A 56,824-nucleotide genomic window follows, 5' to 3' on the forward strand; every position below is an offset into this window, starting at 1 on the left:
CACTCACAGGACTTTTCGAAACGTGTCGAAGAACTGGTATCAACTGTTTGCCATTAGTGAACAATTTATGATCTATACCAGCCATTGACAAAGACACCTCGAACGGCAGAAGTTGGCCGAAACTGTAAATTCACCTATCTCGATAGCTGACATTCAACGGCTTATTGTCGCGGAATTGCGGTGGGAGTGGGAGATCAAGGTGTCGGAATTGAACACTTCGATTTTTCTGGTTCCTGGTGAGTTCACCAAGAATCAGACGACATGTTTGCTGGTGCTAAACAGTGTGGCAAAAAATGTGGTCGATAGTCGGCGCGGTAAATCGAATACCCATGTGTTCGGTTTCCGTGGAAAGCCAGTGAGTAGGATGCATAATACCGCCTGGAAAAATGCGTGGAGAAGAGCTGGATTACCGATTGGCGATAGCGTGTTATCTGGCCCACACAATCTTCGGTATACCTTTGCAAGGCGTTTGCGTTTGGCTGACGTACCGCTGGAGACCCGAAAGGCGCTCATGCATCACATTGATGGCGACATCACGGTGCATTATTCACCTGCGGAGGTTGGAGAGCTTCTTGCTGCGGTTGAGAAATTGACCAAAGTAGAAGGGGTGACCATGTTGCGTTTGGCATCATGATTTACCCACTGGGTAATTTGGAAGATTGCAGGCACAAAAAAACCAGCTCTGATACTCTCAGTAACTGGTTGATTTGTATATCAATTCAGTGGTGGGTCGTGTGCGATTCGAACGCACGACCATCGCATTAAAAGTGCATCACCAACGAATTGAAACAACGTGAAACTGTAGTGTATTCCTTATATAGCGGTAGTTTCAAGTTGTTTCAATCTGAGTCGATTTTGTATCAGTTTGTTTGACCAGTGCGCCTAAATTTACGCCTTGCAGTGCTAGTGCGCTCGATAAAATCATATAGCCAAATTATTATCATGATTGTGCCTAACTTCTGAAAGCCACTCTGCAAAAATGGTAAACACAAAATTAAGACCTACGATCAAAACTGACGTGACGAAAAAAATTAAAGCAACCAGATCCGCGACATATTTCATAGGAGTTCCCCATTAATTTAATTTCCTTGAGTTCGATTATCCAGTTATCAGAGAATCATGCCGTGCAAGGCTTCGCAGTTTTGACCGCACCGACGCCGGTTAATTGCGGATATGTAGCGCAATTCACACTTCCTAAATTGCTAACAATAAACACCGAAAACCTGCCGGGTTATTAACGGAATTGCATCGCTCCATCGTATAAATTTGGTCGGCAAAATACATTACTTGGAGAGGGAATATGCACGAACACCGGCCAAGCAAAACAAACATTAAACCCGCGATAGATCGCTGTGGTCACGATTCATTTTTGACAGAATTTAAGCATGGCGAGCCGACCGGCAATTATATTTGTGCGGGATGTGGGCGTCATCTTTCGGAGATTTTGCAAACGTCAGATGCACAAATGTCATATCCCCCCGTTCATTCGTTGAAATAAACCAGCGGTCGCGGAACACCTAAATACCGATCGGTAACAGTTACCGACTGCTCGTGATCGGTTGCACTTGAAAAGATAGACGAATCGCTAAGAACGAACTTCGGAAACCGCAACACTAATGCCATTTTCCCCTCGATATACTTACCTTGCGTTCAATGGCGATTGATCGCAGCCGGCCCGTTCTCCCAAATGATCAGGCCGGCATCTTGTCAGTTCATGAGATTGCAAGGATGCACCAGCCGGCAAGCCTTATACGGGGGCTTTGCCGGCTTTTTTATGGCTGATACCCACCACCGCTACCCCTTTTGTCCCTTGGCCTTGGCCAACTGCGCCAGGAAGTAGGTATCGTAATTCCAGCCTGGTCGAGGCGGCGGCGGTGTGCGTGGCTTTGGCATGGTCATCATTGTGATATTTCGAGTTTTAAAGCTGATAGTTTATGCCTCGGATTGGGTGTTGCTGTGGCAATGTTCCTGCCGTGATCAAACCACCGGTTTCAGGTTCAAATCCTCAAGGTAAATCTGCACACAACCCAATCTACGGGCAAAAGTAAATATCTAAAGCCTGGCCTCCCGTCCCACTGAAACCCTTTATCGAATCGCCCAAGCCAAAGTGAATGAGTTCTGGTTAAAGATGGTCCCGAACTTCAAATGCGTGCGGCGTTTTTTATCTGCCTAAGTTATAAATGATGTCGCTAATAACACCAGTCGCAAGATTTAGCATCAAAATGTCAGACGCGGATTGCACATAGCCATAACCAGCAGGAGGCTGTCCAAGTCGGTACAAAAGTTCAGGTGGCAGGTAGTTATAGGATGCACTCTGAGGGAATCGTTGGCCAATACTCCATTTTTTTGCTTGGCCAGGCGGCATACAGCCATTACGTTTTTTAGCCAAGCCTGGTGGACAATGGCCTGAGCGTTCTTGCTCATAATAGTAGTTACGAATTTGAACTCGGTGTTGATCGTTAAATAAAAACTGTCGGACCGTTTCGTATGAGTTGGGAGCAGGATTGTCATAACGACTTTCACCTTCGATGCGGTAGTTATGGCCGCCATCATCGTGATCACGTTGTTCGTAATCATGGCGTTTTTCTTTGTGCGATTTGTGCTGTTTGTCCTCATGGCTTTTCCAGTCGGGCTTTTCAGCCCAGACGTTGCCTGCAAAAATGCTGGTAACGGCGATGATGAGTAGGCTTTTTTTCTTGGTAAACATGACGTGCTCCCTTGGGTTAGGTACGTGCAAGTACAGTCTAGCACTGGCAAGAAACACGGCAAACGGGAATTGGTTTCGGAGTACGTCAGAGTAAAAGTTAACTATCACTTCTTGCTCTCGTCTGATGGAGTCGGCAATACCAAGCCTAAATCAGATGAACGCAAATTTGCTGGCGTCTACATGATGTCGGCATTACCGACGCCATCAAAACGACGTGGGTGGGGATGGTCATAATGACCATGCGCAGTTTTCAACAGAAACCTAGCAAATTAGCGGGCGGGCGAGGTGCGGGAGAATTTCCCTTTACCTATCAAGGCCTTGTTTTGACTCAATACCTGGAATTCCGGTTATTGGCCTGGTAATTGTATCAATGCGGGATGATACAAAACAGCTCAAGGCCAGTAAATTCGCGGAACGAGCGGCGTTTCCTATTTTAATTCCTGGAATTCCAGGTAATAGAATCCGAAGCTGGTCCTGATTTTGGACCAGTCTTTAAAGGAGGTTATGGCAAGCCAATCATGCTGATAAACGCCACCGCTCAGGCTTTACATGGTAACTGTTTGTTTTGTGCGGACAAGTCAAAGCAGGAATTCCAGCTTTGCAGTAAATTAGCGGGCTGGCGCACCGTTCAGGGCAATCCTGAGCGGTCGGAATTTAAACCGGGAATTCCCGGTATTAGCCCTGTAACTGTTTGGCTGGACCTGCCGTCAAGTCGATATTGCTGCGAACGTATGCCAGCGCCTCTTGAAGCTGTTTGAACTGATCGGAAAAGCCTTTCCACCTTGTCTGGGTGCGTCCGCTGCATGAGCGTCTTTAGGCTCTTAATTACCTGCTCTTTCTGGTCGTCGTTCATGGGCTTCTCAACCAGTCCACCAAAGAACAGAACGCCATGCGCACGATGAGCAACCAACAAGCTGCATTAACTTCGTTTATCAGCTTGTTTCGTTCTGCCTCGCCGGCAAGCTGCCAACCAATAAAACAAATACGGGGGACAAAACGGAGGACTTTAGAAACAAAAAACTATAGCATTTTGGTCGGTGACAGCTACGCGGCAACCGCCACACTATCCAAGGGCAAATACTCATTACCTGCAAACAGCTCAAAACCAGCAGGTAGTGTGAATGCGGCACGGCAAAGCAATCTGAATTGAATAGGCGCATCGAGATTCAACCGCTCAACAGTTAATTGCACATCAACCTGATCAAGCACTCGTCGCAAATCTTGATTCAAATAGCGCGGACAATACCCTACTTTTAGCGGTTCATCAGTTTCCAGGCGTAGGGCAAAACGATCTTTTGTATTATCGTCTTCTGGCTTCAAAGAAAGCCTATCCCCAATTTGAAGTCTATTAACTTGCAGCAAATTCGCTTGATCAAGATAGCGCAAGCCGTGACTTAAAAAGAATAGCTCGATTTGACCATTAGCATTTGGTTCAGGATGAGGATAAACGCACAACTCATCGGTGCCGCGTCTGCCGCCGGAACGAGCAAGTAACTGCATCGGGTCATTTTGCTGAGTTGGATCAAGCGCCAGCCAGCGCACATAATCCGGGTATTCGGGTCGTGAACGACTTAACACCCGATTTGAAAACAAAGGGAACAATTCGCGGGACACATAACGCTGATACAAGCTATGCATTCTGCCAAGATATTTAAAGCGTGGCGAAGTCAATGCTCCCTGAGTGTAGACAAAACAATAGGTGTCGTTTTGTTTATATAGTTTCCCCACGGTATGCCATAGCCGTGTTTCGGGGTCTTGCCAAGCGATATAGAGCGATTTCATGACGTTTATTCCTTTAAAATCCGTTGCTTGTTTAATTCTAAAAGGGCTACGGCAAATTCAATTGCAGCTTCGCTTATTTCCGAAGAAGGTATTTTTTCAAATATAGCCAAACATTGCTGCTTCGATATATCACCTAACATTTCTCGCCAGCAACTAGCGGCATTAGGGCTCCTCTCAGCAGCCATTTCAAACACTCGGACTGTCGATAATGGTTTCTGTTCAGTCTTGTTCAAATAAATTGCTGAACGGGCCTTTTCAACATAAGCGCTAATATGGCGCCTTGGATCACGAGATTTTAATCGATCTTTGCGCACCTGATCAGTCTCGTTTTGCCCCATAGATGCGGCATGATCATAAGTTGGGGCTAAAAATATCGCATCATTATAAGCAATTTCCCCCCAATTTTCATGGTGTCGATCTTGATTGGCTATCCAGGCATCCAATAACAAATAACCCACAAAAACATCAAAAGCATTCTTGATGCCATCTCCCGGCGATACCCAATATAAAGGCAACAAAATCTCAGAACTGTTCAACAAGGCATGGATTCTCCCAAAGGTATGGTCACTTACCTGGTAACGCTGGTGAGTAGGATAATTGATGTGAATCTCGGAAAGCAGCTCATTGCCCATTATTAAGCGGCCGTCCTTCGGCACAATAGTTTCACTCACAATACACTTATGGTGTTTCCATAATGCAAATTCATAATGCGCATGAGGCAAACCCAGCAAAGAACACAGCTCGCAAGCCACTTTTTCTGCCCAGTTTTCACCGGTATTGGCGCGGCCAATCTTCAGCAAATATCGCTTTGCATCAATATGCAGCCAGTATTTTGTTTTGGTTCCTAGCTGTTCAGGCAATTCCGGAGCATCATCAGCAATAGGAATGATTGGGTAAAAAGGCACGGTCATTTTCTGCGTGTCACGCTTATCAACGCTCCATCTCTATTGCGTGTTATAGGCAGCTTGAGTTATCCGTGAAATATTGATTATCAAAACGACCTTTCTTGATGCTTTAGATTTTACGCAAGAACTAAAGCACAAGCCACTATTCCAGTTCGCAGTAATCTCATCCCGTATCGCCGATGTATTCCTCCCCGATATTTCTGACTCAACCGAGACTAGCCAAATTTGCAGCTTGATATCAACAACTGCAAGGTCACAGGCGACATGTAGCATCTGTCTTATATCCGCCGGCTTCGATCTGCTGTGCCTTGGCTTGGATGTTGGGCCTCGGCATGGCCGTAACTGGCCGATCTGGATCAGCCCTGCCCCCGACAGTTCGACCAAGCAACAGGGCTTTTGTCGGTTTAGTCGGTAGTTGTAGAGGCCTGCAATCAGCCGTCAGTTGAAATTTCTCGGTTCTCTCCCAATAATAGCGAGTATCGAGGGATTGGCCCTCGCCGCTCAGAAAAGGAATAAAAATGGTCAAGGGTAAAGAAGAATTCGCCGTCGGTACTATCGTCAAGCTGAAGTCGGGTGGGCCAGACATGACGGTGCAAACATCGGCTAAAGATGGCTATCTGTACGCGCAGTGGTTCGCGGGCAAGAAATTGGAGCAGGGCCGCTTTCCGGTCAATTCGTTGGAAGAGGTTCCGTCCGCGCCGAAGGCCGAAGGATGACACCCGACACAGTGGCGGCGTGGATGCTCGCACAGGTCGAGCACGAAGGCTGCATTTACCAAGATGACGTGGTGGACTACATTGTAAAAGCCAAGCGTGAAGATTTGCTGACTGAGAATGCGGATGGCAACCAGGTTGTCGGCAAAGCGGTTCTAACTGCTTTCCTCAAGCGGACCGAAACCACGGTCGTTTGGGTGAAGCCTGAGCGGTATTGGCGTTGGCGTGTTGCAGAAGATGAACTAGGTCGAGAAGCGCGTGGCTAAGAGCTTGCCTGGGCGTGGGGAAAACTTCAGTTGCAGTTAATTCCGGTTCAAAATTGCGCTGATTGTGGGTTTTTGATTGCTGGTTGCTACAGGTAGTGGTGACGTATGGTTTTATCGTGCAACCGCTCGATACTTGCCTATCAAATGCTCAACAGATATTAAGCATCTGCTGAACCTTTAACAGACACAAAAAAAGCCGGGGGTTTCCCGGCTGCTGGTCTAGTGGATTGTTTGATCTGATTGGAGGCTATCAAGAAATGTTCTTGCGCTGGTACAGTAAAGCACCGCTGCGACATGCAGCAATATAGGGCTGTAGCGATCATGGTTTTCCTTCGAATCGAACTCGAACCTGTAATCATCACCATCGAATGCAATGTTTTTCAATCCGATTGTTTTTAAATCGTAGTCAACGACATCCAGTGCGAAGCGGTCATCTGCCTCATTCTTCAAGTCCTGCAAAAAGCTATTAAATATCGCGAAAAGAATGTCAAGATCGAGTTCCTTTAGGTTTATTAAACATTTATAGGTAATCAGAATATCTGATCTCATTTTGGCTTTTGCGCTTGGTGCGTAATGACTGTCGACAATATGGTCTAAAGTTTTACCAACAATGTCATCTTCAGCTTGCTGTATTTTCGTAATTTTCATGTTTATTTCACCTAAAAGAATAACTGATACCGGGCATTGTTGCCGCTCGACTGCATTTTACAAAATACTCTGTTGCCTTACGTTCCCACCATCCAAGTACTCCGCTTGCGCGCTCGGCAGATTGCATAATCACATCTATCACGGTCTCGCCGGCACAGATGGGTTTTACAAAATTCGCGGCGCTCATATTGCTAACCTCTTACGACCGCGTTTCTTTTCAGCTTTTGTGGTTTCATCAGTCAAGTTGTATTCTTCGAGAAGCCATTTTTCAATTACAGCAACAGGCCACACATGCTTAGGAACTTTGCTCGAAGGCGGTGGAACCTTGCCGTCTTTAATCATTTGGTCAAGAGTTCTCAAGCTGATCGAAATTGCATTTGCAAACTCTTGTCGATCCAGTGCTAATTTATTGTTCATGGCGCACCACCATCGCTTTTAGCGGGATTGGTAGTGTCGCCCAAGGCCTCTTTGATTTCTCTAAGTTCGCGTTCCACCGCCCACAGTGAATAAATAACAGTGTCAGTATACGCTGGGGAATAACAGGATTCGGCCAGCAATAAAATCACGGCGTGGGCGCGTTGCGCGGACTCAAAAAGAGTATCTAGCCTTGGTAGGGTTGCTGTGATTGCGTTCATGCTGCACCGCCTTCGACAGTTTCTTGCTGCTTGTCGGTGACCGAGTCGTCTTTGCCCCAGATGGATTCAGCAAGTAGGCGCTCAGCAGAATCGATCTCGCCCTGAACGCTAAATAATGCGTTTACGACGTTTTGATCCTCAATAAGGCATGCGCAGTTATCCAGAATAATCGTCAAGACTGCATTCGCACGTTGAATAGTGTTGTAGCAGTCGTGTTTATTGAAAAGCGCGGTTTCTTGGGCGGTTTCGCCCTGGTTGGGTTGGGTGGTCATAGCGGTACTCCTAGAAAATATGAATAACCGCCGCCGAGCTTCTCACGGCATAGGCGACGGGATTGAGTGGGGTGAGAATACCGTATCTAGGCACGGCCAGCCTTTCGGCTGCCCAAACAATCCCGCCATAAAAGAGGCACAGCAAAGCCGTGCAAAAATGACGCGCATAAAAAAGCCACTAATGGCAGTGGCGTATTTTACGCCTAGATAAACAGGTTCTCACGCCCGGCGCCGAATGTGTCGGCACGGTTAAAGCTTAGGCTTGGTGCTGTGGTGGTGTCAAGGAAATTTTTTTGACCCAATAAGGGAATGAGGGTATTGCCTAGAGGCTTTCGGTAGGTAATGATATAGCTGCTCTATTTACTTTTATTCCTATTTTTTCAATCACAAGAGATAAATCAAATGACGGATACAAAAGATTCAGAAACTCAGGATCTATTAACGAGCTTAACTCTTTCGAGATTACATGAGTTATCAAAGCAAATGACACTAGACACAACAAATCCGTTTGAATTTAAAGAGACTCTAAAAATTGTAACTAAAGCCTTGGTATTGGCTTTAGACCGTAACGAAATTACATTTAGTAATGACGAAACGGCCCATTACTTTTATTCTCTTCTGACTATCCTAATAGATCATTCAATCGATGGTAGGCTTAAAGATATGTTCCAAAACGCTACGATTAATTGATTTATTTCGATTAATAGATATTTCTTTGGTTGAGTTTATTTTCTGACGTAATGGTCTTTGATTGGTCAGTTATCCCCAACTCCTGTGGACAACCCTGTGACAAAGCCGTGACAACTCAACCTAAGTAGTCGCCAGGCAACAAGGAAGGTCAAATTGACTGAAATTTGGTCAGCACTCAGTAGCGAGATATTGCGAACACCACGCACGGTTGACGAGGCTGTTGACCGGCTTTTGCTCATCATGAACGACACCGAGCGCCGGGCACTTGCCAGCGCAGAGGAAGACGAACTGGTCGAGTTCCACTTTTGCCTTGGTGTAGCGATCCGGTATGCGTTTGGGCTACACAAACCCGAAAGCGAATTGGCGGCGGCCTGCGGTACCGGCATTCATCCGGACGATGCAAGTGGCGTCATTATCCGGGCGCTTTGGGAACGGCTTCAGGATGGCAAAGGTAAATAGCCAGACTGTTGCCCCTAAGTTGGCTCGCTTGCGGTCGGAGGCCGAGAGGATGCGGAAGCACCCCGGAATCTACCCAATGGAGCGTTGGCTAAGGCTGCCACTCGCATTGAGCAAGGCCGGGCAATTTGACGAAGCTATCAATGAATTTCACCGGCTTCTTGATGAAGTTGACTGGCGTTTAAATATCGAAGTCCCTAGGCAGAGGCCTGGCGGCGATCCTCCGCGCTCGGTGTTTCTGGAAAAATTCGGGCATCTCAGTCGGTTTCAGATTTACGAACAAATGAGCTTGGCCTGTAAAAGGCAAAATCTGCTTGAGCCAGCAGCGCGTTACATCTTGTTGGCCGATCAACACTATCAGGCGTTTTTGGATCGGTCGGTGGTGTCTTGCGCTCACAGGTCGACACACGAGCGCCATGCTTCCTCGGATATTTAGCTTTCAGGATAATGACGCAAAACAGAGGTTAAAGCCCGTAGCCCGCCAGATTCCTGAACACTCCCCACTGGGAGAAATTAAAAATCGACAAAGCCTGGGCAGGTTTACCACATTGAAGGATAGCCCCCATTTATTGAATCAAGCGACCAGTGCAAGCCTTGGGTGGTTGGCCCGGTACTGAGAAACGAAATCATCCATCAGCTTCTTCCTGTCAGCCTGCTTTGGGTACCGCGTCATTAACAGCATGTTGCGCTTCCGGATCGCCGCCAGTAGCCGCGTGTCGTAAACATCCAAATCAGCTTCACTGATTGCTGCCCACTTGCCGGTCAACGCCCTGTTACAGAACATGTGCTCTCCGATGCAATGCCCTTTGGTGGTTTTCTTGCCGGCGGATTCCCGAACGAATTGCAGCATGTCGGTCATTTCTGATCCGGTACTGCGTTTTGCAGCCAGTTCAGACTTTCGGCCTGGTTCTGAAAGAATTCGACGCATACGCTTAAACTCGCGAACCAACTCCAGTTTGAATTTCCGGACTACCTCGTTACTCCTCATGTGTGTTAAGAGCAGCATGGCAGCGTAGTCGTCGAGCACCGCGATTTCTTGATCCTGGACACCTCCATTAGTCTGAAAGGATCGGATTTCAAATCCGACCCTTCCGACGTCTTCCAGGTCGGATTTGAATTTTCTAGCAAGCTTGATTGTACTCTCGTGTTTTACTTTGCACTGTTCAGCAATAATCAAGGTGGTAGTTGTCAATTTCTGTCCATGAACTTCGACCAGCTTCAATTTTGCATCGGTGCTCATGCTGCCTCCACGTCGATAGCTAAGTCGAAACTTTCAAGCAGAGCCAGAATGTCCGATTTTCGCCAGGCAGTTGTCCGCTTACCAAGCTTGATCGGTTGCGGGTATTCGCCCGATGCTACGCGGGCCAGGAACGTTGATCGACCAATCGGCAGCAATGGATCAATGCCGCGCTTTTCGTCGCCTGTGATATGCCAGACGCGCAAATAGCCTAACGCTACTGCCGCCATTCTGTGTGGGCTTGGTTTGCTTGCCATCGTGACCTCCTAAATAGGTCTAGTGAACGATGGTGATATGTTGATGGATGATTTCGGGCCTATTTGCGCCGTTTTCCGAATTTGAAATAGGGCCACACGAACCACTGCGCATTGACCGTCGCAGCGCTATCGGCTACTTTTGGGCTGACTTTTACTGTTGGAGGAAATGGGTATGTGTAAGGGAATGATGTTTTTGGTTTTCGTTTTGGCGGCTTTTCCGGTTGTTGTATTAGCGGATGATGTTAATTTATCTGATCAGTACAAAAAATGCGTGGCTGATTCTGGTGGCGTCACCAACGAATTACTCGGTTGCATTTCAACGGAAACCGAAATTCAAGATGCACGACTGAATAAAGCCTACAAGTCAGCAATGACCGGAATCGAAAAGCAGAGAGTTAAAGCGCTACAAGAAGCCCAAAGAGCATGGTTGAAATATCGGGACGCAAATTGCGGATTTTATGCAGATCCAGACGGCGGCACATCGGCGGCTATCAATTCTAACGAATGTATTGTTTCTGAAACAGGGAATAGAGCAAAAGAGCTTGAAATTATTGCGGGAAGCAGACCATGATCAGAAAAATTATATTTTACCCGATTCTATTTTTATCAGCATGCGCAACTATTGATGATTCTGTTTATTCACCATTCTATTTTGGGCCAGACAATATTTCAATCGGAGACGCCAGATTAAAGGTAAGGCAATTCGTAAGAGAAAATCCAAATAATTTTTCAGTATCAAGAATGGCTTGCGATTCTTTGGGTATTTATGCTCAGAATTCTAAGCCTATCAATTATCCTTTGAGTACGTGTGAAAAAGAGGCTCAAGAATATTACGCCGAAATTAGGTCTGAAATTAAAGCAAAGTCCTATTCGGCAAACAAAGATAATTTAGCGCGTCAGCAAGAAAGAATTGATGAGGAAATACGCCAAATAGCGGCAAAAAAAACAGCGGAAGAAGAGGATAAAAAGCGAAAGAAAGATGAGTTAAAAATATTACTAAAAACAGGAAAAAAGCAACCAGAATCAGTCGAGGAAGCATCAATTTTTTATGATGCAAAGCAAGGAGAAGCATTAGCAAACTCGCCAAAAATAAAACCTGATAACCAATTTTATTCAATGGTTGGAATGATTAATCGTATGGATGGCGACAATATTTTTGTTGCGCAGCTACTAACTAGCAGAAGTTATTTTAAGGTTCGCATACCTGAAAAATTAAAAGATGAATTCGAGAAAACAGCAAAAGTAAATGGATGGTTTGGCATTGTTGGGAAATACACCGAAAACAGCGAAGTGCTATTGGTGCTACTTCAATCGGTGCCTGTTCCTATTTTTGATGCAGTTTATTTTCAATCTTTAAATTGAAATTGGAGAAAAAAGGGCAATACAAAACTAAGTCGTTCGCCTATCGTTTTCCGGTGGGTTAATAGGTCATTAACCGCTAATAACGTCCAATAAATAGCAAAAAGCCGCGACGGTGTGCGGCCTTCAAAAATGTCACCAGCAATGACTTAACGCCACTCGCCCGTTACCGGGTCTTGGATGAATAAATTAAGGACAAATGGCTCGTCTCGCTCAAAGCGACCGGATTCAACGTAATCGAAGGCCATATCAACGGTATAGTCGCCTTCCCAGCTTTCAATCCATTGGCATTCCAGGTCGGCTGAGCCTTCGGGTGGTAGTACCAAAAAACGATCTGTCGCATTCGCATGCCAAGCCAGCCAGTAACCGTTGCTGGTTTTAGCGTAAGTAGCGGTACCAAGCCACCTTGATAGCTCCTTGTCACCGTTTGCCATCTGCATCGCGATACGTGGGCGGTAGCCCTTGAATAACATTGCCATGACGTCAAACACCGCGTAATGATTGAGTTGATAAAAGGCCAGGATTGTTAGCGAGTGGTCAAGAGCCGCTCGAACCTGCTTAACCAGATTGAGAAACCAGCTAACCCGCTACCGTGGTCAAGAGCCACGGACGAATTAGCCGGTAAACTTCTTTTTTGGGATGCTGCGCTATCATATCTCGCTGATACTGGCATACAGCCTGCCTTGCAATCCGATCACCATAAAGCCAGTGATGAAAGAACGAGCGCCGATCAGAACTTCAATTTACCATAATCCAGAGACATATCAACACAAAGGGAGCCCTGGATTGGTCGATTGCTGGTTTCTTCTTTATGCATTCCGGCTGTAAAAAGCGGCTCAGTCAACAATCTCCTGGCTATCGCCCTGTTACAGCCTTAATGCGTCGTGGGTGCGACGGTGGTGTGAGCTGTATCTTGACTGTTGTATTCATTGGGGCCTATTCTTACGATGCCTTGATGCCAAGAATGGTTGTCTTGGGAACGTCAAGGCGTTAATAAGGCTCATCCTCGCCGAGCAGTCCACGCTCAACCAGGACTTTCCGCTGTCTCTCCCTCGCCATAGCCATTCGATCAACGAAATCGGTTTTTAGTCGCTCAATCAATTCTTTGTCCATTTTGCCGATCACCCTACCGACATCTCCATTCAAAAATCCTCACTCCACATCCGAAAACATATCCTCAGCCTCGGCTATCGCTTTAGCCACCGCTGAATTAACGCCGCTGCCGGCGTTATCCGACACCATATAAATCGCATCTTCCAGCCACGCGAACGACTTGGCATCAAATATGTCGGGCGACTTGATGCCGTTCTTACGCATGACCTCTTTCTTTTCCATCACGTACCGCAGTCCGCCCGCCTCGGCGAAGTGGTAAGGCAACCGCGCCCCCTGTAGCAGTATCTTTTCCTTCATCTTGCGGTCGATGTTCATTCGAAACGACACCCGGCCCGACTTGATGCCGTCACGCATCCGCACCATAGCGCATGCCCGCTGGTTGTAGAATCGGTCCTGGTATTCTTTCTTGAAACATGGCTTGCCCCAATTCACCTTGACGACCGGAACCCCCATGGCCTCGATCAGTTTGTTCACCGTCGCGCCAACGCCGCCGTTATCGACCATCAGCGTGGCGTTTGATAGCTTGCCAACCAGATTAGCCAGATCCCCGGCGAAAATGATTTCGTTTTTGCTATTGGTGCAGTACGGGATTTCGATGTACTCGACTCGCCGCGCATCCGGGCCAAAGTCACCATAGCCAATCACTTTGGCAATAATGGCGACCGATTCGTCGCGGTATTCGCCCAAGCCAACGTCCGACAGCACCAACAAACCATACGGTTCGTCATCGCGGATAATTTGCCCGCGCTCGAACGCTCTTTCCAGTTCGACCCGGGTAAGCAGGTTGCTGCCGGAATCCTCAGCGAACAGACCGAGAACCCGGATTCGGTACTCAATGGATTCGCGCCCACCCGTTTCGTCGTCACGATCCTTGAGCCACTGCATAGTGACAAATGGCGACCGCTCGGAACTAAAGCGCAACGAAATCCACGAACCGCCATTGTCGCGCGATAGGTTGTGGTGCGATTCATAAAATCTGCCGGCGTTGCGCACTCCTTGAGATGCCATCAATGTGCGGTTGCCCGGCTGGGTTTGGGTGCCGTCAATTACATCGAAATGCTCATCCGATACACCAGCTGCCTCATCGATGATGATCAGCTGCCAATATCGATGCTTACCCGCAACGCCGATTGACTGCCCTTGCTGCATAGCAACCTGGGTGATAAACCACTGGTCTTCAAAGCCTTTGACCGCTACTCGGGTTTTGGTAATCTCGTAGTAGTCGTTTATCCAGCCATACGGCCCGTTGGCGATGGCGAGATAAACGTCGTTCATCTCTTTCCAAACACCGTCGGCAACCTGATTTATCCTTGGGGCCCCAATGTAGGTGTTCGAACCGATTTCGACCTTGCCTTCATACACCGCGACCGGGTGGCACAGAAGATGCCATAAGGCTATCCGTCCGAATGCTGCCGTCTTGCCGGTTGACGTGCCGGACACCACCGACACCTTGGCATTGGGCGGGGAAATAGCGAAAAGCAGGTCTTCCTGGTCGAACGATGGCGACATGCCGCACACGCTGACCGCAAAACGTAGCGGGTCAGCGTGGAAGCGTTCAACGAATTCGAGGTACCTGGGATCTTGGAAAATCGAAGCCTTCGCCATAAGCCTGATTACTCTGCTTCGGGCCTTGCCTCACGTTCAGCCAACACCGCTTTTTGGCGTTCATGTGCGGCTGCCATTTTGGTGACGAATTGGGTTTCGATCATATCCAGTGTTTCTTTGTCCAGCTTCAGTGAACCGTTGACCTCAACCTTATCGCGCCACTTATCGGGCTGACGGTTTTTCAGCCAGAATATCGCCGCTGTTGTATCTGGCGGGTGATGCTTGGTTACATCGGTCAAGATGACCTGACCATCTGCAATGTTGACCTTGGTTTCCGGGTGGCTGTAGCCGGTCGCGCGATGAAACAACGAATTGGCGACTTGAGCGTCTGCCAGCGTTTTACCGCGCTTAAGGGAATCGGCAAACTCCGGGGCCTGCTTTTTCCAGGTGTTGATCGTCTTCTCGCTCACACCGAAGAATCCGGCCAACTGCGCATCGGTGGCGCCCAGCAGGCAGTAGTTGTAAGCCTGGTCAATGAACTCCGGTTTTAATGCGGTAGGTCGGCCAACTGTAGGTTTTTTGGTATTTGGCATAGGGGCTGGCCTTTATGGGATGAAGAAATTACGTTTTGTATTGGGTTGATGCATGATACCCCGCCAATTTCCGCCCAATTGCCGCGACTTCCGAACTCGCTTCATCGACCACTCTGAGCAGTTTGGCGCCTAGTTTCAGCTCATCGAATTCTGGATTGATTTCGCGGAAGCGGTTGACGATCTTCTTGATTTCCCCGAATCGATTGAAGGCAACCTCTGCCGCCTGTTCGACCACCGACAACTGATCAAACAGATTCCGGATAGCGTTGTTCTCGTCGGCGGTGACCTCTTCAAGTGCCCGTTTAATCTGCTGCTCTTGGGCGGTGACCGGATTTCGGTCCCAAAAGTCCGACAGACCGTAAAGGAAGTCAGTGGATACTTGGTACACGATTGAGGCTTTGTAGATTAAAAAAACTGGGATGGTTTCCGGGTCGCTGGCATGTTCTATCTTGCTGAGCTTGGACGAATTGGCGTATCCAAGCAACTCGGCTGCTTCCAGACCGCTCAGTCCGCACATTTCGCGCGCAATTGTCATGCGCTGACCGAATGTTTTAACGATTTTTTGCTTTTCTTCTGTGTCGATGATTACCGGCTGCATGTTTTCCCCGCGTCTTGGAAGTTGGGAAATTTAAGCACGTTGAAAAGTTGATTTTGATTGAGGTTTCCGAGTTGATATACGCTAGGTTTATTTGCAGCTGACGCAGACCAGCTCACGCCAGTCGGTGGTGTAGCGCTGAGACATTTTCTCTGCTTTAGGTTTCCAGGTTTGATCGATACGAGCCGTGGCGATAGCAATGCCCTTAGGGAAACGTTGGTTGATGTGATCTACCGTTTTCATCAAGGCGCGGTTTTCTGCCGGTAAACCAGAGTTGGTAAAGTCGAATAGCTCAGTTTGTCCCGGTGCGGTTTCCGACTGAATATGACTGAGTTGTACGCCGCATTTGTAATACCCGTAACCAGTTTGGTAAATGGCACGGAGTAAGCGATCCACAACAGCCAGAATCACCCGAGTATCTTGGCTGTGTTGATCCAGCCTAGCACTGGCGCTGCGCTGGTATTGCGGTTCGCGTTCGGCAAAACCATTGGTCCGAATGAAGATTGTCACGCTGCCGGCTACCGACTGTTGTTGCCTGAGTTTCTCGGTGGCTCGACTGGTGAACTCGGCCAGCGCAGCAGATAACTCGTGGTAGTGGGTTAAGCGTCGGCTGAAACTGCGGGAACAGACAATTTGCTGTTTATTCGGGGCAATTTCTTCCAGGTCCAAGCAGGCAATACCGTTCAATTCCATCACCGTCCGAGCTACAACGATACTGAATTGCTGCTGGATTTTCTCCGGCGGTTGGCAGGCCAACTCCCAGACGGTCTTAATTCCGAGTTGATCCAGTTTGCGCGAGATTTGCGGGCCAATACCCCAAACCTCGTTGACCGGGACGAGACGCATCAGCTTTTCCCGGCGTAGCGGGTCCGACAGATCTAATACGCCGTTGGTTTGTTTCCACTTCTTCGCGGCAAAGTTTGCCAGTTTAGCCAAGGTCTTGGTGGGCCCCATACCGACACAGACCGGAATACCCGTCGTGCGGAACACCGCTTGCTTGATGCGTTTGGCATAAGCTATTGGGTCGGTTTGACACCGGTAGACGCCGGTTAAATCTAAAAAAGCTTCATCAATCGAATACACCTCCATGGATGGGGTAAAGGACTCAAGGGTCGCCATTACCCTGGCAGACATGTCGGCGTAGTACGAATAATTCGATGAGAAAAGTTGGATGTTGTGCTGCTCAACCAGATGCCGGACTTGAAACAGCGGTACACCCATTTTAATAGTCCTCAACGCTTTCACTTCGGCACTTCTGGCCACCACACAGCCATCGTTATTACTCAAGACGACTACCGGCTTGCCGTTCAGATCGGGTCGGAATACCCGCTCACAACTAACGTAAAAATTGTTGGCGTCCACCAAGGCGATGCGAGCCTGTTCCTGCATAATTAAACAGCATGAATAACATTGGTCACGACGCCCCACACCACCAGATCCAAATCATCAGTGAGAACAATGTCAGGATAATCCGGGTTTTCTGCTTTTAGTGTCCACTGTTCGTTTTCACACGTAAGGCGCTTAACCGTCAGTTCGCCGTTGAGTGCACAAATCACTACCTTACCCGCGACCGGCTCCAGGGATCTGTCGACGACTAAGATGTCGTTGGGGTGAATGCCGGCCCCAAGCATCGATTCACCTTGTGCCCTAACAAAGTACGTCGCGGCAGGTTTTTGGATCAGCAATTCATTTAAGTCCAGGTTTTTTTCGATGTGGTCGGCTGCTGGCGAAGGGAAACCCGCAGAGACTTTGCCAGCGAACAACGGTAGGCGAAGTCGTTGTAGCCATTGAGACGGCTTGGACACGGCGAGTCGATCTGCCAAAATCACTACATCATCGACGACATTACGTTTAAAAGGCATTACAGGCATGGCATGACAATTAGTCTGATGAACGGGTGGCATAGCCTACCATCGAAAAGGCCATTGTTCTATATTTGTTCTTAGTGACGGTATTGTGCAACTCCTGGACATTCGGGTTTAATGCATCCCAGTAATCAGCGTGAGGCAAGGGTATGTGTGGCCGCTACAGTTTGACGACAACGCCGGACATCATCATTGAGCATTTTCAGTTGCTGCGCCAGGTGAAGTTTCAGCCCAGTTACAACATTCCGCCCGGCCAAAAAATTCTCGCAATCGTTGAATTGGAAGACCGGTCGCGTAAAGCGGTCAATCTCCACTGGGGATTGGTGCCCTCTTGGTCTAAAGATGCCAAAAACAGCGGGCACCTGATCAACGCAAGAGCAGAAACGGTGAAGGAAAAGCCGTCGTTCCGCTCGGCATTCAAACACAGGCGCTGTCTGATTCCGGCCACCGGTTTTTATGAGTGGGAGCGCCGTAACGGCAAACAGCCTTTTCACATTCACCGCCCGGACAACGGCCTGTTCGCCTTCGCCGGCCTATGGGAGCAGTGGCAGCATGAAACAGAAACGCTGTATTCCTGCACGATTATTACCACAGCTGCAGCTGAGCTAATGCAACCCATCCACGACCGAATGCCGGTCATCATAACGCCGGGCTACTACCGGCAATGGCTGAATAAAGCCGCTGGCGCCGACGAGGCCCTTGAATTACTGGATAACCACGCCTATGCCGAAATGACCGCCGCAGCGGTAGGCGACTGGGTGAACAATCCAAAGCACGATGATGAGCGTTGTGTTGCCCCTGTTTAAATAAATTGCAGTCGATTAAGGAACGTCGGAGGATAATCGTCTGCAACAGAGAAATCCAACAACAGGAGGATTTATGCGCGGACCAGTAACGATTTTGGTACTTAGCCTGTTTCTATCGGGTACGGCTTTCGGCGATCAGGATGATTGGGTCTACATGCCTCGTCAACAGCAACAGAAACAAAGGCAATACGAACAGCAGCAGCGTGCCCAACAACAGCAATTCCAGCGCCGGGATGATTACCGGGATGACTATAACCAGAGCGAGGGTTACCAAGGCTATCAAGGTTACCAGGGGTATCAGGGCTATCAGGGGTATCAAGGTTACCAGGGCGGCTATAGGGGATATAATCAGCAGCCTCCGACCGGTTATCAGGCCCCGGCCGATTATTACGGGTTGCCACCGGTTAGAGGCTTTGTTTATCCTCAACAGCAGCAACCACAGCAACTGCCAAGGTTCGAGCAACATCATCGTGGCCGCTGGTAATGCCGCTTCAACTTACCGAGCGTGAATTATCGCCTTTGGTTTGAATTTACTCCGGTATTGTGAGACAGGTATTTATCCCAGTCACTGCGATCAATCGCTGTCAGGGTTGATAACTGAATGGGTACCGACATTTCAACGAACCGGCCTTGTTTATCAATCGGGGCGTTGGTGTCCTTACTGATCGATTCGATAACCAGTGGCCAGTAGACGGAATCCTTGTACTTCACAGCCAGAAGAACCGGCGCCTGCGAAGGAAACGCCGTTTTATAGGAAAATCCATCTTCAAGCAGTCGCACGGCCAATGATCCTTCTTCGGATAGTTCGACGGGAAGCGCCCATTTCATCAGCTGATTGAATGGCTCGTGAACCTCTTTAACGGGATCGCGCCACGCCCTGAAAAGAGCGGTAATGTTGAACTTGGCCGCTTGTCCGCCTACATAAACTTGCGTCGAATTTAGCTTGGTTATTCCGGTTCTGCCTTCCAATCCGTGCGCCAATCGCTGCAAATCACTTCCGAAGATGCTACCGGCTTTACTCGATACGCCCTCGATAGCGCCGGATTGCACCATCATTTGCAGCGTGGGCATGAAATTTGAAGAACTCTGATTCTCGAAAGGGCTTGACCAGGTTAATGACATTTCCAAGTTTGATTCAGTCAGCGCTGCCTTGACGGTAATATCGTCAACCCGCTTTCCTTTGCGGTCGATGGTATAAAATTCTGCGATAAGGTGCGGTGATAGCCCGCCCCAGTCGGATGTTAATACAACGGGTTTATCTGGTGCTGTTGCCATTTCGTTTCCTGTTATGGGTTTTTATGATGCGACGGCTGCTAACGTGGTGTTGCTGCGCTTACGGGATGCGCGCGGCTTGCATTCGGTTATGGGGGTTAGGACTGGCTGCGGAAATGCCGGATTTGTCCAAACCCTAATCGCTGGCTTTGGCTGCGGTAAAGCGGCTAGGGAGTCAATCGCCAAGGCTTTGACGCGAACAAGGCTTAATGTTGCACTTCGCGCTAGAGCTTGAGCTTGATCAATCCGATTCAGAATAACAGCCGAGCGCGGCATATTCTCGAACTCAGGGTTTGCCATCCAAAAATGGGTAAAGCCATCATCTATCGCCTGGATAGCTGGACCAAGCAAGGCCAAAGCATCGGCCAGGGCAGTTATCTTATTGTCTTGCGACAGTTGTTTCGCTACTGTCTTGGCGTGGTTCTCAAGCTGAAGACGCTCCATACCAGCGAGAAAATCACGCTCACGTGTTTCTTCGCAAAACTCCCAGTCGTCGGTAATGGAAAGCAGCCACTCGGCGGACACGTCAAAAATTTCCGCAGCTTTTTTGATCACGCTGAGAGGCACAAGCAAAAGCCCTTCCTCCATGGCACGAAGTTGATCGGATGTGATTCCTAGCATATCTGCGGCTTGTTTTTGAGAGAGCTTACAGAACTCTTTACGCGCCTCAAGCATCCGCAGCCCGACCTCTTTTGATAGAGCAATTTCATCTTTATCGATTTCCGGTGTATTGAACATTTTGGCCTTTTTGTCGAAATTTACTTGCCGAATTGGGGGTTCAGCCTTATGCGGAACCCCTCGAAACAATGTCGAACTAGTAAAAAAATGGGAAGTAACCGCCGCTTGCAATATGGGCGATACCTCGATCACGCAAATCTCTCCCGACGTCGCCGCTATCTTCGACGCGAACGACTTGCACTTTGTTTTTATCCGTGCTCAGCGGCTCGATTACCGTTGGTGCGTCCGCTACTTTAGGCGTGGTTGGCATAGCCGGCGTCTTGAATGACGGTGCGTTAACCGACACCGCCCGGACAGCTGCGGCACCCTGTTTGTAATAACTTGACATCAAGGTATTGCCGTCCGATTTGTCTACGCCCCTGAGCACGTAATCGCTGGCACCGCTGGCACCGCCGAGGTGGGCGGCTTTCAAGTAGGCTGCGACTTGCTCGGGGCTTGCGGCCATGCTGATGGCGCCAGATTTCACGCCCTGAGTAAAATTACGGGCTTGCATGTCGGTGAAAGCTTTGTCCTGCAACGCCGAATCACTGAGATAGGCCTCTTTGCCGCCGGGGATATTCCAGTTTGCGGAATCAGCGAGGAACGATTTTTGATCGTATCGACCAGACTTTTTAGCGGCTTTGAGCTTTGCGAGATTGACCAAGCCAACATCAGCAAGAGTTTCACTCCCCATTTGAAAGCGGCCCAAGAACCCTTTCGGATTTTCGGCGAGCGGATCACCGCCGGATTCGGTCCGTATGACTTCGGCAGCGTATGCAGCGGCTTGTGCATCAGACAGGCCCGGTATTGCACCGAACGAACCGAAAGCTTTTTGGCCGGCCTTGCCAAACGTAGTGTTGTCGAGAAGCCAAGATGGTGTGCCCTTGATGGTATCCCAAGCACCGGAAAGGTTACTTTGGGTACGATCAAGCCACAGACCGCCCATTTCTTTCAGGTTAACGCCGGTATTCTTGTCGACGAATGTGTTGAAATCGTTGAGCTGCTCACCAACAACATTGCCGGCTTGGGCGAAATTGCTTTTTGTGCGCGCAAGCCACAGCTCGAAACCTTTTTGGAAGTCGAAGCCGCCGGTCCAAGTTTCGAACGCGCTTACCAGTTTGCCCGGCACATCGGCTTGTCTGAGCTCAGTTACCCACGTTCCGAATTTTTCGCCGATAATCTGCCCAGCCTGATCCCCAAGGAAGCCGCCAACCACGCCGCCTACGATAGTGCCGACCGGGCCAGCAGCCGAACCTGCCAATGCGCCGGCACCGATACCGGCTAGACTGCCAGTCCATCCACCGATTGACTTTCCCGCCGCCGCATCTTTCTGCGCGCGGGACAGATTAGGATCTGACTCACTGCCAAACACATCAACAGCAGCGCCACCAGCGGCAAACAGTGTGCCCAGAATAGGGATGCGTCTCAGGAGGCCTTTAGCACCCCGGCCAACCTTAGAAAGCAGTCCACCGAGCATTCCGCCGCCCAACATCCCACGCAGCAAGCCACTAATACCACCGCCACCGGCGTTGATCGTAGTGTTGCTACCGCCATTAATGCCGTTTGGCTTTTCCTCAATAGCCTTGAGACTTTTCTTTGCGGCCTTGTTGTAAACGCTTTCTTCGCGGTGGAAAACATCAAGTTTCCTGAAAATCTTGCGAAGTAATCCTTCCTGCTTGCTATCAGCGCGATTGAACAGGCTTAAACCTCGCCGCATGGGCTTAGTCACTTCCTGGAACGCCTTTGCAGCCGGATCTACATCGCCGGCAGCAGTAAGACCACCGCGCGAGACATTGGCAAGACGGGACGCTAAGGCGGCAACATCCGCCGACGATGATTTGGTTTTGGGTGGCTCGGCAGCTTTGCCATTAAATGACGACTGCAAGAACCGGCCATTCGAGCCGCGCAAGGGGCTTGCCTCCTGCCTGCGGTTTGCTACTGGGGCCAACTGCGGCTTAGCGGCTTGGCGTGTGCTATTTATCCCGCCGCCGATTGCTGCCTTTCTGATCGCAGCCACATCGTTCTTGATGTCTCGCAAATATCCCGGCATCCGACCAAGGTCAATCGGATCACCTACCAGGAATCCCTGGCTATCACTCTGCAATGCCATAACGCCGCATTATGGTGATACGGCAGTGCCGGTCAGAAAATCGATATCGTACATTCTCGGATAATCGGGGTATGGCCCTGATTTGAGAAAGCTGCGCAACTTATCGGCTTCTGTCTGAGCGGTGGCAATGGCAGCGGTTTCTATGTCGAAATTTGGCTCAGGGTACAGTGTGGAAAACTCCGCCTCAGTTAACGATCTGTCGGGCTTTGCGGCATTACGGAAATAGTTGTCAAGTTCCAGAAAATCGGCTGCAATTTCAGGGCTTTCGTTTGCTGGCGAAAGTTGGTCGGCACCGGTTTTTACTGCGTTATACAGCGTCAAATTTGTTCCTGAAACTGGCGGATTTGGAAATAATTCGACAAATTCTGCCGGCGTCATTCGATTTTTCATTGCCGCATTAAACCGATTTGCGAGCTGCATGCGCTCGTAACCTATTTTGTCATCTTGGTTGAACCGAACAATCTCTTGAAGCGCCTGGATTCTGGCTTTTACTTCGCCTAATTTTTCGCCGGTTACTATCTGCATATTCATGATTATTTATTTCCTATCTGTTTGCGTTTAATGTGAAACTGGCTCGGCCTGCTCGAACTCGGTGCCTGCCAAAATCCTGATGTCATATGCCGGATCGGCGAGAAATTCGCGAAGCTTGGTGTGCTGGCCCTGGAGTTCCTGAATTTCCTCGTATTTTTCGCCGAGCAGCTCTTCCAGGTCATCGGCTGGGTGTAGCTTCAACGCCTCTTCCTGGGAGTAGCCTTGGCGGCGAAGCTCCTGGATTTGGTCCTCGCGCGCTGCAACCGCCTGATCGCCAGATTTGAAAAGAAATTCGATGTCAGATTGCAGCGAGCAGACTCTCAGCGCGACAGCTAACAGCAAATCTTCATCGACAAGGGCATTACGTGCTTGTGGCTCTTCTCGCGGTTTGCCCTGTACATCATCAAGGATGGTCTGAAGCCAAAGCATGGTGTTAAGGCAATTTTCGAAAGCTTCCGAGTCATAATTCAGCGACTCTGGTGTAATGCCTTTAAGTCCGGTAATAGCTGCAGTTAAGCGCTCTGCGGCGTGCGCCTTGTTGATGTTGACCGGCATTTACGCGACCTCCGCTTGGTTCAAGCCGCCCCCATAAGAGGTGCCGACAAGATGGTGCATCTCATAAACCGGGGCGGATGAAAGAAAAGCATGTAGCTTTTCTTTCTCGGCTTTCAGCGCTTCGATGGCGGCGGCGTGGTCGTCTAATTGCTGCTGCGGGTGAGGCTCGATTTGGTCGATTTGGGATTGGGTAAAACCGTCATGTTTTAAGGAATTTACTTTGTGGTTGTGGCCCTGAATTAGGAGTTCGGCGCTCCTGCTGTGTAAATTAACTTCCCCGTCAATAGCGAGCAAACGACTGGCCACCCTGCCCACGAACGCTTGGCCGCCAACCGCCTGAAGATCAGCCTCGGCTTGCGCGAAAAGCTTATCGCAGTCCTTAATGTGCATTTCCAAAACACTAACGGCTTGACTGATTTTCTTTGCTGAATAGCTATTGCCGGCAAGCACACGGCTATCTATCTTTCTCAACGCGGAAATGGCCGGCAAGATAGCTTGCTTGGTATGGACAGCCGCTAAGAAGTCGGTTTTCGTGATGGTTTTGGCGTTCATTGATATTTTCCTGTTTAGATGCAATGGCGATTGGGTATAAGTAAGAGTAACGCCGCCCGGACAGGCGGAGCGGCATAACTTTCCGAATCTGAATTTCTACTCGGCGAACTCAGGTGCCTGGACGAAACATGCTAATTTGGTACCGTCCAGCAAACTGAAATCTTCGCCATCGCCGGCAATAAACGCCTCGATTTTTTCGAGCTCAGGCTTCAACACCCTTAACTCATCAAAATGTGGCGTGTAATGGATGCCCTCGTCCGGCAAAATCCCATTTATTTCGAATAAGGAGAATCCCTTGTGCATCAGCAGTTCAACGTTTGTGCAATGAATTTTCGCTAAATTTTCCACCGCCCAATCGTGTAAAAATATTTCGTTTTTCAGCTTTTCAACTCTAGCAACAGCGGCAGGAATCAAATCATGCGGCTGACCAATGCCCGGGCTAGGCACGCGATCCAAAGTGGATTGATGTCTTTCAACTTCAGACTCAAGCCATTTTTGGAACTCGTTAATTTTCAGCGTTGAGTCATCGTCGTCGAAGTCGAGCTCCAATTCTTCCGTAATGCCTTTCAAGGCAGAAATGACAGGACCAATGTGGCAAACAAAGCGTTGCGCCACATTGAGGTCATTACGATCTAACGTTTTTTCTTTCATGGTTTTTCCCCTTTTGGGTTTTAAAAAAATGGTTTTGAACTCGTTTATTCCGGAGCCGGGTTCCAACGCCTTAAGTTGGTGGCATGCTCCGCCGAGTTAGCCTTGACAAAAAAACCTTTGCCGAGCGGCGTCCAGACTTCAATTGGCTGAGGATATTCATCGACTAACTGTCGAGGCGACTTTCCGGCGATGAAGGCCAATATCTCCGGCTTGTGTTGCCGGATGTAGTCACGCTCATCGCCGGAAAGCTGGGACGCGGGATTGATCACAAGCGAATCTCCTTGGGCAGCGAAAGCGAATCCCGATGACTGAAGGCTGGTAACGAAGTGCAAGACGCTCACTAGAACACCTCCGCGTCAATGCCAGCTAAGTCGTTGTTGGGTTGTTCAGCGGTCGAGTAGTGAACGTACTTCCGCGGTGCAACACCGGGAGCACTGAGGAACTGGTGTGAGGCCTTGTGAAACCAAAGAGCAATTCGCGGCTCGTCCTCGCCGTTGCGTTGTTTCTCGCATAGGCAGAGTGCATCTGGCTCTTTCTGGATTTGGGCGACTTCAATATCGTCGAGGTTTGGCTGTTTTAACTTTTCCTCCTTCTTGCGGTTCCGCCACCAAATCAACACGGTATCGGCCAGGTTGGTAATCGCGCCACCGCCAAGTACATCGAATTTACCGCCAGGTTGTTCGTCGTTGTTGCCTTTGCGAAGGTGGGCAACCAGGATGATATGTACGTCGTGGTCTTTGGCAAAGTCTGTCAGCTTGTCGACAAAGTCTCTCTGTTTGTTGTAATCGTCAGGATCGATGTCGAGTTTCGACAAATTGTCGATGATGAAGAGATTGATGCCATAGCGCTGTCTGGCGTAGGCAAACACTTCCAGCATGCGTTGACATTTGGCGGTGGTAGAAACATCGAACACCCACAAACCATAGCCAAGCCACTGCATGATTTTTGCAACATAGGCGTCGGCTGGTTTATCGACGCATGAGGCCTGCCGAACCAATCGCTGCAACCAACGTTGAGGCTTGAATTCCATTGACGCCACGCAAGCGCGTATGCCGTGAGCAATCGCATGCAGGGTGATGTGTCCAACGCCTTCGCTTTTGCCATGCCCGTTGACGCCGGCCAGAATCGTCAATTCTCCCGGGCGGAAATACAGGGTTGTGCATTTGCTCCAAGGCGTGGCAAAGCCGATTTCGGCTTGGTTGGGGTTGAAGGCGGCAATGACGCCATCGACATATTCGGCGGCGTTGCGCAATTCTGACGGGTCGAGGGTTTTAGCTTTGCTCAACAACTCTTGCATCTGGGCCAGCGACAAACCGGCCTGCAGGCAGTCATTGCCATCCTTGTGCGGCAATTCGATAACGCGGCATCGGTGACGGCCAAGGCGGTCGATAATCTCGGCGGCGGCTTGTCGGCCCACGTCGTCGGTATCCATCGCGATGTAGATGACATCGAACCGTTCCAGGTTGTCGAATTCGTGCTCGATCCAATCGTGCTTCGCACCGCTGCCGCCGCCGAACGGTACCGACAGGGCCGGTATTTGATATTCAAACAGCGACATGGCGTCGATTTCACCCTCGGTGATGGCGACGAATCGCGCATCCGGCGGTATCGCCTGCCAACCGAACAAGGCCGGACGCATGTCGGCTTCGGTCACACCGAATTTTTTGCCGGCAATATGGCGCCATTTAGTCATGACCAGTTCGCCGGTTGGGTTATAGCAGGGAAACAATACCGATTTTGGCGTTTGGCCAACTCTGAACGCCTTGAGTGTGGCTTCGGAAAGCTTTCGCTCTTGAGTCAGGTATTTCCACGCCTGTGAACCGGGCAAGGCATCAACGGGCTTTGTCGTCGGTTTTTTGTAAACCTTTTGCTGCCGGGCGAACTGCGGTTTTTTGCCTTCCGGGTTTACACCGAGCCAGGATGCTGCCTCGGCCATCGCTTCCGGCATACTGAGGAATTTCACTTCGCGCCAGAGGTCGAGCAGGTCGCCAGATTCGCCGGTCGAAAAATCCGACCAGATACCGGCTTTATCCCCGTGAAGGCGAACGCCAAGACTTTTTCCTGCTTCACCGGACACCGATCCGCAGCGCCACTCGTGGCCTTCACGCTTGCCATTGGGCAACAGGTGCTTAGCAACCGCATCGGCATTACGGGCCAGCAATTGAGCGATTTCGGCCGGTCTCATATCAACCCCGCGATGCCAAGGAAACAGCTTGAGGTTGGTCCGCTGGCATCAGTTGCCGATGGCGACGAATTGATTTCGTCTTCCCAGCGCTTACCGTTTAGCCAAGATGCCGGGTGAGGAATGTATTTCCCATTTTCTTTTAGCCAATCGTGGGATTTTATCTCACGCTCCAATCCAGACATGATTTCAGCAAACAGCATTTCATCAGGTTTGAGTTTTCTCCATGCGGTTTCGGCTTCCTTTTTGGCCTTCTTTTTGGGGTAGACATGGTAAAACTCAGCAAATGACCTTCCAAGTTCATCGCTTGAAGCTGAAGTCGCTTTTTTGCTTCCGAGCTTATTGGTTTTATTTATTGATTCTATTTCCTGGTTAGTGTCGGTGTTTACCGACTGGTTGGAGTCGGTAATTGTCGACCGGTCTGGGTCGGAGTTTACCGACTGGTCGATATTTGCCGACTGGTTTTCAGGGCTCAAGTGGTCGGCATCTGCCGACTGCTTCCGGTCAGTATCTATCGACTGGTCTGCATTCTCCGACTGGTCGGTATTTGCCGACTGGTTTTTATAGTTAAATCCGACAAACTTGTACGATGACCCGGCGCCGCACTTTCGGGTAACAGAAATAATATTGCTCGCTTCAAGCTGCTTTATTGCCTCCATTACAGTTTCCCTGTGCATGCCGGTATCGTTACTGAGACAGGCGATACCTGGATTGCACCGTTTATAGTCATCGTTATAGCGGTCGGTTAGCGTCAGCAATACGAGCCTTGCTCGAAACGGCAAACTGCCGGCTCGAATTTGAGCCCATGCCCATTTGGTGGCATCAAAACTCATCTTGCTGCCTTATTCCTTCGGCCAACGCAAAATTGCTATGCGGTTGCCATTCTTATCTTTACAAACAGCAGTGCCATGTTTACGATTCGGGATTATTCGACCGATTATCGAGGCGGCAATATAATCACCGCTAATCGTTTGAAATAAACCATTTTCAAGTAAAATATCTTTGATTTTCTTTGGATCGCTCACAGTAACCTCCCAACAATACCGCCCAAAAAGACGGAATAAATCCACATCGCACGTTGGGCGCATTTCCGGTGTTTCTTCTATTGATTTGCCGTCGAGTTGAAGACTTTGATACCGGGAATTTGCGCCTTTTTCTGCGCCTAATTAAATGCAAGCCTCAAAACAAAAGGCATTGCAACGCATTTAATATGCGGTTCAGGTATCAGACTGGGAATCGATGCATTCGGCTAATACGCGAGTATTAACGAATAGCTGTTTGCCGACTTTGCGAAAGGCTTTCGCTAAGCCGTTGTGCTTGCGTTGCTTTACAGCCCATCCCCAGCCTTTTTTTGAATATAGATGAGGATATATATCGGGAATAACCTGATAAGGTTGGATGTCGTCTAGTGACGTTGTTGGCTGTTGTTCTGGCATTGTCTCTTCCTAATTTCAAGGTGTTTGAAGTAGTTTTCGACAATGGTATTGATATGCTTTATCTATGTCATGGAAACAAATATTTATTTATTCCAGGAGTTTTTCTTTCACTAAAAATTCTCGGTGGCATCCATATCTGCTTTAAATTCGTCAACTTTATCTTTCATTCTCTGAAAAATTTTTATCGCAGCATCTTCTTCGATTCCATATCTGTCTGCGACAATTTGAGCCGCTCCAGGTTTATCTTTATGCGATGTTAGGTTATCTCCAGCAGTTAGGTGATCATCTATTGATAACGCTATATTGAAATCTCGTTCTTTATCTGAATATCGTCCTTTAGGTCTTTTAATTTTTCCAACTATAACGTCAGCAATAAAATCGCGCGTGTCTTTGCTCAAAATTTCATCACTTCTTAATATGTTTTCCAATCCAGAAATCCCATGAGCTTCAAAATTTTTCTTTACTCCTTTAAACTGATAGTCCAGACCTATAGTTTTAACAAGGCCATATTTTTCCCCAACTCTAAGTTTTTCTAATAGATTTTTGGTAGCCATTTCTCACTCCATTAAGTGCAATATCATTAAAAATGGATAACCAGCCAGGCGGTTAATGACGCCGCTTTTCTCCCCGTCGGGATAGGCTGGTTAATTCTGATATTCGTTATGCCGCGTGTGGCCGATCAATCGGCGTGACGTTGGGCTTGGGCTTCTGCCGGGCCTGCCATAAATCGTATTCGGCTTGCATACGCACCCAGGTTTCGGCGGTCGGGCCGTTCAGCCAGGCTTCAAGGCGGATCGCCATATCGGCACTGATCGCCGCCCGGCCATTGACCACGCGCGATAATGCGACGCGGGAAACACCAAGCTGAGCGGCGGCTTCGGTGACGCCGATACCCAGCTCGGGTAACACGTCCTCTTTCAAAATGCTGCCGGGGTGTGGGGGATTGAACATAGTCATGGGTATTTACCTGTCAGTGATAATCTTGATAATCGACCAATACGGCGTCTTCACCCTCGAACATGAAGGTAAGGCGCCAGTTTCCGCTAACTTTGACGGCCCAATGCTCAACCAAGTCGCCTTTTAGCGGATGGAGCTTCCAGCCGGCGACATCCATTTCTTGCGGCGTTTTGGCGGCGTTGAGCAATAACAATTGCCGGGATAACTTTGGAGCGTGTTCGGCATTGATGCCCGATTTGGATCCGGCTTCAAAAAATTGCTGAATGCCTTTATGGCGGAAACTTTTGATCATGATTAAGTGTATCTCGTTGCTTTACGCTTTACAATAAAAGACCCAAAATAATATAGAAGGTAAGCCAACCCAGCAGCTAATAGCGCCGCCTGTCCCCGACCGGGTAAGGTTGGCTCAACGGATCTACAAGTTAAAGGCCTGAGCCAGTTCGTTGACGATCTGCCGCTTTTGGTCGCGTCCCTGGTGAATGTAGCGCATGGTGGTTTGAATGCTTTTGTGGCCGGCCAGCTTGGCTATTTGATTGATCTCCTTGCCGGAGTCGGACAACGCCGAGCAGAAGCCATGCCGCAGGCAATGGAAAGTGAATTTCTCCAGCTTGACACTGCCGTCCGGGTTCAGGATGTCCCGGTCAGCGATATTGGCGGCTTTCAATACGTTTCGCCACGCCTTGCGAAAATCCATCGGTTGCTCAGGAAGTTCGACCGACGGGAAGATCAAACCGGTACCCACTTCCTGATGGCGTTTCAGCTCGGTCATGACGACCGGCGCTAAATACAGCTCCCGACTGGTGCCGTTCTTGGTATCGCCCAGAAAGGCGCTGCTGTCCTTGAAGTTGACGTCGTTCCATCGCAAGTTCATCAGTTCGCCTTTACGGGCACCGGTAGTCATGGCCATCAGTACCAGCAAATAAAGCTTATCCCAGTGAGATTCCCGGCTGGCTTTCAGTAATCGCTTACGTTCGGCCTCGCTTAATACCCGGTCCCGGCGCTTAGTGTCATCATCGACCACCACGCTCCGAACTAGGTTTTCATCGACATAGCCGCGACTCAGGGCAAATTTGTAGACGCTGGACAAGACCGCCTTCTTGCGATTGATGGTCGTGGCGCGCTGGCCCTCGTCGATCAGGTCGTCAATGTGTTCGCGAATGTCGAAAATATCGATGTCGGTCATGATGCGGTCGCCGAAAAACTGGCACCAGTAATCAACCCGCTGCATCTGGCCTTGATAGTCCTTCTTACCCCAACGGGACAGGTATTCGTCGCAGACGTCTCGAAAAGTTTTGTAACGGATGCGTTTGCCAGCCTTGATGAATAGTTCGGCGCCTCCCATACGCTCGATTTCTTGCACGGAAAGCTGTAACAGTTCTTTTTTGGATAGGGCGTTAATCGCTTCCAGTTTGGCCTGATGGCGGATTGCAAACAGATCGATACCCAACTGCTTGAAAAGACCCTCGCCCCCCAAGGCGCAAATTTCATCCTCTGAAAGGGCCATTAATTGCGCCTGATCCAGGTTCAAAATAGTCTTGATGCCGTTCTCGATGTTATCGGCCCAAGCTTGTGCGAGGCTTTCCGTTGGGAAGGTTTTGTTTTTGACAATGCCTTTAAGGCGGACATCGGCGCGGAAGTTGCCGTTGGCTAAAGGTCGGATGTATGCCATTACACGCCCTCGCCGATTTGATTAGTTTGGATAGCGACATCAGGCGCAAACCGTTGCCTTAGCAGCTCAAGCAGCTGGTCATATTCCGGGCCGGCACCCATGATTTCAGACAATAATTCTTGTCGGCCAGCATCTTGTTCAGATCGGAAATAGGATTTTCGGTGTTCGCCGTGGGCGTTCGGAAAGGTTTGGCGGATATGTAGTATGACAACATCGATTTGCGCCTTGGTGGCAAATAACGGGCTGTGATACTTGCTCTCGGGATCGGACACGCAAAAATATTCGACGTGAAAATCTGTGAGCGTTTCTTGCGAGTTTTGAGGTTCTTGAAAAGGTTGCTCGGACAAAACATCGTTTTGTGAGCTTTGAAGGGATAGATTTTGCTGGTTCATTACGCCACCTCATTGGAGCAAATAATGCAGAGTGCGCCTAAATTTGCGCCTTACTGCTGTTATGTTGCTTCAACTCGACGGCAATCCAGTTGATAAGCTATTGATTAGCTTAAAGTATTCAGTGGTGGGTCGTGTGCGATTCGAACGCACGACCATCGCATTAAAAGTGCTATATTAATATATAACTCATTGATTTAATTTAACTAAAACAAATAGCCTTCACGTTGCTTTGTCTATTTGTGCATATCCTTGTATATCCGATTTACCCAGAATTTACCCACCGATTGGATCGAACTTATCAAATAGTTGGTAGTTTTGGTTAAGCCCCATTGCGGTCTGGGGAAATAAACAGCTATCGCTAAGTTTAACTCTTATGCAAACAATTGAGACACATGCTCCCACCATAATCACAACTCGAAATCAATGTTGATTGCAATAAAGCGACGATCATGGACCTTTCCGTACAGTTAAGTAAATTGATTCTGCTTCCAATTCGAAGCAGTTACTAAACTAATACCGTAAGGACAGAAAAATGAATACACAATTGATCAAAAGTAATCAAATATTAGCGCCAATATCCTACGTGCAACCCCCATTGCTCAAGCCAAATCAAGCGGAAGTTAATGAATTTTCGCGAACAACATTCGGTTCAGCAAAATTCGCAGACCCAAACGAGTTAGTTGCAAACGGTTTAAGCAATCCCGGCGAAGGGCGAACACTTGCTCCCTGTGTCGGAATCGTAAAAGACAAAAATGGTTATACATATCAAGTTTATGGCAGAACACCTTCGTTAAATAATGAGTTGCATTCAAGTAATCATTTACTGACGGTAGGTAAAACGCAAGCAGGGAAGAGTTCGGGGCAATTAATGCCTACTTTATTGAATTATGAAGGGGGGTGCTTAATCAATGACCCCAAAGGTGAGCTTTGTCGGAAATCATCGGGTTGTCGAACTCTGGAACTTGGTCATGCTGCGTATCGTTTTGATCCAGAATTGGAGGATTCTAATGTCTATAATCCTCTTTCAAGTATCCGGACCAAGTTGGATGTTTGTTTTGAAAACATGACGCTTTCACAGCAGGCAAGCGAGCAGGATGATGCGTTGTTTTTAGCGGAAATGCTGATTACACCAAGCGGAGATACGGGAGATGTATTTTGGGAGACGTTAGCGCATTCCATATTAGCGGGCGTTTTACTCTACGTTGCCACGAGTAAAATTACTGAATTTGATCAAGATATGACACTTGATACGCTAGATACCCTAGATACGGACGAAATGGAGGAAGTACGACTTAAAAATCTGGTATGTGTGCGCGAAAGGAGCATGTATGAAGTTGTACGGTTGCTTTTTGTTGAACCTAAAGCCTTCAGTATTTTTCTCAAACAAATGTTGAAGTCGACAAGGCCGTTGGTTCAAAACTCGGCTGCAATATTTATGAGGCTGGAGGCAGGAGAGGGGAAAATCGCACAATCGGTATTTGCGATGTATGTTTCTCAGTTAAGTATCTGGAAGTCGTCACGCATTAGAAACGCGACTTACAAAAAGCCGCCAGCTGAAGATGTATCGCAAGCCATCAAGAATGACTTCGAATTCACCGACTTGGCGAATGGCTATACAACGATTTACATCAATTACGAACCAGACCTATCAGACACACGCTCAGTTCTAAGGGTGCTTATAGGTATTGCAATGAGACAATTGAAGCAACACAATAAGCACCTGATGAATAATCCAGCTCGTCATAATAGGCCACCCGTGCTTTTTCTATTAGACGAGTTCTCAACATTAGGTTACATGAGGCCTATCGAAGAAGCATTAAGTTTCATTGCCGGTTATAACGTACGATTCTGGTTTTTTGTTCAGGATATTTGCCAACTCAAACAGCATTACCCAAAATCCTGGACAACGTTTTTCTCTAATACCGGGACGCAATGTTATTATGGTATCAATGAAATCGAAACAGCAAAGTTCATCTCAGAAATGCTGGGTAATACAACGGTTACAAGTCATACCTTCAACAGAGGAACAGCAACGGGACCGGCTACGTTTTATGGTAGTAACTCATCCAGCAATCATTCGATAACTACTGCCGATGTTTCTCGTCCCCTAATGACGGCGGATGAAATAATGTTGGCATCAAAAGATCATTTGCTTGTTTTTAATCACGGTATCAGGCCTATATTGGGCTCGTTACAAAGGTATTATCTGAATCCTGAATTATTGAGGCGAAGTCAATTAATGCCAATGCACAGAAAAGTTTATTTGCCGGGCCAACGCTGCCAACGAAACCCAATCAAGTGGAATATTGTCACCCGCTCTAAGTTAATGCGGTCAGCGATTCCGGTGAAGGTTTCCAGCCTTTGATGAAGTCGTTTTAGCAGCACTACAAACGCGGAATAACTTAATGTACTCCACTTTAGTTAATCACCCCCCCCGGCAGAGCCGGGGGCTTATTAATTTAGCCCCTCAAAATAGCCTTTACTTTACTGGAATCACCTAAAACAGATCAGCTTTTTCAAAGGATTAACTTAATAACTATTCGTAGTTTACCGGCTTAAGATTCTTTCCTGAGCCATATCTTTTTGTAACCCGAGTAATTTTCTGCACTCATTAGTCATTTGCTGTTTGAATTGCGCAATTTCATTGTTTAATTTATCAGCGCACCATTTTTCGTGTTTCGCACTAAAATAGAGTTTATTTAATTTAAGCTGATATTCAGTTCTCAGGTTATTGATCAATTTATCAGCTTTAACGGTTAATGGGCGATAACGTTCGTCTGTAACGGCGTGAAAATGCCATTCAGCGAGATATTTAGAATGCATTTCCCGCCAATACTCGGCTAAATGACGCCGATTGGAAATTTCAGATGCAAACTCAATTGCATCTTTCACTTCAAGAATATCTGCGAGTATCTGATGGTTGTACTGCTTAAGACAGGCACTTTCCAGGCGATGGAGGGCGCTTAGCCACTCTTTGACTTTGCCTTCTTGTAGATGCTGACAGAGAGTTTCAATGTTCTCGATGCGCGTTTTGATCTGGTCAGTCAATAGTGTCAACATTTCAAGGCTATCTTTCCAAAAATGTTCGGGGTCAAGCTTCATGCTGGATAATCCCTTGAACAACAAGCGATGCTCTTGAATAATCTCCAAATTGTGTTGAGGATCAAGCCATTCCTCGCTACCCAATTGCCTGGCAATCTCTGTTGCTTCCTCCTGGCATAATTCATCTCCCAGTATAGAGTTAGCTTTACTGGAGTCGCTGGCGATGAGATCTTCATTTGCCATATCCTCGATTACCATGGTGCCAGCGTCTTGATCGAATTTTGTTAACTGGGATTCAATCTCGATTGCCTGTGATTTTGTTTCCAATTCCTGCATCAACTCCCATTCTTTAGTGGCCCGACTGCGATGATCAATCCGGCACTCAAAGCCTTCTAATTCCAACATTCGGTTGGTTTCTTCCGCCCAAGATTTACGCCAGCGATACAGAAATGAGACATGATCCCATTGGCGTACTTTATTTCCAAAACCTTCGGTATTAATGCTGCGTAACGAAAGAAGTATATGGGCATGAAAATTTATTCCACCCTTTTTGTTGCTAGGGGCATGGATGGCAAAATCAGCAATCATGCCTTCTCTAACGAAGTTTTTAACGACAAAAGTGCGTACTAAATCAATGTACCCCCCCTCGGTCAACTCAAGAGGCAATGCGACTAAGAGTTCTCTAGCAAGCCGAGCATCCTTGCGTCTTTCAATTTTATCAACAGTGTTCCACAGCACTTCCCGGTCATACACCCATTCAGGTGCGCATAATGGAGCGACGATCTCAGAGTGAACGATCTTGGATTTATGCCGGTAGTCGTAAACGGTCTGGGTTTTTTCTTCCAACAGCTTTTGCCCCGAACGATAGGCAGCAGCTGCAACAATTCCTCGCCCTTTCGGGCGGGTAATGCGTTGAGCAACGAAATGATAAATAGCCATCATAAGCCCCCTTTTGAGCCCCAAATCCAAAAATCCCAGGTGAAATTATAATCACTTTAACCACTAGCAAGTCAAGCTAATATTCTTTCAATGCTTAATGCGTGCATTTAGATAAATTAAAGGAAATAGGTCGAAACCGTCGAACAGTATTTCTAAGCCGCTTTTTATCCTGCAGCGGCTATCCTGATTGACCATCGTTATGATGTTAAGGCTGATCTGGGACACGATAGGCGATCAGCTGGTGCGCTGGAGTCTTGACCAGAACGAGCAATTCGTCGAAGTCTGACACCAAGTGTTCGAACTCAACCTGGTGTTCAGTGCTACTAACCGAATAGAGTTGAACAGACGAGATCATTTTCGGGCCTGGCGTCTGCCGGGCCTGAAAGCACAGGGAGGCAAACAAGTCGGCATATCCAATGCTAATGCTGTGAAACATTGGAATCGATGCGTTAGTGAGTGATGGTTGAGTAGTACCTAGTAGCCGGAGCGCTTTGTTGGGTCAAAGCCGAGATTACGCGGGCGACCCAGTTCCGCCGGAAGCCGACAATCGCCAATAGACGAGTGGGCACTTTACATATCTGAAAAAGTGAGCTGGCTATAAGTACGAACAGCATCATTTGTCAAAGCTGTTCCCCCACTACTTCCACCTGCATGGTGGCCTTTAGAAGGGGTTCAATATCTGGCAGGGTTAGTAACAGGGCCGGTGATCGCTTTGCAATCAGAATGCTTTGCTGCTTTGAAATCGAAATCGGTGGCGGTTTTTATCGGAATCGGCACAGACAGATATACACAATATCGACTGCCTGACAAAGTGAAAATTTGAATCCAACAAAGTAAGTATGAGGAAATCCGAATTTATTACTTGGATATAAATCAGCCAAGTTAGAGCCATCAGCTGAACTTAGAATCAAGTTCAATAAAATAAACCGTAGTGTATATCATATGGACTTGCACTAACTCGGTATAAAAAATAGATTTTATTTTTGCTAGCGATCAAGCGCCTATTGAGTATTCTTATCAAGGAACGCTAGGGGTTTTTAAGGCAAGATATTTTTGTATTAGTATGTTATTAAATAATAGGCACTCTCACACGCCTTATTAACTTACATATCAATGCATCTTAAAAACTCCGATCACTGGCTACCCATTAAACAACTAATACATCAAACTGAAGCAGACTTAGCAATCTCTCATACAATTACTTGTTTTTTAGAAAGATGGATTGCTCAAAACAATCCATCTCATCAATATCAAGGCAGTGCAGGTTCATAACTAAATCCATTTAACCCAAGAGGTTTTATTATGAACACATTAAGCAATCAACTCGCTCAAATCAGCCAATTGACACAAACCATCATCAGTCAACCTAATGACCCGCTCTACATCGTCACAGATCAGGGTAATGGCTTGTTACAGGTGCAACTGACTCAGTTAGCGATCTCTATCGAGACCCTAGTTGAACAATATCTCTACGAGATCAAAGAAGAGTTTCCGATCCATGGCTTTCATCCCTATGTAAGCATATTCGTTAATAACGCTTTGGACTGTAGTCTTCGATCAGCGATAGAACATCAACGATCGCTGAAAAAAACAAACGACTTGTACCAGATGGGTGTCGACTATGAAGTGATGTTAGACCTCATCATTCGAATGAAAACCTTTGTCACTCAGATACTGGAAGTCGCCGGCACCTTCGAGTTCAAAGCGTTTATCTACAAGGCTCATCGCAACGCAAATAAAATCCATGGAGGGATGATGCGCTATATCGACTCCTTGTTCGAGCATTACTCCCGATTGGTTGTGATTAGGTTGGATTTGCATGAGGATGGTCCCATCATGAGTCGAGATGACATCGAGAAGAAGTACTGGCAAGCGAAATATGACTTTAATCATCTATTGAACAACGCCAAGATGAATAGCTTGTTCGATGATATGGTCGGCTACATTTGGTCCTTGGAGTACGGACCTGAGCGGGGATACCATTACCACTTAGTCTTGTTCTTTGATGGTTCTCAGGTCAGAGACGATGTCTACCTTGCTTGGCAGATCGGTGAATACTGGCACTCAATTATTACCAATGGACGTGGTTCCTACTGGAACTGCAACGTTAATAAGGAAGACTACCACTATCTTGGTATCGGTATGATCCACTATAGCGATGTCGAGAAGATCAACAATCTGAAGCAGGCTGCTGCATATCTGATAAAAGTCGATCATTACGTGCGTATGCTGACACCGGATAACGGCAGAACCTTTGGGCGTGGTGAGATACTACCTCCAAGGACCAGTACTGTGGGTAGACCTAGAGCCGCGTAATAAGCCCCGATACCGTGATTGCCGGTGGCATCCGTATATCTTATGGATGCCACCGTTAGTTCATAACCACATAGGCTTAATGTCATACAGACTCCTGAACAAAAATCATAAGTTGCCATAGCTAAATCATTTTATAGATAGTTCGGCTGATCGCTTATTCAGTAAGCAGGGAATAAACGCTTATCAGGTCGGCCAGGATCGTTCGAATCCGTTGAGAACATCTAAACCACCCCGTCAGGTTAGCTTAACTGCAAGCTAATGGCATTACAGACAATGCACCAGCCCTTAAAGCCAGTGCATTTTTTGATTTCTTCAGTTACACGCTATAACAACGTATCAATCTGCAATGCTTAATTCTCTATTGGGCTAACGCTTGAGCTTGGCGTCAAATAAATATTAGCACTACACTTTGTCTTGACAGGTTTAAGAGAGATGGTGGTCATGGAAATATAGTATTTGAACATCGAAGCTGAAGCCGGCTGGCGGTTAGTTAAGGATTCGTGCTAATGAGCATCAGCAGATAAGACCGTCCGACAACGCTTCTAAGGTCCGGGTTGCTTACGTTGCGTGTCGAGGGCACGCAAACGACCCGTTGCAGATACCAGTGCCATTAACTATATTGGCGGAAGTAGAATACGTACTTGTCGTTCAAGGTAACATTTGTGCTTGATTCCAAGACCTGCCCCGTCTTCGTTGACCCGCGTCTCCGTGCGCTGAAGACCATTTAGAGAAAACGAAACGAAATCGAGCACTGTGAGTTTTCATTTGAAGAGTCTGAGGCAAAAGTAGCTATTGGAAGTGAGCTTGCGTTTATCTTTCGCTTTGCTACTGATTAAAGTAGGCCTTGTCTCGGTCGACCGAAGAATTAACGACCCTGACTGGATTCAGATGAATAAATACCAAATTAATCAATAAACCGATCATGTATAAGGACCACCTGTGCCAAATTCTTCCATCGAACGGATTCTAATTCTCGCAAAAACCTATCCATCGCCGAGTTCTAAATATATGGAAACGTCTTGTGTCGCCGGAATATCCGATAAGGGGCTGATGCGACGGCTTTATCCAGTGCCATTCCGATTACTCGAGGATAAGCAGCAATTTAGTAAATGGCAGTGGATTGATGTTAGAACCCGCAAGGCAACTCAGGATCATCGTGTAGAAAGCTATCGACTATATGTGGATACATTGGCGTGCGGCGAAAAGCTCGAAACCAAACAGAACTGGGCATTCAGGCAGCATTGGATAGAGCAAATTCCATCGTTTAATAGCTTCGACACCATCGAACGTGCACGTATCGACGACGGTCTATCGCTTGCGCTGCTGCGACCGAAAAAAGTCTTAAAGCTAAAAATTGTCCAAGCCAAAAGCCTGGAGTGGACGCCGGAAGAAAAAGAAAAACTAATGCGGGAACAGATGCAGGGCGACCTATTTTCGCAAGAGGACGCGGAACGCGACATTGCGACATTGAAAAAATTACCGTTCGATTTTTACTACCATTACCTTTGCGAAACGGCGGACGGCGAGAAGGAATATCAACATAAGATTGTCGATTGGGAGGCAGGCGCGCTCTATTGGAATTGTTTTTACAAGCACGGGCCAAATTGGGAAGTGCCATTTCGCGCCAAGATGGAAGTTGATCTGCCAAGCAAAGACCTCATGTTCTTGATGGGTAATCAGCACCGTTTTCAGCACCAATGGCTAATTATTAGCTTGATCTACCCGCCTAAGCCACAGCCGCAGGAGGTGACGCAATTTTCCTTGTTTTAGTTTCGGCCGAGTTGATATGTACGATATCGATCCCGTTATATTGCCGGACGGCATTTGCCACCATGGATCGATGACAAAAACGATAATCGGCTTCGTAGCAAAGTAAGGCGCAATTTGAGTAGGTCGCCGTGTCCGCCACGTACGCGATGGCTTGATCTTGGTTGCTCAGGTGATCCAAAAATCCTAGTGTGTAGCGTTTCCAGTTGTTATCTTGCTTATACTGTTCCCTGACTGGTTTTGGGCAACCCAACGCCACGACATGCAAGTATTCTATTCCTGAGAGGTTGAGTAAGTTAGATAACGCGGTTTTCGCAAAACCCGGTTTACGTGAACCTGGGAATTCGCGGATATCGATTACGGTGTCGATACTGTATTTTTTTAAAAGTGCCAGAAATGCATTAATATCGATGCCTTCGTAGCCTATTGTGAAAATCGTCATTGTTTTGCCCTCTCGGCAATAGTTTAGCCGACGCAAGGCTGAACCGATAGGTTTGTTTATTGATTTTGCCCAGACCAGCAATACACCGCTCATTATTATACCTAGGATTATTCACCCAATCGTTGACCAGTGTGGCGTCGCTTTGTCGCGGTACAATTGACGATGTAGGCATTCATAAACGCCGATACGACTTCGCAGTTTTCCCGTTCGACGATCTCCTTCCGCTAAACATAAGACAAACCAACCTCCTGATGTCAAAATAAGCTGTTTATACCCATAATTTGTTACACGTTAGAACTCAGCAGCTATCACACTAAAGGACCAGGGAGCATGATCAAAACCGTCAAACAGGCTTGCGTATTCAATCCAATCATCCGCGATTACCGGATGAGTCAAGCCATCGAAAATCTGGCTGACTTGATTAAAGACGAAGGCGATGGTCAGGAGTTTTTTGCTAGAAACTTCATCACCCAAGGCATGGATCAGCTGTTTCGTGAAGGCATGCTGCGCTTATCCGGACAATCCGACCAGGCGGTTTTCGAGCTGACGCAAGCAATGGGTGGTGGTAAAACCCACATGATGATTGCCTTAGGTCTGCTGGCTAGACATCCCGAACTTCGCTCTCAAATACTCCCAAACGATCTAGCCTCACGCATCAACTTCGGTAAAGCCCGTATCGCCGCCTTCAATGGTCGCAACAATCCGGACAACTTTATCTGGGGTGAAATTGCCACCCAACTAGGTCAAGCAGAAGCAATCAAACCTTACTGGATCAACGGTCCCAAAAGCGTCGATCAAGCCAAATGGAAAGAGATTATCGGCAGCGAACCCACGCTGATCATGATCGATGAGTTGCCACCGTATCTGGATAATGCCACCACCCAGGTCATCGGTCAGGGCACGCTAGCCAACATGGTGACCTACTCGATCAGTTGCTTGCTCAGTGCCGCCCTGGAACTGGATAACTGCTGTATCGTCATTGCCAATCTGTCTGGCAGCTACACCTCACAAACCAAAGCGCTGACCGAAACCATTGCCAACCTGCAACAGGAAACTCGCCGCCAAGCTAAAACCATTACCCCGGTACAACTGGCGGGCAACGAGATTTACGAAATTCTCAAAAAGCGCCTAATCCTCAGCTTGCCGGATGACAGCGTCATCAATGATGTCGCGGAAGAATATGCCCAACGCATCAAAGCGGCGACTGACGGCGGCTATATCACCGCCACCAGTATCGAACAAATTGCCGAACAAGCCCGCGAAACCTACCCGTTTCACCCAGCCTTTAAACATCTGGTGGCTTTGTTTAAGGAAAATGAAGGCTTCCGGCAAACACGCGGTTTAATGCAGTTTGCTGCCCGCTTACTTAAAAGTGTCGAAGACCGTGAGCTAGACGATGTATTCCTGATCGGTTCCCAGCATCTCAATATCAGCGATATGGATGTTAAAGACGAAATCAATCGGATTGCCCCCGCTTTGCAACCGGCTATGAGTCATGACATCGCCGATAATGGCAGTGCCGTTGCTCAATCAATCGATAACGATTTATCCAGCGATGCTGCTACTCAAGTCAGCACGCTATTATTGGCGTCGTCATTATCCAGGGCTGTTGGGGGGCGCATCGGTTTAACCGAAGGCGAAATTATCGAGTTTCTTGCCGCACCCAATCGCAAGCCTGACGAGTTCTTAACCGCATTGGAAAAGCTCAAGGAACACGCTTGGTATCTGCACCGCGAAGAGCAACGTTACTTTATTAAAGATACCGAAAACCTATCTCGCAAAATCGAGCGTAACGCCCGCGATATTCCGCAACCTAAAATCGATCAAGCCTTGATCAACCGTTTAACTGGCATATTGCAGCCAGTCAGCAAAGCAGCCTACCAAGAGCTCAAAGTGTTACCGATGCTCGACGAAATCCGCCTCACGGGTCCTAGAGTGTTGATCGTCGTGCGTCCGGATGGCAAATTGCCACCTCAGCAGCTCAATAACTTTTTCATGTTCCAGCAAGAAAAAAACAACCTGCTGGTGTTATCCGGTCAGGACAGCCACTTTGCCGAAGTCGTTGAAGAACGCTTGCGCGAGCTGTATGCCATTGAACAGATCGTCAAACATCTCAGAGACGGCGATACGCTGTTTGAAGAAGCCCGCGAACGTCTGGAAGATGGCGAACAACGTTTCATGAAAGCCTTGTCCGCGGCCTACAACCGTATCTATTTCCCAGGTGTTGACGAAAGTACTGGCGAAGAAGTGTTGTTAATGGTCACCATCGATAACGGCCTTAAAGTCGGCACCGGCGATCAGTCAGCGGAAAAACAAATCGAAGAATTACTCGCCAGTCCCCGTGCTAATTACAAACTGGCACTGGATGTCAAAAACGACATCAACAACTATCTAGCCCAAGCCGAAGTGTATCTTTGGCCGGAACGCGAACGTCGCACCCCATGGAAAGACGTACAAATGCGCGCTAAAAACAACCCGGAATGGCCCTGGATGCCCGGCACAGCGGGCATGGACATGCTGAAAGCTGAAGCCATGAAACAAGGTCGCTGGCGACTAGGCGAAGACGGCTATATCGAAAAAGGCCCATTCCCCAAGGACAAAACTACCCTCAATATCGCCCAGCAAAGTACCAACAAAGAATCTGGGGAAGCCATTCTGACCTTGACCCCTCGCAACTGCGGAGCCAGTCCTATTGTCCATTACTCCCACACGCCCAAGGTCTCAACCACTGACCCCGTGGTCGATGATCTGGATAATTTCACTACCACCGCTGCAACCCTGTATTTCCTGGCCGTCGATAATGAAGGCCAACACGAAATCGGCGAACCTAAACGCTGGCTGGCCGACCTGATCATTCGCCATGAAGTGCGTGCTGCAGCCGATAAGCGCCGCGTTGAACTGAAATGTGTGCCGCAAGCAGAGCTTTACTACACGCTCAATGGCAGTAACCCCAAAGAAGGTACCCGCTACGAAGCGCCGTTTGAAATTGGTGCCGATGCCTACCGTTTACTGGTATTTGCGAAAGCAGGCGAAGCGAATAAAAGCCAAGAGTTCAGTATTCCGGCAACCGGAGATGATCGAGTACGGATCGATGACACCAAGCCGGCACGCTTACCTGAAACCAAACGTATCAACCTCGATAACACCGAAAAAGTCTACGCGGTTATCAATCGTTTCCGCGACCGAACTAACACCTTATTAAAAGGCGTCAGCATCCAAATTGGCGAAGGTGAAAACACCGTGCAAATCCGCTTTTATGAGCGGCAAATCACTGCCCAAATTATCGAAGAGACCATCGAAAGCTTACGCAAAGTATTAAATGACGATCAATCTCAGGTCAGCATCAACATCGTTGGTGGCATCCAATTCGGCGACGGTTTTGCTCTCAAAGAGTTTGCAGAAATCAGCGGCATGCAATTAAAGCCGGGCGATGTGATTCAAGAAGCGTAATCAATGGCCACTCGCAAGAAAGATGTCGCTCAACCAATTTCCCATCCAACCCTGGGTTTTGGCGTACCGGCTACCAGCAATCCGCATCATTTTGTCGTAGAGATACCACGTAATAATACCGGTTCGGTCAGCGTCGTCGAAAATCTGGGCATGCAAACGCATGACCAATCGCAAAGTGAAATACCGCGTGTACTATTGGAACGCACCCGCTGGACTGCCATTCGTGGCGAAGTACAACGGGCTTTCAATGTTCGGCTGAAAGAACGCAATCTAAAAACCTCCACCTGGAAAGTCGGCGAAAATCCCGTAGATCGCTTGTTGGGCAAAGAACTCTGCATTTTGGCTTGGGCTATCGAAGGTATGGAATTCGATCATATTCCCATTGCCGTCCGCAACTGGCTGGCCTTACGTCCCGAAGAACGTTGGTGGTTGTTTGGCATGACCGCCATTACTACAGGTGGTGTCAACGACGGTGACAAAGGTTGGCGTCTGGCCTTGCGTCATGCGTTGGGTGATGTCGCGCAAAACGAATCCTTCAAGCCCCAGTCTGTTCAGATTCCATCTCGCGACAAAATCAAAGATAGCGAAACAGGATCGCTCAGCTTGTTTGATTTTGAGTAAGCTACCGAGCCAACCACAATTTTTAGTTTAATTTTTTAAGTAATCCCGACTATGACCAGCCTTACACCCTTCGCCTTGCAAAACACCCCGGCACTGATCGAATCGGTGTTTCCGGTACAAAAGGTGTCGTTTGAAGCGCAACGCGAACGTAAGGCCGGTGCTGGGCAAACCCTCACTGCGCTCGGCTCTTATTGGAAAGGCCGCAAACCCTTGATTTTGGTGCGGGCGATTGTGTTGGGCTGTTTACTGCCGCCAACGGATGATGCCGAAAAAGACCTTGAAATTTACGAAAAACTGTTGGCTTTCGACGAAGAAGGTTTGGCAAAACGTGCCCTAGCAAATAATGCCTTTAAGCCCAAAGACATACTGCAAACCCTAGATCTATTTGATCCTTGGGAATATTTCTCCTACAAAATCAAAAATTCAGAGCTGACCGAAGCACAAGTCGAAATGTGGACTGCCCCATTCGATACCGATGAAGAAGGCATTGCCGTCCGCTGGCAAAGTGATTTAGACGAATCCAAAAAACTGCACCTCTACAAACAGATGCTGCGCAGCTTATCCAGCTACGAAGCTCGCGCCGCGCTGTGTAAACGCCCGGAAGAACTGGATCAAACCGAATTGTTTGCCTCAGTTTGGCCGACGATCAACGCCTATTATCAACATCTGGGCATCAACGCCCATTCGCATCAAGATCTGGTTGAACAACTCGGCATGCTGCGCTTTGGTCACCGCCCCAAAGTCGGCGATACCTTCAGTGGTGGCGGCTCCATTCCGTTTGAAGCGGCACGACTGGGTTGCGATGTCTACGCCTCGGATTTGAATCCGATTGCCTGCATGTTGACCTGGGGAGCACTGAATATCATCGGCGCATCCCCGGAAAAACGGGCCGAAATTGAACAAGCCCAACGTCAAGTCGCCAAAGCGGTCGATATGGAAATTACCGAGTTGGGTATTGAGCATGATGCTTATGGCAACCGTGCAAAGGCCTATATGTATTGCTTAGAAACGCGCTGTCCGGAAACCGGTTGGCTGGTACCGATGTCGCCCAGTTGGGTCATTTCCAAAACCCGTAACGTTGTGGCAAAACTGATTCCAGATTATCAGCAGAAGCGCTTTGACATGGCCGTTGTAACTGGCGTGTCAGCCGAAGAGATGAAACAGGCAGAACTCGGCACGGTGCGTGATGGCATTCTGGTTTACACATTGGATGGTAAAACCTATCAAACACCAATTAAGACATTACGAGGTGATTACAGGGATATCGATGGCAATAACCAAAATCGCTTGCGTCGTTGGGAACAGCTAGATTTTAAACCTAGGCCTGATGATGTGTTTCAGGAACGTTTGTACTGTATTCAATGGATCACTAAGGATTCATTAAATGAAGCACGAAATGAAATCTTTTTCACCGGTATATCAGTCGAGGATTTGCAACGTGAGCAAAAAGTCCAAGAAATAGTTGCCGAAAATTTAGCTAGCTGGCAGTCGCAAGGATTTACAGCCAATATGCCAATTGAGTCAGGAGAAGAAACGGCAAGATTGAAACGTGAGCGTGGCTGGACATATTGGCATCATTTATTCATGCCCAGACAACTGTTAGGAATGAAGTTATATTTAGAGAAAACAGAAAAATTGCAAAACAAACATGCAGGGATAATTAGCTTTTTTCCTGATGGAGTACAGCGAGGCAGCAAACTATGTAGAATTGATGTGTTTCCAGGCCCTGGCCGACTTCCTAAAATTGTCGAAACATTTTCTAATCAAGCTCTAAATCCACTTTACAATTTTGGTGTTCGCAGTTGGTGCTATTGGGAGTCGGTGTTTGAGGGATGTAAGGATGTCGCTACCAGAATAACGATTCCAAAATTGAGCTCTATAGAGTTGATGAATGTTTCAGCAAATGGGGTATCAAAAAATTCCGATCTCTGGATAACAGATCCCCCTTATGCTGACGCCGTTCATTATCATGAAATTACTGAGTTTTTTATTGCTTGGTTGCGAACTAATCCGCCATTACCCTTTGAAGATTGGGTTTGGGATTCACGCCGCGCATTAGCCATCAAAGGTAGCGGCGACGATTTCCGGCGCGGCATGGTCGATGCCTATTCAGCCATGGCAAACCACATGCCCGATAACGGCATGCAATGCGTAATGTTTACCCACCAGGATACCGGTGTCTGGTCGGATATGGTCGGCATCTTTTGGGCGGCCGGTTTGCAAGTAGTCGGTGCCTGGTATATCGCCACTGAAACTACTTCCGAACTGAAAAAAGGCGGCTATGTACAAGGCACGGTGATTTTGATGCTGCGTAAACGCCCGGCAGGCGACAACCCAGGCTTCAAACAAAAAATCCTGCCTGCCGTGCGCCGTGAGGTGGAAGCCCAGATCAAGCAAATGCTGCATCTCAACGAAGAGGTGGAAGAGAAACTAGGCGAACCGGTGTTTAACGACTCCGACCTGCAAATGGCCGGTTACGCCGCTGCCTTGAAAGTGTTAACCGGCTACACCTCCATTGGCGGCGAAGATGTCACCAGCTTTGCCTTGCGCCCCAAACAAAAAGGTCAAGTTACCGTCGTCGATGAAATCGTCCAACAAGCCTCGGAAGCTGCCAACAGCCTTTTGATCCCGGAAGGCTTGCAAGCCGATACCTGGAACGCCGTCAAAGGCATTCAACGCTTCTACCTGCGTATGCTCGACATGGAAACCACCGGCGCATCCAAACTGGATAACTATCAAAACTTCGCCAAAGCCTTTCATGTTGAGGACTATACCAAGATCATGGCCAGCATGGCCCCCAACATGGCCCGCTTGAAAAGCGTCGAAGAATTCGCCTCCCGCGACCTCACCGATAGCACCGAAATCGGGACCACTGTTCTCGGCAAACTGATCATCGCCTTGCAACAACTGCTGCAAGACAAAGAGCCACACACTGTATTGGACTACCTAAACAGCGACATCACCAACTTCCTGGAAGCCCGCCCGCTGTTAATCGACATGGCTGATTTTATTGCTGCTAAAACTAAAGCCAGTAAAGTCAGGGATGCTGCGGAAATTTTGTCTGCGCGGTTGCGTAATCAGCGGTTGGCTTAGTTTTAATTTTTAACCCTTAGCAATTAATATGAGCATTTTAATAAAAAAAGTCAGAATCGCAGGTTTTAGAGGGTTAAAAAATATCGAAGTTGAACTTGAGCAGACAACTGTTATTACTGGAATGAATAATTCCGGTAAAACCTCATTTCTTAAAGCCTTGCAATTGGCTTTGGGAAATAGGCTGTTTTTATCTCAAGATGATTTTTATATACAAGATAATCAAATCTCACCAAAAATCATTATCGACTTATTATTTGTTCCAGTGAAAGAAAATAAAAAGGCCTCAGATTTTTCTGAAGACTGGGAATTGCTATTCACTACAAATAGAATTCGGAATGATGATTCAGGTAACTCGTTTGTTGCATCAAGAACAACCATTACCTTCGATTCTGTAAAAAACAGCTACAAGACACAGAAATCTATTCTTCAAACATGGCCTGATTTTGAGTCGGCGGATAAAAAAAACTGGTTCGATTCTGATGACGGCAAGGAAATGTCATTTGGATTTGAAGAAATTCCGTTTTTCTATATGGATGCCCAACGGGATATTTTAGAAGATATTAAACTTAAGAGCTCTTACATTGGCAAAATGCTTGCCAAAATTGAATATTCTGAGGATGCGATAAAAGATATAGAAGCTCAAATAAAGGCACTCAATGAAACAGCTGTCAATAGCAGCGATATTTTAACTACAATAAAAAACACGCTAAAAGAACTGGATACCGCTATGGATAGCCATAGTGAAGGCATTGATATTACGCCTTTCACTAAAAAGCTCCGCGACTTGAGCAAAGGCTTATCAATTTATTACAGCGATCAAAAAGATAGCTTTCCCATGGAATATCATGGTATGGGTACAAGAAGCTGGTCTTCACTTTTAACCCTTAAATCATTTATTACGCTGCTTAATAACAATGCTGCAGGAGAATCCCCATTTTTCCCCATATTGGCGATTGAAGAACCAGAGGCCCATCTACACCCTAATGCTCAGAAGAAACTTTACGAGCAAATTAACAACATCCCAGGACAAAAAATAATTTCTACTCATTCACCGTATATTGCCGCAGCATCGGATTTAAAGCAAATACGAAATTTTTATAAAGACGATACGGTTCATTGTGGAAAGATCAAAACCGAACTATTGACATCTGAGGAAATTAGGAAAATAAATAGGCAAGTCATAAATACACGAGGCGAAATATTTTTTTCTAAACTACTCGTATTTTTCGAGGGTGAAACAGAAGAACAAGCGTTGCCTATTTTTGCCCATCATTATTTCGGAAAAAGCCCTGTCGAGATGGGTATTGATTTTGTTGGAGTCGGTGGCTTCAAAAGTTATTTACCATTTTTAAGGTTCTCAGAGGAGCTATCAATTCCATGGCTAATATTAAGCGATGCCGAGCCAGATGCTATAACTTGGGTTGAAAAGCACATCAAAAACTCTGCTACGCCAAAATCTATAGATGAAGTTGTTATTTTTCTTGATAATGGCAACGACTTTGAGAAACAGATTATTAGTGATGGATTTCATGAGGAAATTAAAAGAGCAATATTATCTTTAAAAACCTATGAAAATGAACATCATGAAAGAGCCCAGAAACATAAGGATGAAGCAGAAGTTAATTTGTTCGATGCTCAGAAGTTATACGAAATATTAACTGGGGATAAAACTCAGTTTGGCCCATTAATCGCTGAGAAAATTGTTAATAGTGGTAAGAATCTACCTATTAAAATCGTTGATCTTTTCAAAAAAATTGAAAAAACTTTAACCAGTGGGGATTCAACCTAATGTCTACTAAAGCTCAGCTATCCCCCAAACAAGAACAAATTGTCATTGCAGAAGATGGCCCTATCTATGTTAAAGCAAGTGCTGGGTCAGGAAAAACACGCGTACTGACAGAAAGGATCCGTTATCTTCTAGGTAAAACTAAAAAGCAGATTTTAGCTTTAACTTTTACCAATAAGGCCGGTGAAGAAATAAGACAACGATTAGAGGATATACCTGAAATAAACAGCCGATTATTCATAGGAACCTTTCATGGCTTTTGCCAGCATGTGTTAGAAAATCATGGCAGTTTAGTTGGCCTATCAAAAATGCCACATATTTTTGAAGAGGAAGCGGATAGATTGGAGTTGATAGAGCAGGCTATTGCACAAACACCCTCTTATCGAGATGAATTCATAAATCAAAGCAAAAAAGATCAACAGAATTTTCGTTATCGTGGATTAGACTTTATCGCTAGCGTAAAAAGACAGCTTATAGCCGATGATGATCTGCATAATCATACAAATGACGATAGTATTGTTTTGCTTTATCAAACCTATCAAGATATTTTGCGTACGCAAAATGCAATTGATTTTGATGATTTGCTATTGTTGACCTACTCACTTTTTATTAATCAACCGAAAATTGCAGCATTATACAGAAGGAGTTTTTATGCTATTTGTATTGATGAGGCACAGGACTTAAATAATTCACAATATAAGTTACTCATCGCGCTTGCAAATGGTGAGCACAAAAATATCATGATGGTCGGCGATCCTAACCAATCCATTTTTCATTTCACAGGTTCTTCTCCGGATTTCATGGATAAAGAATTTGTAAATGACTTTGGTCCGACCATTTTCAAATTAAATGATAATTATCGGTCTTCAAAAAAAGTATTAGCTGCTGCAAAAGTAATAAGGCCAGAAAACGAAGGTTTCGCAGATGTTGTTAAAGAAGGTGAGTTTGAGTTAAAGGGGCTTGAAGATGAGCAAGTAGAAGCCAAGTGGATAATAAATAAGATAAAAGAATTAGTTGAGCTTCAATATCATAATGACATTGAAGGTTGTATTTGCTATGAAAAAATTGCGGTTCTTGCCCGCAATAAATATGTTTTCAACAAATTGGAGCTTGCGCTCAGAGAACATAACATCCCATACAACTACAAAATGACGCCCGGCGCTATTAAGTTTGAATCAGAACTAATGAAGCTTTTTGATTTAGCATTGCGTATAAAAATCAACCCGCAGGATGTGTTGCACAAAGAACGTTTATTAAAATATTTAGGAATTAATGATCATAACATAGGTGATTTAACAGCTATTGCCTCAATAGCGCCGATTGGCTTAGAAAAACAATTGTTAGAAATTTGCGTCAACCTAAATGTCGATGGCAGTAACCTGAAAAATCTTTTCGAGAAATTCAGGGATAACGTTGTAGCTGATGATGAAAATGATCGAAAAATGGTAATTGATGATATTAACGAATTATTGAATCACTGGGCTAATTACGCAAAGAAAACTGATAACAAATCGCTTCATCAATTCAAGAATGACATGGCATTAGGGAAAACCCATCAGCTAACTCAGCATAATGGTATAACCTTAAGTACTGTTCACACAATGAAAGGACAAGAGTTCGAAATTGTTTTCTTAATGGGAATGGATGATGAAACATTTCCTGACTATAGGGCTGTTAGGAATGGTGGAATCGATTTGACTCAAGAACAAAATAATTTGTATGTCGCTTTTACCAGAGCCAAAAGATTCCTTTATGTGACATGGCCGAAGAAAAGATTAATGCCTTGGGGCGATCCTAAGTTTAGGAATATTTCTCGTTTTCTTAAGTCGTTTGGCGATTCATATGCCGTTGTTAAATAAAATGCATGATGTTGACTAATTTTTATTGCGCAACTTCATTAACACATACTCATGACTAACTGATCATGACCCTTCGCCGCTTTTCTTCCCGCACCCACCGTCTCGATCAAAGCTTCCTAGCCGAACAATTGAAAGGTGCTCTCAGCTACCGTCGCATTGCCGGTTATTTCACAAGTTCACTGTTTGAAGTGGCGCATGAATGGCTGGAACAAATCCCCGATGTCAAAATCGTCTGTAACGTTGATATTCACCCCGATGATCTAAAAGTTGCACAACTGCGTGAATCCAAAATGCTAGGCCGTTGGAATGCCAACGCTATCGAAGCTGAAGCGTTGCTGAATCGTGATCGCTATCGGCGTTTGGATGCCTTTTTGCAAAAACACGGGCAAGTTATCCGTGTTGCGCCCGATAGCGTTTGCGGTTTCGTGCATGGCAAGGCAGGGGTGATTGAGTGCGCTGATGGCCGAAAGCTTGGGTTTATCGGTTCGATGAACGAAACCCGTAGCGGCTGGCAACATCATTACGAAATCCTTTGGGAAGATGATTCTCCGGAGGGCGTTGCCTGGATTGAGGCAGAGTTTGATTATTTGTGGAATGCCGCGAAGCCCCTCCCAGAGGCAGTCTGCAAGGAAGTTCGCCGCCGCAGTCGTCGCCATGAAATTTTACTGGATGATGTTGCCGACGATGACAACATTGCCCCGGCAGCGTTAATCGAATCGCCGCTCTATCGTGAAGGTTTGTGCTTACAACCCTGGCAGCAAGGTTTCGTCACGGAATGTCTCAAGCATTATCGTGATTATGGATGTGTCAGGCTGTTATTGGCGGACGAAGTGGGCTTGGGGAAAACCTTATCCTTGGCAACCGCCGCTTTAGCTTTGTGCTTGTTGATCGAAAAGGAAAAGCGCCGGCGTAAACCGGTCATCATCTTTGCGCCGGCCACACTCTGTGAGCAATGGCAAACCGAGTTGATGGATAAGTTGGGTATTCCGACTGCTCGTTGGCAAACCACTAAGAAAATTTGGCTGGATATAGATGAGCGGCCCATTTCGCCGACGGGTGCCGAACATATTGCAGTTTGTCCGTTACGCATCGGTATTGTCTCGACCGGCCTGATGATGCGCGATTCTAATGAAAAGCGGCATTTGCTGGATTTGAATTATGGCTTGGTGATTTTGGATGAGGCGCACAAAGCCCGCACTCGCCAAGGCTTTGGTGATAATGCCGGTGACCCGAATGAACTACTTGGCTTTATTTCCGCTATCGCCGCGCGATCTGATCATGTATTACTCGGTACTGCCACGCCAATTCAGACCACGCCAGAAGATTTATGGGATTTGGTACGTGTGCTGCATCAGGGCAAAGGCAATTTCGTCTTGGGTAATGATTACGCGCGATGGCACAAGCCGGATGAAGTGTTGCCGATTCTATCCGGTGAACAGGAGGTATTGGAATTAGCAGATGCTTGGGAGCTGTTGCGCTCACCATTACCTCCGGTCAATTCCACTGCCGATAGTCCAGTGCGTCAGTTATACAGTGCAATTCGGCAAGACTTAGGATTGAATCCGAGACAGTTTGAGGCTGGCAAATTGGCTGATTTGGACATTGGCACTCGCCAGGATTTCGAGATTGAGTTGGATCGTCGCGTGGCGAATGCGCCTTTCTTTCAACGAGAAAATCCATTTGTCCGCCATGTGGTACTTCGCAAGCGCACGACGCTTGAAGATGCTGGACTACTGAAACGGGTTGGCGTTGACGTGCATCCCGATGGCAAGAGAGTTAAAGATATTCATGCCTTTAATGCCTTGTTTGAAGGTTTAGCGGTTCGTACCGATGAGCATTTTCGTGAAGCCTATAATCAAGCCAGACTATTCGGGAAGGTTTTGGGTAAACGCGGCAAAGGTGGTGGCTTCATGAAAAACCTGATGCAGCAACGCATCTGCTCTAGCTTGGTGGCCGGTATCAATACCGCTATGGCCTTGCTTAAAGGCGTTACCTTACACGAAGAATTTGACGACATTGAGGAAGACGTAGCCCTGCAAACTGATGAAGAGCGCGCCGCGTTGGAACAGTTACTTCATCGTCTTAAGCAAATCGATAGCGACCCCAAATTTGAGGCCGTTTTACATTTTTTGATCAACGAAGGCTGGTTGGAGCACGGTTGCATCATATTCAGCCAATATTACGACACTGCGAGATGGTTAGCCGATGGATTGGCCGCACGGTTTCCGAATGAAGCTATCGGGCTATACGCCGGAGCCGGACGCAGCCGTTTATATCAAAGTGGTGATAGTGTCGGTATTGAACGCGAAACCCTTAAGGTTAAAGTTGCTGAGCACGAAATCAGACTTATGGTGGCTACTGACGCTGCCTGTGAAGGCTTGAACCTGCAAACATTGGGCACGTTGATCAATATCGATCTACCCTGGAATCCAACCAAACTTGAGCAGCGGATTGGTCGAATCAAACGTTTCGGTCAGGTCCGCGATAACGTGGATATGCTGAATTTGGTTAATGAGCAAACGGTTGATGAAAAAGTCTACGAACGTCTGTCCGAACGGATGCGGGATAAATTCAACCTATTCGGCTCCTTGCCGGATACCATCAAAGATGACTGGATAGAAGACATCGAAACGCTCGATGAAAAAATGGACCAGTACATCGATGCTCAGAAACGCGCGACCGGCTTTGACTTACGTTACAACGCCCACCTAGCCGCTTCAGACAAGGATTGGCGGGATTGTTCCAATGTTTTATCGCAACGCGATTTTGGAACGTTGATGCGGGAGGGTTGGGAGAAATAGCCAGCCTGTCTTTCAATACTCCGCTGCTGGTAGCGACAATTTTGCAGGGACAATTTAACTTGTGATAATTGTTAAATGCTAGTGATTGCTGGAATATGGCACACCCCAAGCTTTAAAAGCCGAGGTATGCATTTATTGGGTTTACTGCTGTACTAAACTTTCCTGAACGCTTTCAGAAAGTTCACAGGGTGATTGTGAAAACGGATGTGATCAGGGGAGTTCAATCGTTTTCTATTTTCACTGAATGCGGGAGCAATATAACCCCATTCCGCAGTTCGTGAAAAATAAATCACATAATCGATTTTGGCACCTTTCCACTTGTTTTCAACCGTGATCGAATCATTGCTCGACTCAACAGTTTTCACTTGTATGCGATAGAAATTGGTGTCGTCTGCAACCACCAAATCGGTTTTTTTGCCGTGATCTATCGCCGGAACCAAAACTTCCCAACCATCGCTTGAAAACCAAGCGGCGACCAGTTGTTCATAGGACAGCTGTTTATGAACAGCCAAAGATTCTTGTTTAATGTTTGAATTTTTAATAGGCATAAGCATTACCTTGATTAAGGGTTAATGCCGTATGACATCCGTTCAATGCGGGGCCTTATGTATACGGTCCGAGGTGGGCAATATGCCTAAACCTCCCGGTAAACATCAGTAACTACAATGTAGTAGTAATGAGTAGCAAAGGTTGCCAAACCTTACAAATCAGGTATTTTCCATCTCTTTGTATTAAGACTACTCGCAGCGATAGCTGACAGGTGATGTGATTCGCTTATAGAATAAATGCGCAATTTAGTGTTTGTCAATAGTTTCTAAGCTAGCTTTAGAAACCCAGTGACACGCTCGTTACTTACAATGCACTGTCATCAACTCCCGCCAGTCGGTGGTATAGCGTTGCGAAAGTCGTTCTGCTTTGGGCTTCCAGGTTTGGTCTATTTTGGTGGCGGCAATGGCGATGCCTTTGGGAAAGCGTCGATTGATTTGATCAACGGTTTGCATCAGGGGCCGGTTTTCGCTGGGCAGCTGGTTATCGGCAAACTCGAATAAGTCGAACTGACCGGGCGCCGTTTGCGCTTGTATCTGGTTGAGCTGGACGCCGCATTTTTGGTAGCCATAGCCGGGCCGGTATATGTCTTCCAGCAAGCGCAGCACAATGCGGGTGATGATGCGGCTGTCCTGACTGGGTTGGTCCAGTGTGTAACTGGCTGAGCGTTTATATTGCGGTTCGTGTTCGGCGAAGGGGTTGGTGCGAATAAATGCCGTCACGCAACCGGTAACCGAGTGTTGCTGCCTTAGTTTTTCGGCGGCTCGGCTGGCGAACTCGGCCATCGCCGGGGTCAGTTCTGGAAGCGTGGTTAATTTTCGACTGAAGCTGCGCGAACAAATGATTTGCTGTTTGTTGGGTGCTATTTCTTCCAACTCCAAACAGGCAATACCGTTGAGTTCCATGATGGTTCGAGCCATGACGACGCTGAATTGCTGCTGCATTTTCTGCGGCGATTGTTGGGCTAAATCCCAGACGGTTTGAATGCCCAGTTGATTGAGTTGCTTGGATAATTGGCGACCGATGCCCCAGACTTCACCAACCGGGACGATTTTCATCAGCTTTTCCCGTCGCTGGATGTCTGACAAATCCAGGACGCCGCCGGTCTGTTTCCATTTCTTGGCGGCAAAGTTGGCCAGTTTGGCTAAGGTTTTAGTCGGGCCCATCCCAACACAGACCGGAATGCCGGTATGGCGTAATACCGTTTTTTTGATCTGCTGGCCGTAAGCGATAGGGTCTTTTGTGCACGGGTAAAGATCGGTGAAATCCAGAAACGCCTCGTCAATGGAATATATTTCGATACTGGGCGCGAAGGTTTCTAAAACCGACATCACTCGGGCACTGAGGTCGGCGTAAAGCCCATAATTCGAGGATAGGAGTTGGATGTTATGATGCTTGACCAGATGCTGAATCTGGAACGCCGGCACACCCATTTTCACCCCGATGTCTTTAATTTCCTGGCTCCGACTGACGATACAGCCGTCATTATTGGAGAGTACGGCGACCGGTTTGCCGATCAGGTCAGGTCGAAATACCCGTTCACAAGAAACGTAAAAATTGTTGGCGTCGATCAAACTGATCAAACGGGGATTGACTGCCATCAGCTAAAGCTATGAATGGCATGCGTGACCACACCCCAGACTTGCATCTCGCTGTCTTCCTTTAGTTCAATCGGCGGATAGTCGGGGTTCTCTGCTTGTAGTTGCCACTGGCCGTTATCATGCACCAACCGTTTAACCGTAAACTCATCATTCAAGACACAAACGACAATAGAATCCGGCAGCGCCTCCAAGGCGCGATTGATCACCAATATGTCGCCCGGCAAAATACCGGCGTTGATCATCGAATAACCTTGGGCACGAGCAAAAAACGTAGCGGCCGGGTTTTGAATCATCAACTCGTTCAAATCCAGGTTTTTCTCGATATAGTCGTTGGCAGGCGACGGAAAGCCCGCCGGTACTTTGCTGGTAAATAACGGCAATGACAGCCGCGATAACGGTTCTGCAGGTTTAAACAGCGTGACATCGCATTGATCGCCGAATGGCAGAACAACATCATGATTAATGATGGAAAATGGCGTGACAGGCATATTGGCGATAGACTGAAATCTTGGGATGGGTAGTCTACCGCCAGATTTTATTTTGTTCTACATTTGTTCTTATTTCGGGTTTGGAGTGCCTATCTGCATGTGTGGCCGTTACAGTTTGACAGCAAGCGCCGAACAGATTGTTGAGCACTTTCAACTGCTGCGTTCGGTGAAATTCCAACCAAGCTACAACATTGCTCCCGGTCAGAAGATTTTGAACATCGTTGAGCTGGAAGATGGTTCACGCAAAGCCGTGAATCTATTTTGGGGACTCGTACCGTCCCGGGCCAAGGACAAAAAAAATAGTTCGCACCTGATCAACGCCCGGATGGAAACCGTGCAAGAAAAGCCGTCGTTTCGCTCAGCCTTCAAGCATCGACGTTGCCTGATACCCGCAAACGGGTTTTTCGAATGGGAGCGCCTTAACGGCAAACAGGCTTTCCACATTCATCGAACCGATCAGCAATTATTTGCTTTTGCCGGGCTTTGGGAACAATGGCAGCACGAAGCCGAAACGCTGTATTCCTGTACGATCATCACCGCCGCAGCTAACGAGCTGATGCAACCGATTCATGACAGAATGCCAGTAATCATTTCTCCTGGCCACT

58 protein-coding genes (1 of these 58 cut by a window edge) are annotated in these 56,824 nt (G+C 47.3%); 21 read left to right on the forward strand and 37 right to left on the reverse strand.

What is annotated here, in order from left to right:
• The first annotated feature begins 199 nt into the window (after positions 1-199).
• Positions 200-634, forward strand: a complete 435-nt coding sequence (locus tag QLH52_RS11800) for a tyrosine-type recombinase/integrase (RefSeq protein ID WP_319961678.1) — start codon at positions 200-202, stop codon at positions 632-634.
• Positions 635-2,161: 1,527 nt separating this feature from the next.
• Here QLH52_RS11800 and QLH52_RS11805 read toward each other — a convergent pair.
• Positions 2,162-2,707, reverse strand: coding sequence for an RcnB family protein (locus QLH52_RS11805; RefSeq protein WP_319961679.1), 546 nt, complete (start codon positions 2,705-2,707; stop codon positions 2,162-2,164).
• Between the two features lie 518 nt (positions 2,708-3,225).
• Here QLH52_RS11805 and QLH52_RS11810 point away from each other — a divergent pair.
• Positions 3,226-3,465: a hypothetical protein gene (locus QLH52_RS11810; protein WP_319961680.1), complete on the forward strand. Its 240-nt coding sequence runs from the start codon at positions 3,226-3,228 to the stop codon at positions 3,463-3,465.
• Between the two features lie 286 nt (positions 3,466-3,751).
• Here QLH52_RS11810 and QLH52_RS11815 read toward each other — a convergent pair whose 3' ends face one another.
• Both QLH52_RS11815 and QLH52_RS11820 read right to left on the reverse strand, forming a co-directional pair.
• The gene (locus tag QLH52_RS11815) at positions 3,752-4,489 is read right to left on the reverse strand and encodes an HIRAN domain-containing protein (protein ID WP_319961681.1); all 738 of its coding nucleotides are present in this window, start codon (positions 4,487-4,489) and stop codon (positions 3,752-3,754) included.
• A 5-nt stretch (positions 4,490-4,494) separates the two neighbouring features.
• A complete protein-coding gene (locus tag QLH52_RS11820) occupies positions 4,495-5,400 on the reverse strand; it encodes a HipA domain-containing protein (protein WP_319961682.1) in 906 nt (301 codons plus the stop codon).
• Positions 5,401-5,912: 512 nt separating this feature from the next.
• Between QLH52_RS11820 and QLH52_RS11825 the strand changes: the two genes are divergently transcribed.
• On the forward strand, positions 5,913-6,110 hold the full coding sequence (locus QLH52_RS11825) for a YodC family protein (protein ID WP_319961683.1): 198 nt from the start codon (positions 5,913-5,915) through the stop codon (positions 6,108-6,110).
• Positions 6,107-6,373, forward strand: coding sequence for a DUF6953 family protein (locus QLH52_RS11830; protein WP_319961684.1), 267 nt, complete (start codon positions 6,107-6,109; stop codon positions 6,371-6,373). The genes QLH52_RS11825 and QLH52_RS11830 overlap by 4 nt, the downstream gene beginning before the upstream one ends.
• Before the next feature lie 219 nt (positions 6,374-6,592).
• Here the strand turns inward: QLH52_RS11830 and QLH52_RS11835 are convergent, their stop codons facing one another.
• The 4 genes from QLH52_RS11835 to QLH52_RS11850 all read right to left on the reverse strand — a co-directional run bounded on the left by QLH52_RS11835 (position 6,593) and on the right by QLH52_RS11850 (position 7,928).
• Positions 6,593-7,021, reverse strand: coding sequence for a hypothetical protein (locus QLH52_RS11835; RefSeq protein WP_319961685.1), 429 nt, complete (start codon positions 7,019-7,021; stop codon positions 6,593-6,595).
• A 183-nt stretch (positions 7,022-7,204) separates the two neighbouring features.
• On the reverse strand, positions 7,205-7,438 hold the full coding sequence (locus QLH52_RS11840) for a hypothetical protein (protein WP_319961686.1): 234 nt from the start codon (positions 7,436-7,438) through the stop codon (positions 7,205-7,207).
• Positions 7,435-7,656, reverse strand: a complete 222-nt coding sequence (locus QLH52_RS11845) for a hypothetical protein (protein WP_319961687.1) — start codon at positions 7,654-7,656, stop codon at positions 7,435-7,437. The genes QLH52_RS11840 and QLH52_RS11845 overlap by 4 nt, the downstream gene beginning before the upstream one ends.
• The gene (locus tag QLH52_RS11850; protein ID WP_319961688.1) at positions 7,653-7,928 is read right to left on the reverse strand and encodes a hypothetical protein; all 276 of its coding nucleotides are present in this window, start codon (positions 7,926-7,928) and stop codon (positions 7,653-7,655) included. Before QLH52_RS11850 ends, QLH52_RS11845 begins: the two co-directional genes overlap by 4 nt.
• 402 nt (positions 7,929-8,330) lie before the next feature.
• Between QLH52_RS11850 and QLH52_RS11855 the strand changes: the two genes are divergently transcribed.
• The 3 genes from QLH52_RS11855 (at position 8,331) to QLH52_RS11865 (ending at position 9,510) form a co-directional block, all read left to right on the forward strand.
• Entirely contained in the window at positions 8,331-8,618 is a 288-nt protein-coding gene (locus QLH52_RS11855) for a hypothetical protein (protein ID WP_319961689.1), read from the forward strand.
• A gap of 153 nt (positions 8,619-8,771) precedes the next feature.
• A complete protein-coding gene (locus QLH52_RS11860) occupies positions 8,772-9,077 on the forward strand; it encodes a DUF6794 domain-containing protein (RefSeq protein ID WP_101053490.1) in 306 nt (101 codons plus the stop codon).
• A gap of 49 nt (positions 9,078-9,126) precedes the next feature.
• Positions 9,127-9,510 carry a hypothetical protein gene (locus tag QLH52_RS11865; protein WP_319961690.1) on the forward strand — a complete coding sequence of 128 codons (384 nt, stop codon included), beginning with the start codon at positions 9,127-9,129 and terminating at the stop codon, positions 9,508-9,510.
• Positions 9,511-9,648: 138 nt separating this feature from the next.
• Here QLH52_RS11865 and QLH52_RS11870 read toward each other — a convergent pair whose 3' ends face one another.
• The gene (locus tag QLH52_RS11870) at positions 9,649-10,314 is read right to left on the reverse strand and encodes a Rha family transcriptional regulator (protein WP_319961691.1); all 666 of its coding nucleotides are present in this window, start codon (positions 10,312-10,314) and stop codon (positions 9,649-9,651) included.
• Entirely contained in the window at positions 10,311-10,568 is a 258-nt protein-coding gene (locus tag QLH52_RS11875; RefSeq protein ID WP_225892906.1) for a helix-turn-helix transcriptional regulator, read from the reverse strand. Before QLH52_RS11875 ends, QLH52_RS11870 begins: the two co-directional genes overlap by 4 nt.
• Positions 10,569-10,740: 172 nt before the next feature.
• On the opposite strand from QLH52_RS11875, the gene QLH52_RS11880 reads away from it, so the two are divergent.
• Both QLH52_RS11880 and QLH52_RS11885 read left to right on the forward strand, forming a co-directional pair.
• Entirely contained in the window at positions 10,741-11,139 is a 399-nt protein-coding gene (locus tag QLH52_RS11880; protein ID WP_051670315.1) for a lysozyme inhibitor LprI family protein, read from the forward strand.
• Complete coding sequence (locus tag QLH52_RS11885) at positions 11,136-11,930, forward strand: hypothetical protein (protein WP_319961692.1); 795 nt, start codon at positions 11,136-11,138, stop codon at positions 11,928-11,930. Before QLH52_RS11880 ends, QLH52_RS11885 begins: the two co-directional genes overlap by 4 nt.
• A 146-nt stretch (positions 11,931-12,076) precedes the next feature.
• Here QLH52_RS11885 and QLH52_RS11890 read toward each other — a convergent pair whose 3' ends face one another.
• The 6 genes from QLH52_RS11890 to QLH52_RS11915 form a co-directional block, all read right to left on the reverse strand.
• Positions 12,077-12,406: a hypothetical protein gene (locus QLH52_RS11890; RefSeq protein ID WP_129871434.1), complete on the reverse strand. Its 330-nt coding sequence runs from the start codon at positions 12,404-12,406 to the stop codon at positions 12,077-12,079.
• A gap of 673 nt (positions 12,407-13,079) precedes the next feature.
• On the reverse strand, positions 13,080-14,645 hold the full coding sequence (locus QLH52_RS11895; RefSeq protein WP_319961693.1) for a hypothetical protein: 1,566 nt from the start codon (positions 14,643-14,645) through the stop codon (positions 13,080-13,082).
• An 8-nt stretch (positions 14,646-14,653) separates the two neighbouring features.
• Positions 14,654-15,178: a helix-turn-helix domain-containing protein gene (locus QLH52_RS11900; protein WP_319961694.1), complete on the reverse strand. Its 525-nt coding sequence runs from the start codon at positions 15,176-15,178 to the stop codon at positions 14,654-14,656.
• A 28-nt stretch (positions 15,179-15,206) separates the two neighbouring features.
• Positions 15,207-15,776, reverse strand: a complete 570-nt coding sequence (locus tag QLH52_RS11905; protein ID WP_101053451.1) for a hypothetical protein — start codon at positions 15,774-15,776, stop codon at positions 15,207-15,209.
• Positions 15,777-15,863: 87 nt separating this feature from the next.
• On the reverse strand, positions 15,864-17,162 hold the full coding sequence (locus QLH52_RS11910; RefSeq protein WP_101053453.1) for a Y-family DNA polymerase: 1,299 nt from the start codon (positions 17,160-17,162) through the stop codon (positions 15,864-15,866).
• Positions 17,163-17,164: 2 nt separating this feature from the next.
• Complete coding sequence (locus tag QLH52_RS11915) at positions 17,165-17,635, reverse strand: LexA family protein (RefSeq protein WP_319961695.1); 471 nt, start codon at positions 17,633-17,635, stop codon at positions 17,165-17,167.
• Positions 17,636-17,787: 152 nt separating this feature from the next.
• Between QLH52_RS11915 and QLH52_RS11920 the strand changes: the two genes are divergently transcribed.
• Both QLH52_RS11920 and QLH52_RS11925 read left to right on the forward strand, forming a co-directional pair.
• Positions 17,788-18,444, forward strand: coding sequence for an SOS response-associated peptidase (locus tag QLH52_RS11920; protein WP_101053457.1), 657 nt, complete (start codon positions 17,788-17,790; stop codon positions 18,442-18,444).
• Between the two features lie 73 nt (positions 18,445-18,517).
• Positions 18,518-18,928, forward strand: coding sequence for a hypothetical protein (locus QLH52_RS11925; RefSeq protein WP_205800386.1), 411 nt, complete (start codon positions 18,518-18,520; stop codon positions 18,926-18,928).
• Between the two features lie 26 nt (positions 18,929-18,954).
• Here QLH52_RS11925 and QLH52_RS11930 read toward each other — a convergent pair whose 3' ends face one another.
• The 17 genes from QLH52_RS11930 to QLH52_RS12010 all read right to left on the reverse strand — a co-directional run bounded on the left by QLH52_RS11930 (position 18,955) and on the right by QLH52_RS12010 (position 31,468).
• Positions 18,955-19,719, reverse strand: coding sequence for a hypothetical protein (locus QLH52_RS11930; RefSeq protein ID WP_319961696.1), 765 nt, complete (start codon positions 19,717-19,719; stop codon positions 18,955-18,957).
• A 21-nt stretch (positions 19,720-19,740) separates the two neighbouring features.
• Positions 19,741-20,586, reverse strand: coding sequence for a helix-turn-helix domain-containing protein (locus QLH52_RS11935; protein ID WP_133120692.1), 846 nt, complete (start codon positions 20,584-20,586; stop codon positions 19,741-19,743).
• Positions 20,531-22,537 (reverse strand): hypothetical protein, encoded by a 2,007-nt coding sequence (locus QLH52_RS11940; RefSeq protein WP_319961697.1) that lies wholly within the window; start codon positions 22,535-22,537, stop codon positions 20,531-20,533. Before QLH52_RS11940 ends, QLH52_RS11935 begins: the two co-directional genes overlap by 56 nt.
• A gap of 15 nt (positions 22,538-22,552) precedes the next feature.
• Entirely contained in the window at positions 22,553-23,074 is a 522-nt protein-coding gene (locus QLH52_RS11945) for a hypothetical protein (RefSeq protein ID WP_101053465.1), read from the reverse strand.
• A 27-nt stretch (positions 23,075-23,101) separates the two neighbouring features.
• Entirely contained in the window at positions 23,102-23,629 is a 528-nt protein-coding gene (locus QLH52_RS11950) for a hypothetical protein (RefSeq protein WP_101053467.1), read from the reverse strand.
• Entirely contained in the window at positions 23,630-24,181 is a 552-nt protein-coding gene (locus tag QLH52_RS11955) for a hypothetical protein (RefSeq protein WP_101053468.1), read from the reverse strand.
• 96 nt (positions 24,182-24,277) lie between these two features.
• Positions 24,278-24,832 (reverse strand): hypothetical protein, encoded by a 555-nt coding sequence (locus tag QLH52_RS11960; protein ID WP_319961698.1) that lies wholly within the window; start codon positions 24,830-24,832, stop codon positions 24,278-24,280.
• Between the two features lie 44 nt (positions 24,833-24,876).
• Entirely contained in the window at positions 24,877-25,101 is a 225-nt protein-coding gene (locus QLH52_RS11965) for a hypothetical protein (RefSeq protein ID WP_319961699.1), read from the reverse strand.
• A 71-nt stretch (positions 25,102-25,172) separates the two neighbouring features.
• Positions 25,173-27,017: a DnaB-like helicase C-terminal domain-containing protein gene (locus QLH52_RS11970; RefSeq protein ID WP_319961700.1), complete on the reverse strand. Its 1,845-nt coding sequence runs from the start codon at positions 27,015-27,017 to the stop codon at positions 25,173-25,175.
• On the reverse strand, positions 27,014-27,847 hold the full coding sequence (locus QLH52_RS11975) for a helix-turn-helix domain-containing protein (protein WP_319961701.1): 834 nt from the start codon (positions 27,845-27,847) through the stop codon (positions 27,014-27,016). The genes QLH52_RS11970 and QLH52_RS11975 overlap by 4 nt, the downstream gene beginning before the upstream one ends.
• 9 nt (positions 27,848-27,856) lie before the next feature.
• Positions 27,857-28,039 (reverse strand): hypothetical protein, encoded by a 183-nt coding sequence (locus QLH52_RS11980; protein WP_033158434.1) that lies wholly within the window; start codon positions 28,037-28,039, stop codon positions 27,857-27,859.
• 192 nt (positions 28,040-28,231) lie between these two features.
• On the reverse strand, positions 28,232-28,450 hold the full coding sequence (locus tag QLH52_RS11985) for a hypothetical protein (protein WP_319961702.1): 219 nt from the start codon (positions 28,448-28,450) through the stop codon (positions 28,232-28,234).
• A gap of 110 nt (positions 28,451-28,560) precedes the next feature.
• Positions 28,561-29,004 (reverse strand): hypothetical protein, encoded by a 444-nt coding sequence (locus tag QLH52_RS11990; protein WP_319961703.1) that lies wholly within the window; start codon positions 29,002-29,004, stop codon positions 28,561-28,563.
• 106 nt (positions 29,005-29,110) lie between these two features.
• Entirely contained in the window at positions 29,111-29,407 is a 297-nt protein-coding gene (locus QLH52_RS11995) for a HigA family addiction module antitoxin (protein WP_319961704.1), read from the reverse strand.
• Between the two features lie 13 nt (positions 29,408-29,420).
• Complete coding sequence (locus QLH52_RS12000; RefSeq protein ID WP_319961705.1) at positions 29,421-29,699, reverse strand: type II toxin-antitoxin system RelE/ParE family toxin; 279 nt, start codon at positions 29,697-29,699, stop codon at positions 29,421-29,423.
• 123 nt (positions 29,700-29,822) lie between these two features.
• Positions 29,823-31,076, reverse strand: coding sequence for a tyrosine-type recombinase/integrase (locus QLH52_RS12005; RefSeq protein WP_319961706.1), 1,254 nt, complete (start codon positions 31,074-31,076; stop codon positions 29,823-29,825).
• Positions 31,076-31,468, reverse strand: coding sequence for a hypothetical protein (locus QLH52_RS12010; RefSeq protein WP_319961707.1), 393 nt, complete (start codon positions 31,466-31,468; stop codon positions 31,076-31,078). Before QLH52_RS12010 ends, QLH52_RS12005 begins: the two co-directional genes overlap by 1 nt.
• A 532-nt stretch (positions 31,469-32,000) precedes the next feature.
• Between QLH52_RS12010 and QLH52_RS12015 the strand changes: the two genes are divergently transcribed.
• Complete coding sequence (locus QLH52_RS12015; protein WP_319961708.1) at positions 32,001-33,833, forward strand: type IV secretory system conjugative DNA transfer family protein; 1,833 nt, start codon at positions 32,001-32,003, stop codon at positions 33,831-33,833.
• A gap of 182 nt (positions 33,834-34,015) precedes the next feature.
• Here QLH52_RS12015 and mobQ read toward each other — a convergent pair whose 3' ends face one another.
• Positions 34,016-35,452, reverse strand: coding sequence for a MobQ family relaxase (gene mobQ / locus QLH52_RS12020; protein WP_319961709.1), 1,437 nt, complete (start codon positions 35,450-35,452; stop codon positions 34,016-34,018).
• 1,299 nt (positions 35,453-36,751) lie between these two features.
• On the opposite strand from mobQ, the gene QLH52_RS12025 reads away from it, so the two are divergent.
• Positions 36,752-37,765, forward strand: a complete 1,014-nt coding sequence (locus QLH52_RS12025) for a YagK/YfjJ domain-containing protein (RefSeq protein ID WP_319961710.1) — start codon at positions 36,752-36,754, stop codon at positions 37,763-37,765.
• Between the two features lie 1,008 nt (positions 37,766-38,773).
• Positions 38,774-39,535 (forward strand): hypothetical protein, encoded by a 762-nt coding sequence (locus QLH52_RS12030; protein ID WP_319961711.1) that lies wholly within the window; start codon positions 38,774-38,776, stop codon positions 39,533-39,535.
• On the opposite strand, the gene QLH52_RS12035 is transcribed toward QLH52_RS12030, so the two are convergent.
• On the reverse strand, positions 39,492-40,067 hold the full coding sequence (locus QLH52_RS12035; RefSeq protein WP_319961712.1) for a DUF488 domain-containing protein: 576 nt from the start codon (positions 40,065-40,067) through the stop codon (positions 39,492-39,494). The genes QLH52_RS12030 and QLH52_RS12035 overlap by 44 nt on opposite strands.
• A 237-nt stretch (positions 40,068-40,304) precedes the next feature.
• Here QLH52_RS12035 and QLH52_RS12040 point away from each other — a divergent pair, with 237 nt between their 5' ends.
• The 6 genes from QLH52_RS12040 to QLH52_RS12065 all read left to right on the forward strand — a co-directional run bounded on the left by QLH52_RS12040 (position 40,305) and on the right by QLH52_RS12065 (position 53,584).
• Positions 40,305-43,424, forward strand: coding sequence for an anti-phage-associated DUF499 domain-containing protein (locus QLH52_RS12040; RefSeq protein ID WP_319961713.1), 3,120 nt, complete (start codon positions 40,305-40,307; stop codon positions 43,422-43,424).
• A 3-nt stretch (positions 43,425-43,427) separates the two neighbouring features.
• Positions 43,428-44,045 (forward strand): anti-phage-associated DUF3780 domain-containing protein, encoded by a 618-nt coding sequence (locus QLH52_RS12045; protein ID WP_319961714.1) that lies wholly within the window; start codon positions 43,428-43,430, stop codon positions 44,043-44,045.
• Positions 44,046-44,096: 51 nt separating this feature from the next.
• Entirely contained in the window at positions 44,097-47,138 is a 3,042-nt protein-coding gene (locus QLH52_RS12050) for an anti-phage-associated DUF1156 domain-containing protein (RefSeq protein WP_319961715.1), read from the forward strand.
• Positions 47,139-47,166: 28 nt separating this feature from the next.
• Complete coding sequence (locus QLH52_RS12055; protein ID WP_319961716.1) at positions 47,167-48,927, forward strand: AAA family ATPase; 1,761 nt, start codon at positions 47,167-47,169, stop codon at positions 48,925-48,927.
• Positions 48,927-50,783, forward strand: a complete 1,857-nt coding sequence (locus QLH52_RS12060) for an ATP-dependent helicase (RefSeq protein ID WP_319961717.1) — start codon at positions 48,927-48,929, stop codon at positions 50,781-50,783. The genes QLH52_RS12055 and QLH52_RS12060 overlap by 1 nt, the downstream gene beginning before the upstream one ends.
• A 65-nt stretch (positions 50,784-50,848) precedes the next feature.
• Positions 50,849-53,584, forward strand: coding sequence for a phospholipase D-like domain-containing anti-phage protein (locus QLH52_RS12065; protein ID WP_319961718.1), 2,736 nt, complete (start codon positions 50,849-50,851; stop codon positions 53,582-53,584).
• Positions 53,585-53,736: 152 nt separating this feature from the next.
• Here QLH52_RS12065 and QLH52_RS12070 read toward each other — a convergent pair whose 3' ends face one another.
• The 3 genes from QLH52_RS12070 to QLH52_RS12080 all read right to left on the reverse strand — a co-directional run bounded on the left by QLH52_RS12070 (position 53,737) and on the right by QLH52_RS12080 (position 56,219).
• On the reverse strand, positions 53,737-54,132 hold the full coding sequence (locus tag QLH52_RS12070) for a group I intron-associated PD-(D/E)XK endonuclease (RefSeq protein ID WP_319961719.1): 396 nt from the start codon (positions 54,130-54,132) through the stop codon (positions 53,737-53,739).
• 300 nt (positions 54,133-54,432) lie between these two features.
• Positions 54,433-55,731, reverse strand: a complete 1,299-nt coding sequence (locus QLH52_RS12075; RefSeq protein WP_319961720.1) for a Y-family DNA polymerase — start codon at positions 55,729-55,731, stop codon at positions 54,433-54,435.
• Positions 55,731-56,219: a LexA family protein gene (locus QLH52_RS12080; RefSeq protein WP_319961721.1), complete on the reverse strand. Its 489-nt coding sequence runs from the start codon at positions 56,217-56,219 to the stop codon at positions 55,731-55,733. The genes QLH52_RS12075 and QLH52_RS12080 overlap by 1 nt, the downstream gene beginning before the upstream one ends.
• A gap of 97 nt (positions 56,220-56,316) precedes the next feature.
• Here QLH52_RS12080 and QLH52_RS12085 point away from each other — a divergent pair, with 97 nt between their 5' ends.
• On the forward strand, positions 56,317-56,824 hold the 5' portion of the coding sequence (locus tag QLH52_RS12085; protein ID WP_319961722.1) for an SOS response-associated peptidase. The gene runs 149 nt beyond the window's last position; only the first 508 of its 657 coding nucleotides appear in the window; it begins with the start codon at positions 56,317-56,319; its stop codon lies beyond the right edge, outside the window.

Source organism: Methylomonas defluvii (assembly GCF_033949435.1).
Lineage (GTDB): Bacteria > Pseudomonadota > Gammaproteobacteria > Methylococcales > Methylomonadaceae > Methylomonas > Methylomonas defluvii.

Excerpts from the sequence above, each read along its gene's own strand:
- QLH52_RS11975 (WP_319961701.1), bottom strand. The coding sequence starts at position 27,847 with ATGAGTTTTGATGCCACCAAATGGGCATGGGCTCAAATTCGAGCCGGC.
- QLH52_RS11885 (WP_319961692.1), top strand. The coding sequence starts at position 11,136 with ATGATCAGAAAAATTATATTTTACCCGATTCTATTTTTATCAGCATGC.
- QLH52_RS12005 (WP_319961706.1), bottom strand. The coding sequence starts at position 31,076 with ATGGCATACATCCGACCTTTAGCCAACGGCAACTTCCGCGCCGATGTC.
- QLH52_RS11990 (WP_319961703.1), bottom strand. The coding sequence starts at position 29,004 with ATGGCTACCAAAAATCTATTAGAAAAACTTAGAGTTGGGGAAAAATAT.
- QLH52_RS11925 (WP_205800386.1), top strand. The coding sequence starts at position 18,518 with ATGCGCGGACCAGTAACGATTTTGGTACTTAGCCTGTTTCTATCGGGT.
- QLH52_RS12025 (WP_319961710.1), top strand. The coding sequence starts at position 36,752 with ATGAACACATTAAGCAATCAACTCGCTCAAATCAGCCAATTGACACAA.
- QLH52_RS11865 (WP_319961690.1), top strand. The coding sequence starts at position 9,127 with ATGCGGAAGCACCCCGGAATCTACCCAATGGAGCGTTGGCTAAGGCTG.
- QLH52_RS11870 (WP_319961691.1), bottom strand. The coding sequence starts at position 10,314 with ATGAGCACCGATGCAAAATTGAAGCTGGTCGAAGTTCATGGACAGAAA.
- QLH52_RS11950 (WP_101053467.1), bottom strand. The coding sequence starts at position 23,629 with ATGCCGGTCAACATCAACAAGGCGCACGCCGCAGAGCGCTTAACTGCA.
- QLH52_RS12010 (WP_319961707.1), bottom strand. The coding sequence starts at position 31,468 with ATGAACCAGCAAAATCTATCCCTTCAAAGCTCACAAAACGATGTTTTG.
- QLH52_RS11995 (WP_319961704.1), bottom strand. The coding sequence starts at position 29,407 with ATGACTATGTTCAATCCCCCACACCCCGGCAGCATTTTGAAAGAGGAC.
- QLH52_RS11930 (WP_319961696.1), bottom strand. The coding sequence starts at position 19,719 with ATGGCAACAGCACCAGATAAACCCGTTGTATTAACATCCGACTGGGGC.
- QLH52_RS11910 (WP_101053453.1), bottom strand. The coding sequence starts at position 17,162 with ATGCAGGAACAGGCTCGCATCGCCTTGGTGGACGCCAACAATTTTTAC.
- QLH52_RS12015 (WP_319961708.1), top strand. The coding sequence starts at position 32,001 with ATGAATACACAATTGATCAAAAGTAATCAAATATTAGCGCCAATATCC.
- QLH52_RS11830 (WP_319961684.1), top strand. The coding sequence starts at position 6,107 with ATGACACCCGACACAGTGGCGGCGTGGATGCTCGCACAGGTCGAGCAC.
- QLH52_RS11825 (WP_319961683.1), top strand. The coding sequence starts at position 5,913 with ATGGTCAAGGGTAAAGAAGAATTCGCCGTCGGTACTATCGTCAAGCTG.
- QLH52_RS11960 (WP_319961698.1), bottom strand. The coding sequence starts at position 24,832 with ATGAAAGAAAAAACGTTAGATCGTAATGACCTCAATGTGGCGCAACGC.
- QLH52_RS11810 (WP_319961680.1), top strand. The coding sequence starts at position 3,226 with ATGCTGATAAACGCCACCGCTCAGGCTTTACATGGTAACTGTTTGTTT.
- QLH52_RS11815 (WP_319961681.1), bottom strand. The coding sequence starts at position 4,489 with ATGAAATCGCTCTATATCGCTTGGCAAGACCCCGAAACACGGCTATGG.
- QLH52_RS11915 (WP_319961695.1), bottom strand. The coding sequence starts at position 17,635 with ATGCCTTTTAAACGTAATGTCGTCGATGATGTAGTGATTTTGGCAGAT.
- QLH52_RS11920 (WP_101053457.1), top strand. The coding sequence starts at position 17,788 with ATGTGTGGCCGCTACAGTTTGACGACAACGCCGGACATCATCATTGAG.
- QLH52_RS12040 (WP_319961713.1), top strand. The coding sequence starts at position 40,305 with ATGATCAAAACCGTCAAACAGGCTTGCGTATTCAATCCAATCATCCGC.
- QLH52_RS12060 (WP_319961717.1), top strand. The coding sequence starts at position 48,927 with ATGTCTACTAAAGCTCAGCTATCCCCCAAACAAGAACAAATTGTCATT.
- QLH52_RS11890 (WP_129871434.1), bottom strand. The coding sequence starts at position 12,406 with ATGGCAATGTTATTCAAGGGCTACCGCCCACGTATCGCGATGCAGATG.
- QLH52_RS11905 (WP_101053451.1), bottom strand. The coding sequence starts at position 15,776 with ATGCAGCCGGTAATCATCGACACAGAAGAAAAGCAAAAAATCGTTAAA.
- QLH52_RS12045 (WP_319961714.1), top strand. The coding sequence starts at position 43,428 with ATGGCCACTCGCAAGAAAGATGTCGCTCAACCAATTTCCCATCCAACC.
- QLH52_RS11855 (WP_319961689.1), top strand. The coding sequence starts at position 8,331 with ATGACGGATACAAAAGATTCAGAAACTCAGGATCTATTAACGAGCTTA.
- QLH52_RS11985 (WP_319961702.1), bottom strand. The coding sequence starts at position 28,450 with ATGCCAGAACAACAGCCAACAACGTCACTAGACGACATCCAACCTTAT.
- QLH52_RS11945 (WP_101053465.1), bottom strand. The coding sequence starts at position 23,074 with ATGAATATGCAGATAGTAACCGGCGAAAAATTAGGCGAAGTAAAAGCC.
- QLH52_RS11840 (WP_319961686.1), bottom strand. The coding sequence starts at position 7,438 with ATGAACAATAAATTAGCACTGGATCGACAAGAGTTTGCAAATGCAATT.
- QLH52_RS11880 (WP_051670315.1), top strand. The coding sequence starts at position 10,741 with ATGTGTAAGGGAATGATGTTTTTGGTTTTCGTTTTGGCGGCTTTTCCG.
- QLH52_RS12070 (WP_319961719.1), bottom strand. The coding sequence starts at position 54,132 with ATGCCTATTAAAAATTCAAACATTAAACAAGAATCTTTGGCTGTTCAT.
- QLH52_RS12055 (WP_319961716.1), top strand. The coding sequence starts at position 47,167 with ATGAGCATTTTAATAAAAAAAGTCAGAATCGCAGGTTTTAGAGGGTTA.
- QLH52_RS11895 (WP_319961693.1), bottom strand. The coding sequence starts at position 14,645 with ATGGCGAAGGCTTCGATTTTCCAAGATCCCAGGTACCTCGAATTCGTT.
- QLH52_RS12065 (WP_319961718.1), top strand. The coding sequence starts at position 50,849 with ATGACCCTTCGCCGCTTTTCTTCCCGCACCCACCGTCTCGATCAAAGC.
- QLH52_RS12075 (WP_319961720.1), bottom strand. The coding sequence starts at position 55,731 with ATGGCAGTCAATCCCCGTTTGATCAGTTTGATCGACGCCAACAATTTT.
- QLH52_RS11805 (WP_319961679.1), bottom strand. The coding sequence starts at position 2,707 with ATGTTTACCAAGAAAAAAAGCCTACTCATCATCGCCGTTACCAGCATT.
- QLH52_RS12080 (WP_319961721.1), bottom strand. The coding sequence starts at position 56,219 with ATGCCTGTCACGCCATTTTCCATCATTAATCATGATGTTGTTCTGCCA.
- QLH52_RS11875 (WP_225892906.1), bottom strand. The coding sequence starts at position 10,568 with ATGGCAAGCAAACCAAGCCCACACAGAATGGCGGCAGTAGCGTTAGGC.
- QLH52_RS11845 (WP_319961687.1), bottom strand. The coding sequence starts at position 7,656 with ATGAACGCAATCACAGCAACCCTACCAAGGCTAGATACTCTTTTTGAG.
- QLH52_RS11820 (WP_319961682.1), bottom strand. The coding sequence starts at position 5,400 with ATGACCGTGCCTTTTTACCCAATCATTCCTATTGCTGATGATGCTCCG.
- QLH52_RS12035 (WP_319961712.1), bottom strand. The coding sequence starts at position 40,067 with ATGAGCGGTGTATTGCTGGTCTGGGCAAAATCAATAAACAAACCTATC.
- QLH52_RS11900 (WP_319961694.1), bottom strand. The coding sequence starts at position 15,178 with ATGCCAAATACCAAAAAACCTACAGTTGGCCGACCTACCGCATTAAAA.
- QLH52_RS11955 (WP_101053468.1), bottom strand. The coding sequence starts at position 24,181 with ATGAACGCCAAAACCATCACGAAAACCGACTTCTTAGCGGCTGTCCAT.
- QLH52_RS11835 (WP_319961685.1), bottom strand. The coding sequence starts at position 7,021 with ATGAAAATTACGAAAATACAGCAAGCTGAAGATGACATTGTTGGTAAA.
- mobQ (WP_319961709.1), bottom strand. The coding sequence starts at position 35,452 with ATGATGGCTATTTATCATTTCGTTGCTCAACGCATTACCCGCCCGAAA.
- QLH52_RS12050 (WP_319961715.1), top strand. The coding sequence starts at position 44,097 with ATGACCAGCCTTACACCCTTCGCCTTGCAAAACACCCCGGCACTGATC.
- QLH52_RS11970 (WP_319961700.1), bottom strand. The coding sequence starts at position 27,017 with ATGAGACCGGCCGAAATCGCTCAATTGCTGGCCCGTAATGCCGATGCG.
- QLH52_RS11850 (WP_319961688.1), bottom strand. The coding sequence starts at position 7,928 with ATGACCACCCAACCCAACCAGGGCGAAACCGCCCAAGAAACCGCGCTT.
- QLH52_RS12000 (WP_319961705.1), bottom strand. The coding sequence starts at position 29,699 with ATGATCAAAAGTTTCCGCCATAAAGGCATTCAGCAATTTTTTGAAGCC.
- QLH52_RS12030 (WP_319961711.1), top strand. The coding sequence starts at position 38,774 with ATGGAAACGTCTTGTGTCGCCGGAATATCCGATAAGGGGCTGATGCGA.